Origin of the sequence: Herbiconiux sp., assembly GCF_023264895.1 — a bacterium.
Taxonomy (GTDB): domain Bacteria; phylum Actinomycetota; class Actinomycetes; order Actinomycetales; family Microbacteriaceae; genus Herbiconiux.
Genome location: NZ_JAHFUY010000029.1, coordinates 1 through 51,030, shown reverse-complemented (window position 1 = coordinate 51,030; position 51,030 = coordinate 1). Strand labels below are relative to the sequence as shown.

Below are 51,030 nucleotides of genomic sequence, written 5' to 3'. Positions count from 1 at the left end.
GGGCGCACGGGTGTCGCTCCGCGGGGTCACCGCGCGGTGGCCGGGCGAGGGGGCGCCGACGGCGCTCGGGCCCGTGTCGCTCGAGCTCGCCGCGGGCGACCGGATGCTCGTGCGCGGCCCGAGCGGCGCCGGCAAGACGACGCTCGCCCACGTGCTCGTGCGGTTCCTCGACCACGAGGGCGAGTTCCTCGTCGACGGCGTCGACGTGCGCGCACTGCCCCAGGCGGAGGTGCGGCGCGTGATCGGCCTCTGCGAGCAGCGCCCCCACCTCTTCGACGACGACATCCGCCAGAACCTCCTCTTCGCCCGCGACACCGCGACCGACGACGAGCTCCTCGCCGTGCTCGAGCGCGTCGGCCTCGCCGACTGGGTGCGCGAGCGCGGCGGCCTCTCGGCGCGGGTGGGGGAGCGCGGCGCCCTCGTCTCCGGCGGTCAGGCCCAGCGCATCGCGGTGGCGCGGGCGCTCCTCGCCGACTTCCCCGTGCTGGTGCTCGACGAGCCCACCGCCAACGTCGACCCCGACCGCGCCGACCTCCTCCTCGAGGAGCTCCTGGCGGCGGCCGCCGCCGACTCCCGCGCGGTCCTCCTCATCTCGCACACCCCCGTGCCGGCGGCCCTCGTCACCTCCACCCTCGAGCTCCGAGCTCCCGCCGCCCCCTGACCCCGCATTTCAGGTCGAGTCTCTCGAGCCTGGTGGCCACCACCGCTCTGAGCGCCGAGGTCATGACCAGGCTCGAGTTTCTCCACCTCGCACAAGCCGGAGCGGGGTCAGAGCGGGCGCGCGAGGGCGTCGAGGCGCCGCTGCCACGTGGCCGCGCGACTCGGGCGCACCACGACGACGGGCCCGTCGATCCACGCGTCGACCACACTGATGCCGTGCAGGGCGCTCACCACCCACACCTCGCAGCCCTCGAGATCGGCGGGGCGGGCGCGCTCCTCGACCACCCGGGTGCCCGTGGCCGAGGCGATCAGACGGATGCTCCGCGCCGTCACACTCGCCACCCGCGCGAGGTCGCCGGGCGGCGCCGCGAGCGTCTCGCCCCGCCACCACAGCACGGCCGAGCTCGAGCCGTCGACGACGAGCCCGTCCTTCAGCAGCACCACCTCGTCGGCACCGTTCTCCTGTGCCGCGGCCCGCAGCGCGATCAGCTCCTCGAGGTCGGGTCCCTTGATGCGGGGCACGCTCCGCGGGTCCGGCCCCGCATGCGTGCTGAGCACCGCCGACTCGCGCCTGCGCGGAGCCACCCGCACCCGCAGCCTCAGCTCGAGCCCTCCGTTCTCGAGCCCGGCCAGTTCGACCCGCGGGAAGAGCGCGGAGCCCCGGTAGGCCCGCAGCCTCCCGATCACGGCCCCCCAGAACGCGTCCACGGTCTCGACCGAGGGCCCTCCCAGCTCGCCGATGCCCGTCCGGAACCTCTCGTGATGCGTCTCGAGCGCCCGGGCCCGGCCATCCGGCGAGACGAAGAAGGAGTCGGCCACGACGAGCGCTCGATGCGGTTCGAGCGGGCGCTCCACCAGGGCACCGTCTCGCCAGACGAAGGTCGCGGGGGCCTCGGCCACGCACAGCTCCCTCCGTCGTCGACTGCACGATCTACGCTAGTACAGTGCCGCCGACGCTCCTCCGACGCCCTCTGGCCGTCGCCCCCGACCCGGCGGTCGTCTTCGAGGCGCTCACCCGCGGAGCCGAGAACGCCTTCTGGCTCGACAGCGGCCCCGGAGCCACCACGGGCCGCAGCTACCTCGGCGTGCCCGCCTCGGTGCACCGCTGCCGCGACTGGAGCGAGCTCTACGAGGTGCTCCAGGATGCCGGTGTCGCCGACGCCGAGGAGCGCCCGTCCCCGGATACCGGCACTCGGGCTCCGGTGTCGCACCAGGTGCCGGATGCGGGCACCGGCCCGCGCTTCCGACTCGGCTGGGTCGGCTGGCTGGCCTATGAGCTGGGTCTCCCCGACGCCCCGCGGCCCGCGGACGTCCGCGGCGATGCCGCAGTCCTCCTCCGCGTCGACGAGGCCGTCGAGTTCGACCACGACACCGGCACCGTCACCCTGCTCGCCCTCGACTCGCCGAGCGCCGCCGAGTGGCTCGCCCGCACCGCCGCCACCCTCGAGTCCCTCGATCGTGACGGCGCCGCCACCCGGCGCACCGGCTCGCCAGCGGTGACCGCCTCGCTCGACCCGCAGCATCCGGTGCTCACCGCGACAGCCGGCCCCGAGCATCCGCAGCCCACCCCCACCCCCACCCCCACGCCCACCCTCGAAGCCCGCCCCCGCCACGACTACCCCGCCTACGCCGCCATGATCGAGGCCTGCAAGGCCACCATCGCCCGAGGCGACGCCTACCAGCTGTGTCTCACGAACGAGTTCGCCGTCGACGTGCACCCCGATCCGCTCGACACCTACCTCGCCCTGCGTGCCGCGAGCCCCAGCCACCACGGCGGCTACCTCAAGGCCGCCGGCACGGCGCTGCTGAGCTCGTCGCCCGAGCAGTTCCTCGCGGTCACGGCCGACGGCCGCGTGCGCAGCAAGCCGATCAAGGGCACCCGCCCCCGCGGCGCCGGCCCGGTCGACGACGCCCTGCTCGTGCGCGAGCTCGCCGCGAGTCAGAAGGAGCGCGCCGAGAACCTGATGATCGTCGATCTCGTGCGGAACGACCTCTCGAAGGTCTGCGCGCTCGGCAGTGTGGCGGTCCCGACCCTGCTCGAGGTCGAGACCTACCCCCAGGTGCATCAGCTGGTCAGCACGGTCGAGGGGAGGCTCGCCGAGGGCCGCAACGGGCTCGACGCGGTGGCCGCGTGCTTCCCCGCCGGTTCGATGACGGGCGCACCGAAGCGCAGCGCTGTGCACACGCTCGCCGCGCTCGAGGGCGGCCCGAGGGGCATCTACTCGGGTGCCTTAGGCTACTTCTCGCGTGATGGCGCCCTCGATCTCGCCATGGTCATCCGGAGCATCGTGCTCGACGACCGCGGCGCGACGGTCGGGGCGGGCGGCGGCATCACGGCCCTCTCCGAACCGGGCGACGAGGTGGAGGAGACCCGGGTGAAGGCCGCCGTGCTGCTGGCGGTGCTGGGGGCCGCGAGTCCTGCACCGCTCGGCCCGTCGACGCCCGCCCGGCCCACCGCATCCGCCGCCCCGCGGGAACACGCCAAGCTTTAGTACAGTTGTCACCTGGTGCGCCTCGCGCGCCGATCCGAGCACCTCACCCCACGACCACCGCCGGCCGCCCGGTGTGAGACGCTGCGCACGCAACGAATGAGAGTCCTGTGGTCACCGAGAACACACCCGTCCCCGCATCGTCGCACGACGACTCCGAGGGCGCTGAGCGCTACGACTTCGCGAGCATCCAGAGCAAGTGGCAGCCCCTCTGGGAGGAGCTGAAGCCCTACCGCACCGACCTCGAGGGCGACAAGCGCCCCCGCAAGTACGTGCTCGACATGTTCCCCTACCCCTCCGGCGACCTGCACATGGGCCACGCCGAGGCCTACGCGCTCGGCGACGTGATCGCGCGCTACTGGCGCCAACAGGGCTTCAACGTGCTGCACCCGATCGGCTGGGACTCGTTCGGCCTGCCCGCCGAGAACGCCGCCATCAAGCGCGGCCTCGACCCGCGGCAGTGGACCTACGACAACATCGAGCAGCAGCGCACGAGCATGAAGCGCTACGCCACCAGCTTCGACTGGGACCGCGTGCTGCACACCTCCGACCCCGAGTACTACAAGTGGAACCAGTGGCTGTTCCTCAAGATGTACGAGAAGGGCCTGGTGTACCGCAAGGCCAGCTGGGTCAACTGGGACCCGGTGGACCAGACCGTGCTCGCCAACGAGCAGGTGCTGCCGGACGGCACCTCCGAGCGCTCGGGCGCCGTCGTGGTGAAGAAGAAGCTCACGCAGTGGTACTTCCGCATCACCGACTACGCCGACCGGCTGCTCGACGACCTCAAGCAGCTCGAGGGCACCTGGCCCTCGAAGGTCATCGCGATGCAGCGCAACTGGATCGGCCGCTCCATCGGCGCCGACGTCGACTTCGCCATCGAGGGCCGCTCGGAGCCGGTCACCGTCTTCACCACGCGCCCCGACACCCTCTACGGCGCGACGTTCATGGTGGTCGCCCCCGACTCCGATCTCGCTCAGGAACTCGTGGCGAACGGCGCATCTGAAGAGGTGCGCGAGCGCTTCAAGACCTACCTCGCCGATGTGCAGAAGTCGTCCGAGACCGAGCGCCAGGCCACCGACCGGCCGAAGACGGGCATCTTCCTCGAGCGCTACGCGATCAACCCGGTCAACGGGGAGCGTCTGCCGATCTGGGCCGCCGACTACGTGCTGGCCGATTACGGCCACGGCGCGGTCATGGCCGTGCCCGCGCACGACCAGCGCGACCTCGACTTCGCGCGCGCCTTCGGCCTGCCGGTTCGCGTCGTGGTCGACACGCTGGCACCGGTCACGGGTGTCATCCCCGTGCTCGACCCCGACGACCTGCCCGAGCTCGAAGACCTGAACCCCGGCACCACGGGCATCGCGCTCGCCGGGGAGGGCCGCCTGATCAACTCTGGCCCGCTGGACGGCCTGTCGAAGTCGAACGCGATCCGCAAGATCATCGAGATCCTCGAGCAGGCCGGCACCGGCCGCCCGGCGAAGAACTACCGCCTCCGCGACTGGCTCATCTCGCGCCAGCGCTACTGGGGCACGCCGATCCCGATCATCCACGGCGCCGACGGCTCCGAGCATCCGGTGCCCGAGGACCAGCTGCCCGTGCTGCTGCCTCCCACCGAGGGTCTCAACCTCACGCCGAAGGGCACGTCGCCGCTCGGCGGTGCCGAGGACTGGGTGAACGTGCCCAACCCGGTCGACGGCTCGCCGGCTCTCCGCGACGCCGACACGATGGACACCTTCGTCGACAGCTCGTGGTACTTCCTGCGGTTCCTCTCGCCGCAGGACGACACGAAGGCCTTCGACCCGCGCGAGGTCGACAAGTGGGCGCCGGTCGACCAGTACGTGGGCGGCGTGACGCACGCCATCCTGCACCTGCTCTATGCGCGCTTCATCACGAAGGTGCTGTTCGACCTCGGCTACGTCTCCTTCACCGAGCCGTTCAGCGCGCTGCTGAACCAGGGCATGGTGCTCATGGAGGGCTCGGCGATGTCGAAGTCGAAGGGCAACATCGTCAAGCTCTCCGACCAGCTCGATGAGCACGGTGTGGATGCGGTGCGCCTCACGATGGCGTTCGCGGGCCCGCCGGAGGACGACATCGACTGGGCCGACGTGTCGCCCGCCGGGTCGGCGAAGTTCCTCGCGCGTGCCTGGCGACTCGTCGGCGACGTCACCTCGGCGCCGACGGTCAACTGGCGTGACGGCGACCGGGCGCTGCGGCGCGTGACGCACCGCTTCCTCGCGGAGGCTCCCGGGCTGATCGAGGCGTTCAAGTTCAACGTGGTGGTGGCGCGGCTCATGGAGCTCGTCAACGCCGTGCGGAAGGCCATCGACTCGGGCCCGGGCGGTGGCGACCCCGCCGTGCGCGAGGCCGTCGAGACGGTGGCGCTCGGGCTGTCGCTGTTCGCGCCCTACACGGCGGAGGACATGTGGGAGCGGCTCGGCTACGAGCCCTCCATCGCGAACTACGGATGGCGCGGGGCCGACTCGTCGCTGCTCACCGAGGAGACCGTCACCGCCGTGGTGCAGGTCGACGGCAAGGTGCGCGACCGCATCGAGGTGTCGCCCAAGATCGACGGCGCGACGCTCGAGGCCACGGCCCGCGAGCTCGCCTCGGTGAAGCGCTCGATCGGCGATCGCGAGGTGGTGACCGTGGTGGCACGCGCACCGCGGCTCGTGAACTTCGTCACCAAGCCCGCTTCCTGACTCCTGCACAGCACGCGGTCCGTCCCGCCCCATCCACAGAACAGCGGATGCGCGGGGCGGGCCGGGCGGGCGCTCCTACTCTGACGGCATGTCGGATTCAAGAGCGCGGCCCGGGGTCGCAGCGGGTGACGGTGTCGGCCTCGTCGGCGACCGCGTCGCGGTAGAGGGTCAGCGGGCGGCGGTCGGGGACCATCGGCGGGAACCCGCAGCCGAGCCGCTACGCGGGATCGCGGGCGGCGTGCACCGGCCGGTCGCGGTCGATGACGCGGTCGAAGACGCCGTGGAGCGCGGTCCATCGGCGCGCGTCCGCGTGACGATCGGAGCCGCGCTCGTGCTCGTGGTGGTGGCGCTGGTGGCGTCGGTGCTCGTCACGGCGCTCTCGCCCGTCGGGGCGACCACGGTGTTCGGGGAGGGCGAATCCGGCGCCGTGGGGTCCGGTTCCACCGGTGGTGGATCGGCCGTCTCTCCTTCGCCGACGGGACCTACACCCGCCCCTCCTGACCCTGGCGGAGACGCGGCGGTGGGGGAGTCTCGCGCCGCGATCCTGGTGCACGTCCTCGGTTCGGTGCTGCGGCCGGGTGTCTACGAGCTCGCCGAGGGCTCCCGCGCGGTCGACGCGGTGGCGATGGCGGGTGGATTCGCCGAGGGGGCGGAGCAGGCATCGCTCAACCTGGCACGACCGCTCATCGACGGCGAGCAGTTGCGCGTGCTCGCGGTGGGGGAGGCGCCGCCGGCCCCTGCGGGTGCTGGCTCTCCATCCTCGGGCACTCCCGGCGCTCCGTCGGGCGCGGCCGGTGGATCGCCCGGCGCCCTCATCAACCTCAACTCGGCCACGGCACTCGACCTCGACACGCTGCCGCGCATCGGTCCGGCGATGGCCGCCCGCATCATCGCCTGGCGTGACGAGAACGGCCCCTTCGCCTCCGTCGACGACCTCCTCCAGATCACCGGCATCGGCGACAAGACCTTCGAGTCCCTCCGCCCCCTCGTCACCGTCTGACGCCGACCGTCCGCGCACCCGAGACCGCCCGACGCGTTGTGCATGCCTCCACCTCCGCTTCCGTGTCCGCTTCCGCTTCCGCTTCCGCGGCCACGCCAGCACCCACCGCCAGCACATCGCGGCGTCACGCGCCGACGGATCTGCGGCTGGCGGGCCCCGCTGTGGCGGCCTGGCTCAGCGCTCTCGTCTTCGTCGGCCTCCCTGACCTCACGGCAGCCGCAGCCGTCATCGCGTGGGCTCTCGCTCTCGCGTTGGCACTCGTCTGTCTGGCGCGGGAGGGCGGAGCGGCCTCCCTGCGGAGGGCCATGCTCCCGGCGCTCGCCCTGTCCGTCGCTGCCGCGGCCCTCGTCTGCACGTCGTTGTTCGCACTCGGGCACCTCCGCCACCCGGAGGCCCTCGATCTGCAGGGCCCACGCGTGGGCGCCGCCGTGCTGACCATCACCGGCACGGTCGACGAGACCGATGCCCCCGGCTTCGGAGCAGCGCGGGGCGATACCGCGGTTCACGACACGACCGCACGGGTGATGGTCGAGGCCTCCCTCGAGCGCTTCGAGTTCGGCGGGCGCGCGGTGGCGTCCCGCTCACCCACCCTCGTCTTCGCGACCGTCGAGCCGCAGGCATCCGCTCGGCTTCAGATCGGCACCCGGGTGAGCGCCCGGGGCACGCTCACGTCGCTTCCGCCGGGGGAATCCCGAGAGTTCCTGTTCTTCGCGCACGCAGACCTGACGCATCTCGCCGACCCGCCCGGCCCCATTGCCTGGGCCGGCGGCATGCGCGACGCCTTCCGCGACGCCACCGCCGGACTCCCGGGCGACGGCGCCGACCTGCTCACGGGGCTCGCGATCGGCGACGACACGCACGTGACCGACGAGCTCCGCGACGCCATGACCGTCACGGGCCTCACCCACCTCACCGCCGTCTCCGGAGCGAACTGCGCCATCGTCGTCGCGGCCGTGATGCTCGTCGGAGGTGCCATCGGCCTCCGGCGTCGAGTGCGCGTCGCGGTCTCGGTCGGGGTGCTCCTGCTGTTCGTGGTGCTCGTCACGCCCGAACCGAGCGTGCTCCGTGCCGCCACGATGGCTGCGATCGTGCTCATCGCGCTGGCCCTCGGCCGGCCCGCCGCCGGCATCCCACCGCTCTGCCTCTCCGTCGTCGTGCTCCTCGCCCTCGACCCCTGGCTCGGCCGGAGCGCGGGCTTCGCGCTCTCGGTGCTCGCCACGGCCGGTCTGCTCCTGCTCACCCGCCCCCTCGCGAGCCTGGTCTCGAAGCGCGTCCCGTCCGCACTCGCCGTCGCGATCGCCGTTCCGGTGGCCGCCCAGCTCGCCTGCCAGCCGATCCTGTTCCTCCTCGCGCCCCAGCTCACCCCGTACACCGTGCCCGCAAACCTCCTCGCCGAGCCCGCTGCCGCCGCCGTGAGCGTGCTCGGGCTGATCGTCTGCGTGCTGGCCGTGGTCGCGCCGGGCCTCGCTGAGGTCGCCGCGTGGCTCCCGTGGCTGCCCTCGGCCTGGATCGGAGCCGTCGCCCGCTTCTTCGCCGCACTGCCGTTCGCGGCCGTCGAGCTCCCTGACAGCCTCACCGCTGCGCTCGGAGCCGTGCTGATGCTCGTCCTCCTCGCGGTCGCGCTCCATCGAAGACGCCGGAATCCTCGTGTGGCCCTCGGGGCGGCGGCCGCGATGCTCCTGTGCGGGGCGGTGGTCGCGGGTTCCCTCGCCGGAGGCGTGATCGGCCGTTCGAGTGCCGTTCCTGCCGACTGGCAGCTCGCCGCGTGCGACATCGGCCAGGGCGACGCCGTGCTCGTGCGGAACGCGGGCCTCACCGCCCTCGTCGATGTGGGCCCCGATCCCGAGCCGCTCACGGCCTGTCTCGACAGCCTGGGCATCGATCGTCTCGACCTCCTCGTGCTCACCCACTACGACCTCGACCACGTCGGCGGGCTCGAGGCGGTTCTCGGCCGTGTCGACCGCGCACTCGTGGGCCCCACCGACGGCTGGACCGACGAACGCCTGCTCGCGGAGCTCCGCGCGGGCGGCGCCGAGATCGTCCCGGCCTCCCGCGGGCTCACGGGCAGCCTCGGTGCCTACCGCCTCGACATCCTCTGGCCCCCGGCCCCCACGACCCGGGCTGTGCCGCTCGTCGGAAACGATGCGAGCGTCATCGTGCTCTTCACGGGTCCGCTCCGGATGCTCTTCCTCGGCGACCTGGGGGAGCAGGCGCAGAGCGCGATGGCGTCGTCCGCTTCCCTCGGTCCCGTCGACGTCGTGAAGGTCGCCCACCACGGCAGCGCCGACCAGAGCGACGCCCTCTACCGCGAGCTCTCCGCCCGTGTCGGCATCGTGTCGGTCGGCGCCGACAACAGCTACGGTCACCCCACCCCGAGCATCCTGTCCCTCCTCGCCACGACGGGGACCGAGGTGCTCCGCACCGACACGGCCGGCCTGATCGTGCTCTCGGGCACCGCGGCCCGCATCACCGCTTGGACCGAGAGGGCGGAGCCGGTGGCGGCTCCCGTGTCGGCGGTGGCGGCTAGGCTTGAGGGCGAGCCGAGAGATCGGCGTCGACCGGTCTGCGAGCCGTCACGGTGCACCCCACCGGCGCCGTCGCATCCGGTACGAGTGGGTCGGTCGGATCGGGCAAGGAGAACGCATGGCGGTCGCGCGAGGCAGGTCGACCGCGAAGGCGGGAACCAAGCCGTCCGCCAAGGTGGCCATCCCTCAGCTCGAGTGGAACCAGATCCGCCCCGCTCCCGTCGTGCTGGTGAGCGGAACCGAGTCGTTCCTCGCCGAGCGCGCCATCCGCCAGCTCCGCGACCTGCTGAAGGCGGAGGATCCGAGCCTCGAGATCAGCGACATCGACGCCGCGTCGTACGCACCGGGCGAGCTGCTCTCGCTCGCGAGCCCCTCGCTCTTCGGGGAGCCGCGGATGATCCGCGTCGCCTCGGCCGAGAAGTGCACCGACGCGCTCATCGAGGACGTCATCTCGTACTTGGCGCTCCCGGCCGACGACACCTATGTGGTGCTCCGGCACGGCGGCGGCGTGCGCGGCAAGAAGATGCTCGAGGCGGTCCTTGCGGCGGCCGGCGTGGCCGAAGAGGTCGTGTGCACCGAGCTCAAGCGCGACTCCGACAAGTACGAGTTCGCCTCGGCGGAGTTCCGGACCGCGGGCAAACGGGTCTCGCCCGGGGCCATCCGTGCGCTCGTCTCGGCGTTCAGCGACGACCTCGCGGAGCTCTCCTCCGCCTGCACGCAGCTCATCTCGGATGCGAGCGAGGAGATCACCGAGGTCACGGTCGAGCGCTACTACGCGGGCCGCGTCGAGACGAACGCGTTCGCGGTCGCCGACTCCGCCATCGGCGGGAGCTACGGCGACGCGCTGGCACTGCTCCGGCACGCACTCGCATCCGGAGCCGACCCCGTGCCGATCGTGGCGGCGTTCGCCATGAAGCTCCGCACCATGGCGAAGGTGCTCGGCACGCGCGGCGGCTCCGGCCAGCTGGCGGGTCAGCTCGGCATGGCGCCCTGGCAGGTCGACCGCGCCCGCCGCGACCTCTCGGGCTGGACGGGAGAGGGTCTCGGCCGGAGCATCCAGGTGCTCGCCGAGACCGACGAGAGCGTCAAGGGCGCGGGCCGCGACCCGGTCTTCGCCCTCGAGCGCATGATCAGCGTCATCTCCTCCCGAGGCACCCTCTAGCCCGGCCCCCACCCACCCCGCGCGCCGCCGAACCGTCACTTCCCACACCAAAACGCCGCCGGATGCGTGAAAAGTGACGTCTCGACGGGCACTCGGACGCCCTACGCGCTGAGGCCGGGTGGTGCGCGCCGGCACTCGCCACCGACTTGACACTTCCTGCGCCTAAACCCGCCGACTTGACACTTCCTGCGCCTAAACCCGTCGACTTGACACAAGATGTGCCAAGTCGGCGGCCATTCGCGCACCTACTGTCAAGTCGGACCGGGCGGTCCTGCCGCTGGCAGGGGGGGGCAGGGGGGCAGGGGGACCCGCCGGGCACAGAAAAAGGGCCCCGCCGAAGCGGAGCCCTTTCGAGGTGCACGCGATCAGATCGCGGCGACCTGCTTCGCGATGGCCGACTTGCGGTTCGCGGCCTGGTTCTTGTGGATGACGCCCTTCGAGGCGGCCTTGTCGAGCTTCTTCGCGGCGATGAGGAGCGAGGTCTGAGCCTTGTCCTTGTCTCCGGCGACGACGGCCTCGCGCGTGGCGCGGATCGCGGTCTTGAGCTCGCTCTTGACCGCCTTGTTGCGCTCCTGAGCCTTCTTGTTGGTGCCGATGCGCTTGATCTGCGACTTGATGTTTGCCACGGAAATAACCCTCTGTATCTGTTCGGATGAATGCGGTGCGATGCTCCGCTGCGGCCGAGCCGCGGAAGGAGCCACTCGCTGTTCGCACCCAACTGAATCGCGTGGATGCGTAAGCCAACAGGCAACATTACCAGTTCCTGAGCGACGGAACAATCCTACCGCCTCCGCGCACGCCGAAACGCCCCACCGAAACGCCCCGCCGGGACGCCCCGCCGCAACGACTACCGTGAACACATGCCCCGTCTCGCCTCCCACACCGACTCGGTCCCGCCCTCCGGCATCCGCCGCATCTTCGAGCTCGCCCACGCCCTCGACGACGTCATCTACCTGGCCATCGGCGAGCCGGACGTCGCGGTCGACCCGGCCATCCTCCGCCGGGCCTCCGATGCCTGGCTCGCCGACGACACCGGCTACACCCCCAACGGCGGCATCCTCGAACTCCGCGAGGCGATCGTCCGCACGGTCGCCGAACGCAACGGCATCCGCACCGACACCGAACGCGTCTGGGTCACGAACGGCGCCACGCAGGCGCTGTCGCTCGCGTTCTCGATCCTCCTCGACCCGGGCGACGAGGTGCTCGTGCCCGACCCCGGCTACACGACGTTCGGCATGAACGCCCACCTGGCATCCGCGACCCCGGTGCCCTACCCGCTCCGCCCCGAAGCCGCCTTCACCCCCGACCTCGACGAGCTCGAGCGCCTCGTGACCGACCGCACACGTCTGCTCGTCGTGAACTCGCCCTCGAACCCCCTCGGCGCCGTCTTCGACCGCGACACCCTCGAGGCCCTCCTCGCCTTCGCCCGCCGGCACGACCTCTGGGTGCTGAGCGACGAGGTCTACGAGCGCTTCAGCTACGACCAGCCGCACATCAGCCTCGCGAGCCTCGGCGACGACGAGCGCGTGCTCACCGCCTTCAGCGCCTCCAAGACCTACGCGCTCACAGGTGCCCGCGTCGGCTGGCTGCTCACCCCGCCCGGCTTCGCGCCCCTTCTCCGGTCGGTGCAGGAGGCGACGGTCAGCTGCATCAACACCCCCGCGCAGCGCGCGGTCGCGGCGGCCCTCACCGGTCCGCAGGACCACGTCGAGGATGCCGCCGCCCACTACCGCGCCAATCTCGCCGCGGCCACCGCCCTGCTCGACGAGCTAGGCATCCGCTACCTCGAGCCCACCGGCGCGTTCTACCTCTGGGTCGACGTCTCCCACGCCACCGACGGCGACGTCGCCGGCTGGGCCGAGCGCTTCCTGCTGCAGCAGCGCGTCGCGGTCGCCCCGGGCAGCGCGTTCGGCCGCATGGGCGAGGGCTGGGTCCGCCTCTGCGTCGCCGCCTCCGAGCGCGACCTCCTCGAGGGCATCCGCCGCCTCCCGGCACCCACCACCGAGACCCCGGCACCCACCGCCGAGACACCGGCGGTCACCCACGCGACAACCGCCCCCGCACCGGCCCCCGCCTCATGAGGATCGCCGTCATCGGAGCCGGCGCCATCGGCGGTGCCACGGCAGCACTCGCCGACCGCGCGGGCCACAGCGTCGCCGTCACCGCCCGCGGCGCCCAGCTCGACGCCATCCGCACCGCGGGCCTCCAGCTCACCGGTGCCTGGGGCGATCACCTCGCCCGCCCCCGCGCCACCGCGGCCCTCGAGGAGAAGCCCGAGCTCGCCTTCCTCAGCGTCAAGGCTCAGGATGCGACGGCCGCCCTCGCGGAGAACGCCGCGTTCCTGGCCGGCGTGCCCCTCGTCGTCGTGCAGAACGGCCTCGGCGGCGCGGAGGAGGCATCCCGCCTCCTCCAGGACACCCCCGTGATCGGAGCCCTCGCCCTCTACGCGGCGTCGTTCCTCGAGCCGGGGCGGATCACCATCACCACGGGCGGCGCCACCTACCTCGGACGTCTCGACTCCACGCCCCCGGATGTCTTCACCGACACGGTCCGGACCGTCGGCGCCTTCCTCGACACCCGCGTCACCGAGAACTTCACGGGCGCGCAGTGGACGAAGCTCATGGTCAACCACGTCAACGCGCTCCCGGCCATCACCGGCCTCTCGGTGCAGGAGACGATCGCTCATCCCGGACTCCGACGGGTGCTCACCGCGAGCATGCAGGAGACGATTCGCATCGCGCGGGCCTCCGGCGTGCGCTTCGAGTCGCTGCTCGGCCTCGACGACCGGCTGCTCGGCGCGGTCGCCCGACTGCCGCGCGGGGTGGCGCAGCTGCTCCCGCGGCTCATGGGCAAGCGAATGGGGGCGGTTCCGAACCCGGGATCGACCCTCCAGAGCATCCGCCGCGGTCAGCTCACCGAGATCGACCACCTGAACGGTGCGGTGGTGGCGGCTGCCGCCGCGGTGGGTCGCGAAGCCCCCGTCAACGCCGCACTCGTCGACCTCGTGCACCGCGTCGAGCGCACGAGCACCTTCCTCACCCCCGCCGAGGTCGAGGCCGCCGTCCCGCGCTGACCGCCGTTCCGCCCCCCTCCGCCCGCCCCCCACTTGACAGTAGTTGCGCGAAAAGGCGTCGACTTGGCACATCTTGTGTCAAGTCGACGGCTTTAGGCGCAGGAACTGTCAAGTCGCGGGAGACACGGTCTCAGCTCGGGCCACCCTCAGCGCGCGTACGACCCCGCCCTCAGCCCGGGCCCCCCTCAGCGCGCGTACGACCCCGCCCGCAGCTCCTCGAGCAGCGTCGGCCCGTTCGGCTCCCAGCCCAGGTCGATGCGAGCGGCCGATCCGGTGGCCTGCTGGTCGAGCAGCAGCGCGTCGCCGAACCCCTCGCCGAGTCGCGCGTGCACGTCCTCCACCGAGGTCGGCTCCACGCGCCCGCCGAGCCCCGCGGCCTCCGAGGCGGCCTCGCCGAGCGAGCGCACGGTCGGGTTCTCCCCGCTCGCGCCGATGTAGTACGAACCGGCGTCGGCGAGGTCGAACGCGAGCAGGTACAGCTCCGCGAGGTCGTCGACGAACACCGTCGTCCAGTGCTGCGTGCCGGGCCCGACCAGCGAGAGCGCCTCCCCGTCGGAGCCGGGAACCCGGGGTGCGTCGACCACGACGTTCGGGATGCCTCCGCCGTGCCCGAACACCACCGCCGGGGCGATGATCGTGGTCTTGACCCCGGAGGCTCCCTGCACCCGGGCCTCGACCGTGGGCCGCCACGAGGTGAGCGCGGGCGGTGCGAACGGGGTCGATTCGGTGAGGTCGGAGCCCGATCCGAAGATCCAGATGCCGCCCGTGTGCACGTAGGGCTTGTCGCTGCCCTCGAGCCCGGCGAACGCGGCGGTCACGAAGGCGTCGTCGGTGGGGGCGCTCGAGTCGTCGCCGGGGGAGGCGGTGTGGATGACACCGTCGCTCTCGAGCGCGAGGTGCGTCACGATCTCGCGGTCGGTGATGGAGCCGAGCACGGCCGTGGCGCCCGCGGCCTCCACCTCGCGCGCCTTCTCCTCGGTGCGCACGAGGGCGACGACGTCGCGGCCCTGGCCACGGAGCTGACGGAGGACGGCGGAACCGATGTAGCCGGTCGCGCCGGTGAGGAAGATAGCCATAGGAGGATTCAACCGAACGAGGCCCCGATACTTCCACCCGTGACGCTGTGAGTCGTCTCCGCGGCAGTCCTTCGCGACGTGGCAGAATGGGTCGACCGGCGATCCTGCCGCACCGACCAGGCCCCGGTCGATGAATCCAGAGGAATGCGTGAGCCCCAAATCACTGAAGGCACTTCAACCTGCCTCCACCGACCCCGCGTTCATCCGCAACTTCTGCATCATCGCGCACATCGACCACGGCAAGTCGACGCTCGCCGACCGCATGCTCGGCATCACGGGCGTCGTGAGCGACCGTGACATGCGCGCCCAGTACCTCGACCGCATGGACATCGAGCGCGAGCGCGGCATCACGATCAAGAGCCAGGCGGTGCGCATGCCGTGGTCGCTCGGCAGCGAGGCCTTCGCCCTCAACATGATCGACACCCCGGGTCACGTCGACTTCTCCTACGAGGTGAGCCGTTCCCTCGCCGCGTGCGAGGGCGCCATCCTCCTCGTCGACGCCGCCCAGGGCATCGAGGCGCAGACGCTCGCGAACCTCTACCTCGCGCTCGAGAACGACCTCACGATCATCCCCGTGCTCAACAAGATCGACCTGCCGGCGGCCGATCCGGAGAAGTACGCGAAGGAGCTCGCGAGCCTCATCGGCGGCGACCCGGCCGACGTGCTGCGGGTCAGCGGCAAGACCGGCGTGGGCGTGGAGGACCTGCTCGACCGCGTGGTCGAGCGCATCCCGGCCCCGAAGGGCGATCCGGATGCCTCGGCGCGCGCCATGATCTTCGACTCCGTCTACGACGCCTACCGCGGCGTGGTCACCTACGTCCGCATGATCGACGGGCACCTGAACCCCCGCGAGCGCATCCAGATGATGTCGACACGCGCCACGCACGAGATCCTCGAGATCGGAGTCAGCTCGCCCGAGCCGACCCCGAGCAAGGGCCTCGGGGTGGGCGAGGTCGGCTACCTCATCACGGGCGTGAAGGACGTGCGCCAGTCGAAGGTCGGCGACACGGTCACGACCGCCGCCAAGCCCGCCACGAAGGCCCTCCCGGGCTACACCGAGCCGCTGCCGATGGTGTTCTCGGGTCTCTACCCGATCGACGGCAGCGACTACCCGGTGCTCCGCGAGGCGCTCGACAAGCTCAAACTGAGCGACGCCGCGCTCGTCTACGAGCCCGAGACGTCCGTGGCGCTCGGCTTCGGCTTCCGCTGCGGGTTCCTCGGCCTCCTGCACCTCGAGATCATCACCGAGCGGCTCGAGCGCGAGTTCAACCTCGATCTCATCGCCACGGCCCCGAGCGTGATCTACGAGGTCACGACCGAGGACAAGAAGACCGTCACGGTCACCAACCCGAGCGAGTTCCCGGGCGGCAAGATCCTCAATGTCAAGGAGCCCGTGGTCAACGCGGCGATCCTCGCACCCAAGGACTACGTGGGCACCATCATGGAGCTCTGCCAGCAGCGCCGCGGCACCCTGCAGGGAATGGACTACCTCGGCGAGGACCGGGTGGAGATCAAGTACACGATGCCCCTCGGCGAGATCGTGTTCGACTTCTTCGACAACCTCAAGTCGAAGACCGCGGGCTACGCGAGTCTCGACTACGAGCCCGCCGGCGAGCAGGAGGCCGACCTCGTGAAGGTCGACATCCTCCTGCAGGGCGAGCAGGTCGATGCGTTCAGCGCGATCGTGCACCGCGAGAAGGCCTACGCCTACGGCGTGCTGATGACGGGCCGGCTCCGCGAGCTCATCCCGCGCCAGCAGTTCGAGGTGCCCATCCAGGCCGCCATCGGCGCCCGCATCATCGCCCGCGAATCCATCCGCGCCATGCGCAAGGACGTGCTGGCCAAGTGCTACGGCGGCGACATCTCGCGGAAGCGCAAGCTGCTCGAGAAGCAGAAGGAGGGCAAGAAGCGCATGAAGATGGTGGGCCGCGTCGAGGTCCCCCAGGAGGCCTTCATCGCCGCGCTCTCGGGCGACGTCGAGAAGAAGGACAAGAAGTGACCGCGGTGAGCGCCCTCCCCGCCCCTCAGCAGGCCGTCGACGCACCGCTCAGCTACGCCGCCATCGGTGCCACCCAGTCGGCCGACCTGCTCTACTTCCCGCCGAAGGGCTTCCGCCCCATGGAGGCGCGTGCCCGCATCGGCTCCGGCGCCGAGCGCTTCGAGGCCGCGAGCGCGAAGCTCATGGCCTGGGGCGTCCAGCGCGGCGCCGGGATCAGCGTGGGCGACATCCAGCTGCCCACCCCCACCGAGACCGACTACGTGGGCCTCGTCTTCGATTCCGAGGGCAATCCGGTCGCCCCCCGCGACACGCATCCGGAGCAGGCCTACGGAGAAGACGGCACGCCCCTCGTCTCGCCCGGCACCACCGCCGTGCTCTCGATCAAGGCGTTCGGCCTCGTGGTCAAGGCGCCGGTGCGCGTGGTCTACCTGGTGGAGGAGCCCGGCCGCCGGGGCTTCGCCTACGGAACCCTGCCCGGGCATCCGGAGTCGGGTGAGGAGAGCTTCGTCGTGGAGCGTCGCCAGGACGACTCGGTCTGGATCGTCATCCGCGCCTTCTCCCGCCCGAGCACCTGGTACTACCGCCTGGGCTACCCCGTGCTCCGCATCATGCAGGCGCGAGCCACGCGCCGCTACCTCCGCTCGCTCTCGCCCGCGCGGGGACTGTAGGCGCCCGTGCCCTCCGCTCTCCCGCTGGGAGACCCCGCTCCCACCGACGGCCTGCTGCCGCCCACGGGTGCGGCGGCCTCGGCCGATCGCGACCTCGGCCTCTACGTGCACGTGCCCTTCTGCCGGGTGCGCTGCGGCTACTGCGACTTCAACACCTACACGGCGACCGAACTGCGCGGGGCCAAGCAGTCCGACTACGCCGACGAGGCGATCGCCGAGATGCGCTTCGCCCGCGGTGTGCTCGAGGGCTCCGGGGTGCCGGAGCGCCCGCTCTCGACGGTCTTCTTCGGGGGCGGCACGCCCACGCTGCTGCCCGCCCACCAGCTGGCGCAGATGCTCGGCGCGGCCCGCGACACCTGGGGCTTCGTGCCGGATGCGGAGATCACCACCGAGGCCAACCCCGACTCGGTCGACGCCGCCTACCTGCAGACCCTCGCCGAGGCCGGCTTCACGCGGGTGAGCTTCGGCATGCAGTCGGCCGTGCCGAGCGTGCTCGCCACGCTCGAGCGCACGCACGACCCCGCGCGCATCCCGGATGTCGTGCGCTGGGCCCGCGAGGCCGGCCTGCAGGTGAGCCTCGACCTCATCTACGGCACCCCGGGCGAGACGCTCGACGACTGGCGCCGCTCGCTCGACGCTGTGCTCGAGAACGAGCCCGACCACGTCTCGGCCTATGCGCTGATCGTGGAGGACGGCACGAAGCTCGCCCGTCAGATCCGCTCCGGTCAGGTGGCGGAGCCCTCGGACGATCTGCAGGCCGACATGTACGAGCTCGCGGATGCGACGCTCGCGAGCGCGGGCTACGACTGGTACGAGGTGAGCAACTGGGCGCACCGTGAGACGGGGCGGCCCTCCCGGCACAACCTGTCGTACTGGGTCGGCCATGACTGGTGGGGGATCGGCCCCGGATCGCACAGCTACGTGGGCGAGACGCGCTGGTGGAACGTCAAGCACCCCGCGGCGTACGCGCAGCGGATCGCGGCGGGCGAATCTCCCGCCGCGGGCCGCGAGACCATCGACGGCGAGACGGGCGAGCTCGAGCGCGTGCTCCTGCTCACCCGGGTGCGCGGTGCCCTGCAGACGCAGTCGCTCGCGCCGGAGGCCCGCCGCGAGGTCGCCGGCCTCATCGCCGAGGGCCTGATAGACGGAAAGGCGGCGCTCCGCGGGGCGGTCGAGCTGACCCTGAAGGGCCGTCTGCTCGCCGACGCCGTGGTGCGCCGCCTGACGTAGTGCTTCGCGCTACTTGATGAAGCGGAAGTTGAAGAAGTAGCGGTAGGTGCCGCCGCTGTTGACCTTCACACCCGCGATGATCGCGAAGATGAGGCCCACGATCTGCACGGCCCAGGCCAGGAAGTAGAACAGGAAGCCGATGAAGATGATCGACAGCACCGTGCCGATGATGTAGAGGCCCACCACGAAGATCGCGACGGTGATCTGGAAGTTGAGGGACTCCTTGGCCTCCTGGTTGGTCAGGGGGCCGCGGTCCTTGAAGACCAGCCAGATGATCAGCGGCGGGAGCCAGCCCAGGATGCCGCCGAGCTGGCCGAGCATCGCCCACTGCTTGTCCTCGGCGGGCGAGAGCGGAGCGGCGGCGACGGGGCCCTGGTAGCCCTGCTGCTGCGGGTAGCCCTGCTGCTGGGGGTAGCCCTGCTGGCCGGCCGGGGGAGCCTGGTAGCCGGGGGGCGGAGCCTGGTACCCGGGGGGAGGGGTCTGGCCGGGAGGAGGCGTCGGCTGGCCTGCGGCCGGGTCGTACGGCGGCGTTGCGTTGGGGTCAGTCATTGTCTCTGTGCCTTTCAGACGGGGAGCGGAGGCTCGTATCAGAGGCAGGATAGCGCTCGGGGTCGGTGCGGGCAATGATTTGGACGGCGGGTGTCCGCACCCGCAAGCCCCCGATGGGGGATATAATTGGCACTCCGGATGTGTGAGTGCCAACAGCCCGCTCCGGGTCGGCGATCGGGAGGAGGGTTCCAGATGGTGTCGGAACGCAGTCTCGAAGTCCTCCGTGTGATCGTTCAGGACTACGTCGCCTCGCGCGAGCCCGTGGGCTCGAAGCGCATCGCCGAGCAGCACTCCTTCGGCGTCTCGGCCGCGACCATCCGCAACGACATGGCCCTCCTCGAGGAGGAGGAGCTCATCACCGCTCCGCACACCTCCTCGGGCCGCGTGCCCACCGACAAGGGCTACCGCCTCTTCGTCGACCACCTCTCCGACCTGCGCCCCCTCAGCCAGGCCCAGCGCCACGCCATCGAGACCTTCCTCGGCTCCTCGGTCGACGTCGACGACGTGCTGGCCCGCACCGTGCGCCTGCTCTCCCAGCTCACGCACCAGGTGGCGCTCGTGCAGTACCCCTCGCTGTCGCAGGCCCGGGTGCGGCACGTCGAGGTCGTGGCGCTCACCACGCGGCGGCTCATGACAGTGGTCATCACGGATGCGGGCCACGTCGACCAGCGGGTCGTCGATGTGCCGGCCGACCTCGACGACGCGCTCATCGCCACGCTCCGCAGCCGCCTCAACGAGGTGCTCTCGGGGCTCACCGTCATCGAGGGCGCCGCGGCGCTCGCCGGTCTCAGTGAGCGCTTCCCGCCCGCCGAGCGGCCCGTCACCGACCGTGTCGTCGCGATCCTGCTCGAGCAGCTCTCCGCCAACCGGCAGGAGAAGATGCTCATCGCAGGGGCTGCGAACCTCGTGCGCACGGAGGACGACTTCAACGGCAGCATCCTCCCCGTGCTCGAGGCGGTCGAGGAGCAGGTGGTGCTGCTCCGCCTGTTCAGCGAGATGGAGGCCGACCAGCGCGGTGTGACCGTCTCGATCGGCCGCGAGAACGAGTCGTTCGGCCTCGGCGAGACCTCCATCCTGGCCTCGGGCTACCGCGGCGTCGGCACCTCCATCTCGAGGCTCGGCGTGCTCGGCCCCACGCGCATGGACTACTCGAGCAACATCTCCGCCGTGCGCGCGGTCGCGCGCTACCTCTCCCGCACCCTGGGCGACCCCGGCACCCCCGGCTGATCGTCGCCGACCTCTTCTCTTCCCCCGCATTCCGCACCGAATTCCTGACCGAACGAAGGAGTAGCCCCTGGTGGCTGACCACTACGACGTACTCGGCGTGTCCCGCGAAGCGACGCCCGAGGAGATCAAGAAGGCCTACCGCAAGCTCGCCCGCGAGCTGCACCCCGACGTCAATCCGAGCCCGGATGCGCAGGAGAAGTTCAAGCAGGTCACCCACGCCTACGATGTGCTGAGCGATCCCGGTCAGCGCCGCGACTACGACCGCGGCCCGCAGCAGGGGTTCGGCGGGGGCGGCCAGAACTTCGGCGGCTTCGGCGACATCTTCGAGACCTTCTTCGGCGGCCAGGGCGGCGGTTCGCGCGGCCCCAAGTCGCGCGCCGAGAGGGGCCAGGACGCCCTGCTGCGCGTGGAGGTCGACCTCGGCGAGGTCATCTTCGGCACCCACCGCGACCTCGAGGTCGACACGGCCGTGCTCTGCGAGACCTGCAGCGGCTCGTGCTGCCAGCCCGGCACCTCGCCCGTCACTTGCGACATCTGCGGCGGCTCCGGCTCGATCCAGCGCACCGTGCGGTCGCTCCTCGGCAACGTCGTCACGAGCGCCCCGTGCGGCACCTGCCGCGGCTACGGCACCGTCATCCCCAACCCCTGCTCCACCTGCCAGGGCCAGGGCCGCGTGCGCGCCCGCCGCACCATCCCGGTCGACATCCCGGCCGGCGTCGACACCGGTCTGCGGCTGCAGCTCCCCGGCCAGGGCGAGGTCGGCCCCGCGGGCGGCCCGCAGGGAGACGTGTACCTCGAGATGAAGGTGCGTCACCACGACGTCTTCTCCCGCAACGAGGACGACCTGCTCTGCACCCTCGAGGTGCAGATGTGGGATGCGGTGCTCGGCACCACCACCTCGGTCAAGGCGCTCGACGGCGACATCGAGCTCGAGATCAAGCCCGGCACGCAGAGCGCCGAGGTGCTCACGGTCAAGGGCCGCGGCATCACGCACCTCCGCGGCAACGGCCGCGGAGACCTGCGCGTGGGCATCCAGGTGGTCACCCCCACGAAGCTCGACCACAAGCAGAAGGAGCTGGTCAAGCAGCTCGCGAAGGCGCACAAGTACCCGGCCCCCACGCTCGGGCACTTCCAGCAGGGCCTCTTCGCCAAGCTCCGCGACCGCTTCCTGAACGTCTGACCCGCTCGTGAGCTCCCTGTTCCTGCGCGACGACCTCGCCGTGATCCCGATCGAGACCGGCGACCTCGTCGAGCTCTCCGGCGACGAGGCGCGCCACGCGGTCACGGTCAACCGGATGCGCGTGGGTGAGCACACAACCATCGGCGACGGGCGCGGCCTCATGGTCCGCGGCGTCGTCGTGAAGGCCGAGGCGAAGCAGCTCGAGATCGCCGTGGAGTCGAGCGAGTGGCACGACGAGCCGACACCCCGGCTCGTGCTCGTGCAGGCGCTCGCGAAAGGCGACCGTGACGAGCTCGCCATCCAGGCCGCCACCGAGCTGGGCGTCTCCGCGATCGTGCCGTGGCAGGCCGAGCGCTCGGTCTCGCGCTGGTCCGGCCCGAAGGTGGCGAAGGGCGTGGAGCGCTGGACCACGATCGTGCGCGAGGCCGCCAAGCAGTCCATCCGGCCGTGGGTCCCGGTGGTCGACGACCCGGTCGACACCAAGGCTCTGATCGCCCGCGCCACCGACCGCGAGGCGCCCACGCGCATCCTCGTGCTCGAGCCCACGGCGGCCGACCGGCTGAGCTCGGTCGATCTCGCGTCCGGTCCCGGCACCACCCTCCTCGTGGTGGGCCCCGAGGGCGGGATCTCACCGCGCGAGCTCGAGCTGCTCACCGAGGCCGGCGCGCAGCTCGTGCGCCTCGGCGACGAGGTGCTGCGCACCTCCACCGCCGGTCCCGCCGCGATCGCCGTGGCCAATGTGGCCCTCGGGCGGTGGTGAAGGCGAGCGGCAAAAGTAGGATGGACGGCATGTCCAGCGAATCCGAGACGCCCTCGATCTTCACGCGCATCATCGCTCGCGAGATCCCGGCCACCATCGTGGCCGAGACCGACCGCGTGATCGCGTTCGAGGACATCGCCCCCAAGGCTCCCGTGCACGTGCTCGTCGTCCCGAAGACCGAGCAGTACCGCGACGTGGCGGAGCTCGCCGCGGGCGACCCCGGTCTCCTGGCCGAGATCGTGGCCATGGCCCAGTCCCTCGCCGCGGAGCTCGCCGACGGCGACTTCCGGCTCATCTTCAACACCGGCGAGAACGCCGGCCAGACCGTCTTCCACGTGCACGCGCACGTGATGGCAGGCGGCCTGGAGGAAGCATCACTTGGCGCACACTGAAACCTTCCACGTCGACGGCATCGAGATGGTCCGTCTGCTCGGCCCGCAGGACCGTCTGCTCGCCACCGTCGAACGCAACCACCCGCAGGTCGAGATGCACGTGCGCGGCAACGAGATCACGCTCTCCGGCGAGCCCGATCAGGTCGCCTCGGCCCGGCGGCTCGTCGAGGAGCTGCTGCTGATGGTGCGGAACGGCCAGGACCTCACGCCGGTCGAGGTCACCTCCTCGGCGCGGATCCTCGAGAGCGACGGCACGAGGAGCCCCTCCGACCTCCTCGGCCAGGCCATCGTCTCGGCGCGCGGCAAGAGCGTGCGCCCGAAGACCGCGGGCCAGAAGGAGTACGTCGACGCGATCGACGAGAACACGATCGTGTTCGGGATCGGCCCCGCCGGCACCGGCAAGACCTATCTCGCCATGGCCAAGGCCGTGCAGGCTCTGCAGCGCAAGGAGGTCGAGCGCATCATCCTCACGCGCCCGGCCGTCGAGGCGGGGGAGCGCCTGGGCTACCTGCCCGGCACCCTCACCGACAAGATCGACCCCTACCTGCGGCCGCTCTACGACGCGCTCAACGAGATGATGGATCCGGAGATCGTGCCCAAGCTCCTCGCCGTCGGCACCATCGAGGTCGCACCGCTCGCCTACATGCGCGGCCGCACCCTCAACAACTCGTTCATCGTGCTCGACGAGGCGCAGAACACGACGCCGGAGCAGATGAAGATGTTCCTCACCCGCCTCGGCTTCGGCTCGAAGATGGTGGTCACGGGCGACATCACCCAGGTCGACCTGCCCACCGGCACGAGCGGCCTCCGGGTGGTCTCCCGCATCCTCGACCGGATCGACGACATCCACTTCGCCGAGCTCACGAGCGCCGACGTGGTGCGGCACACCCTCGTGGGCCAGATCGTCGACGCCTACACGAAGTTCGACCAGCTCCAGATGGCCAAGCAGGCCAAGCAGAACAACCGATGAGGGCACCCGCGTGAGTATCGAAGTCAACAACGAGAGCGCCATCCCGGTCGACGAGCCGACGCTCCTGCGGCTCGCGAGCTACGCGCTCGAGCAGATGCACGTGCATCCGGATGCCGAGCTCGCGATCGTGCTCGTCGACGAGGCGGCCATGGAGCAGCTCCATGTGCAGTGGATGGACGAACCCGGTCCCACCGACGTGCTGAGCTTCCCGATGGACGAGCTGCGCCCGGGCACCGAGGAGTCGCCCACCCCCGCGGGCCTCCTCGGCGACGTCGTGGTCTGCCCGCAGGTGGCCGAGACCCAGGCCGAGGCGGCGGGCCACTCCACGCTCGAGGAGATCCTGCTCCTCACCACCCACGGCATCCTGCACCTGCTCGGCTTCGACCACGCCGAGCCCGAGGAGGAGCGCGAAATGTTCGGCATCCAGCGCGACATCCTGGTCGGCTTCGCGATGGACGAGCGCCGCCGCCGGAAATGACGATCGCCCTCTTCCTCGTCGCGGCGTTCGTGCTCGTGGCATTCGGAGGCCTCTTCGCCGCGGTCGACGCGGCGCTGCTCACACTGTCCCGGAGCGATCTGCTCGAGCTCTCGGAGCGCTACCGGGCGAAGCGCTCCCTCAAGGCGATCGCCCTCGACCCGGGTGCGCACCTGAATGCGGCGAACTTCGTGCGCGTCGTCTCGGAGACCACCGCCGCCGTGCTCGTCACGATCTCGTTCTCGTTCACGATCGACGAGCTGTGGATCGCGCTCGTGCTCTCCGCGGTGGTCATGACGGCTGTCTCCTTCGTGCTCGTGGGCTCGAGCCCCCGCAGCGTCGGCCGGGTGCACGCGCGCGGCGTCGTCCGGGCGGGCGCCGTCCCTGTGCACATCGCTCGCGTGGTGCTCGGTCCGTTCGCCAACGCCCTCGTGGCGATCGGCAACCGGGTCACCCCCGGCCGGCCGCGCACGGGCGCGTTCTCCTCCGAGGAGCAGCTGCTCAGCATGGTCGACGAGGCTACCGAGCTCGATGTGCTCGAGGAGGACGACCGCGAACTTATCCACTCCATCCTCGAGTTCAACGACACCGTCGTCCGCGAGGTCATGATCCCGCGCACCGACATGGTCACGATCGACGACGACGCGACCGTGGGCCACGGGCTCGGGCTCTTCCTCAGCAAGGGCGTCTCCCGCATCCCGGTCGTGGTCGACGACGTCGATGCCATCTCGGGCGTGCTCTACCTGCGGGACGCCGCGCGGCTCAGCTACGAGCGGCCGCTGCAGCTCGACACGATGCCGGTGAGCGAGCTCGCCCGGCCGCCCCTGTTCATCCCCGAGTCGAAGAAGGTCGACGACACTCTGCGTCAGATGCAGGCCGAGTCGAACCACCTCGCGATGGTCGTCGACGAATACGGCGGGATCGCCGGGCTCGTGACGCTCGAGGACCTGATCGAGGAGCTCGTGGGCGACATCTCCGACGAGTACGACCGAGACGTCGTGGAGGTCGAACCGCTCGACGACGGCGGCTACCGGGTGAGCGCCCGCCTGCCGGTGGACGAGCTGGGCGAGCTCTTCGACCTCGAGCTCGACGACGACGACGTCGACTCGGTGGGCGGCCTGCTGGCGAAGTCGCTCGGCCGGCTCGCGGTGGCCGGATCGGTGGCGCGCTCCTCCGGCCTCGTGCTCATCGCCGACCGCGTCGACGGCCGCCGCAAGCGCATCACGACCGTTCTCGTTCACCGCGACCCCGAGGCATCCGCGAGAATGGCCGAACCGACCGAGGAGAACGCATGAACCAGCAGCAGGACGACTTCAGGGCGGGGTTCGCGACCTTCGTGGGCCGGCCGAACGTCGGCAAGTCGACGCTCACGAACGCGCTCGTGGGGGAGAAGGTCGCCATCACGAGTTCGAAGCCGCAGACCACCCGGCAGACCATCCGCGGCATCGTGCACGACGAGGCGGGCCAGATCATCGTCGTCGACACCCCCGGCATGCACCGGCCGCGCACCCTCCTCGGCGAGCGGCTCAACTCGCTCGTGCAGACGACGCTCGGTGACGTCGACGTGATCGGCTTCTGCGTGCCCGCGAACGAGAAGATCGGTCCGGGCGACCGCTACATCAACGACCAGCTCGACCAGTACCCGGGCGCGAAGAAGATCGCGGTCGTGACGAAGATCGACTCCGCGTCGAAGCAGCAGGTGGGGGAGCAGCTGCTCGCCGTCTCGGAGCTCCGCGAATGGGACACGGTCATCCCCGTGTCGGCGACCAGCCGCATCCAGCTCGACGTGCTCACGAGCGAGCTCATCCGGCTGCTGCCGAAGTCGGAGAAGCTCTACCCAGACGACCAGTACACCGATGAGGGGCTCGAGTCGCGCATCTCCGAGCTCATCCGCGAGGCCGCGCTCGAGGGCGTGCGCGACGAGCTGCCGCACTCCATCGCCGTGACGATCGACGACATGAGGGAGCGGGAGGACAAGGATCTCGTCGAGATCTACGCCAACCTCTTCGTGGAGCGGGACAGCCAGAAGGGCATCATCATCGGCCCCAAGGGCGCCCGGCTCGGCGAGGTCGGGTCGAGGGCCCGCGCCCAGATCGAACCGCTGCTCGGGCGGCAGGTCTACCTCAACATCCGGGTGAAGGTCGCGAAGGACTGGCAGCGCGACCCGAAGCTGCTCGGACGGCTGGGCTTCTGAGCGCGTCGGCTCCCGTTAACCTGAGGCGATAGCCTAGAGCCGTGTCTACCGCAGCGAACCCGTTCGGCCAGGTCCTGGTCGCCATGGTCACCCCGTTCACCGCCGAGGGCGAGGTCGACTGGCCCGCCGCCGAGAAGCTCATCGACGACCTCGTCTCCCACGGAGCCGACGGCATCGTCGTCACGGGCACGACGGGCGAGACCTCCACGCTCACCGACCCGGAGAAGATCCGGCTCGTCGAGGTCGGGAAGGACGTCGCGGCGGGTCGCGCGAAGATCATCACGGGCGGCGGATCGAACGAGACGGCCCACGCCATGCAGCTCGCCCGCCAGAGCGAGAAGGCGGGTGCCGACGGCAACCTCGTCGTCACGCCGTACTACAACAAGCCCACCCAGGCGGGCATCCTCACCCACTTCCGCATGATCGCCGACGCGACCGACCTGCCGGTGATCCTCTACGACATCCCCGGCCGCACGGGCGTGCCGATCAAGTACGAGACGCTGCTGCGCCTCGCGAAGCACCCCAACATCCTCGGTGTGAAAGACGCCAAGGGCGACTTCAGCGAGGTCAGCCGGGTGCTCAACCAGACCGACCTGCTCTACTTCTCGGGCGACGACGCGAACGTGCTGCCGCACCTCGCCATCGGCGCCGTGGGCCTCATCGGGGTCACTGCCAACATCGCGCCCGCGTCGTACCGCGTGATCGTCGACGCGGTCAACGCGGGCGACCTCGCCACCGCCACCGCAGCCCACCGGTCGCTCGAGCCGCTCGTCCGCGCCGTCATGACGCACGTGCCAGGCACGGTCGCGGCCAAGTACATCCTGCACGGCCTCGGCCGCATCGGCAGCCCGCGCGTGCGGCTGCCCCTCGTGGGCCCCGAGGAGTGGGAGGCCGCCCAGATCGAGACCGAGATCGACCTCGTCAAGGACATCCCGGGTCTCGACTTCAAGAACTTCCGCCCCGACCGCAACGCGGCCGCCGGCGGTGCACTGCCGAAAGTAGCGGGTACGACCCGCTGAGTGAAAGAAGCGGGCAACCCCCGCTGAGAGGAGGGCCCATGCAGAGCCCCATTTCCGATCCGCCGCCGCTTCAGCCCGGCACTCTCCGAGTCGTCCCCGTGGGCGGACTCGGCGAGATCGGCCGCAACATGACCGTGTTCGAGTACGCCGGCAAGCTCCTCGTCGTCGACTGCGGGGTGCTGTTCCCCGAGGAGCACCAGCCCGGTGTCGACCTGATCCTGCCCGACTTCAGCATCGTGCGTGACCGCCTGCAGGACATCGTGGGGATCGTGCTCACGCACGGCCACGAAGACCACATCGGCGCTGTCCCGTATCTCCTGAAACTGCGCGAGGACATCCCGCTGATCGGTTCGGCGCTCACGCTCGCACTCGTCGAGGCGAAGCTCAAGGAGCACCGCATCAAGCCCTACACGCTCGACGTGACCGAGGGTGACATCGAGGATCTCGGTCCGTTCGAGTGCGAGTTCGTGGCCGTCAACCACTCCATCCCGGATGCGCTCGCGGTGGCCATCACGACGCCCGCGGGCACCGTGCTGCACACCGGCGACTTCAAGATGGACCAGCTGCCGCTCGACAACCGCCTCACCGACCTCCGTGCCTTCGCGCGGCTCGGCGAGGAGGGCGTCGACCTGTTCCTCGTCGACTCCACCAACGCCGACGTGCCCGGCTTCACCACGCCCGAGCGCGACATCGGACCGGTGCTCGAGGCCGTCATCGCCCGGGCTCCCCGGCGCGTGGTCGTGGCGAGCTTCTCGAGCCACGTGCACCGTGTGCAGCAGGTGCTCGACGCCGCTCACGCCAACGGTCGCCGCGTGGCGCTCCTCGGCCGCTCGATGGTGCGCAACATGACCATCGCCGAGGACCTCGGCTACCTGAAGGTCCCCGCGGGCGTGCTCGTCGACTTCAAGAAGGCCGGCGACATCCCGGACGACAAGATCGTCTACATGTCCACCGGATCGCAGGGCGAGCCGATGGCGGTGCTCTCGCGTATGGTCAACCTCGAGCACCAGATCGAGGTGGGGGAGGGCGACACCGTCATCCTCGCCTCGAGCCTGATCCCGGGCAACGAGAACGCGGTCTACCGCATCATCAACGGGCTCACGAAGCTCGGCGCGAACGTCGTGCACAAGGGCAACGCCAAGGTGCACGTCTCCGGCCACGCCGCCGCGGGCGAGCTGCTCTACTGCTACAACATCCTGAAGCCCAAGAACGTGCTGCCCGTGCACGGCGAGTACCGCCACCTCGTGGCCAACCAGAAGCTCGCCATCGAGACCGGCGTGCCCGAGGAGAACACGATCATCGCGGAGGACGGCACGGTCATCGACCTCCGCGACGGCGTCGCGAAGGTGGTCGGCCAGTACGACCTCGGCTTCGTCTACGTCGACGGCTCGAGCGTGGGCGAGATCACGGATGCCGACCTCAAGGACCGCCGCATCCTCGGCGAGGAGGGCTTCATCTCGATCATCGTCGTGGTGGAGGCCCAGACCGGCCGCATCGTCGTCGGCCCCGAGATCCACGCCAAGGGCTTCGCGGAGGACGACCGGGTCTTCGACGCGGTCAAGCCGAAGATCAGTGCCGCCCTCGCCGAGGCGGCCGAGAACGGCGTGCGCGACTCCCACGCCCTGCAGCAGGTCGTGCGCCGCACGGTCGGCCGCTGGGTCAACTCGAGCCTGCGCCGCCGTCCCATGATCGTCCCCCTGGTCATCGAGGCCTGACCCCTCACCATCCCCTCTGCCGAGACGTCACTTTCCACACCTAGATCTCGATCTTCGTGTGGAAAGTGACGTCTCGGTCGTGGTTTTGGAGACACCCGAGCTCGTGACACGGAGAAGCGCGACCGCGCGGGTAGCGTGAAAGCATGGCCACGAGTAGCAAGTCGACGCCCCGCGCGCGGGCGTCATCGGCGCGCGGGACGGCCGCCACCAGCACCCGCAAGACCCCCGCCCGCACCACCGCTCAGAAGACGGTCAAGTACCCCGTGGTGAGCGAGGAGCAGGGTCCCGGCGTCATCACGCGGGCCTGGCTCGGGCTCGCCCACGTCGTGGGCGGTGCCGCCCGGGCGTTCGGTCCCGAGAAGCTGGCCAAGGAGGAGCGGCGCGACGGGCTCCCGTTCCTGTTCTTCCTGCTCGCGGTCTCCGGTGCGCTCGTGGAGTGGTTCTTCGCCTCGAGCGCCGTCGCCAACTCCATCAGCGCCTGGACCTTCGGCGGCCTCTTCGGCCGCGTCTCCTACGCGCTCCCGGTCATCATGCTGCTGCTCGCGCTGTGGCTGTTCCGGCATCCGAGCTCGGTGCACGACAACGGCCGGATCGGCATCGGCCTCTCGATCTTCCTCGTCACGGTCTCCGGGCTCTGCCACATCTTCGGCGGCGCCCCCGAGCCCGCCGCGGGCATCGAGCAGCTCGCGGTCGCCGGTGGCGTGGTCGGCTGGCTCGTAGCCGCCCCGCTGATCCTCCTCATCACACCCATCGGCGCCACGGCCGTGATGGTGGTCTTCGGCGTGCTGTCGCTGTTCATCATCACGAAGACCCCGCCGAACCGGATCGGCCGCCGCCTCCGTGAGCTCTACGCCTACCTCTTCGGCGCCCCGGCCCCCGAGGCCGAGGAGGCCAAGCCGGAGAAGCCCGCCAGGGGTTCGAAGGCCAAGGGCGCGGGCGACGCGGATGCGACGGGCTCGATCGACGACATGCTCGACTTCGACGCCGACCGCGCGGGCGACGACGCCCTCCCGTGGTGGCGCCGCAACAAGAGCCAGCGCGAGGAGGACCCCGAGTTCGACACCCCCTCGCTCGCCCCGCGCGTCGAGGACCGCACCCCGCCTGCGGAGGAGGGCGCCTTCGCGAGTGCCGCCGAGGTCGTCGACCCGGCTGCCGCAGCCCCGCTCGACCCCGACAGCACCGAAGCCTTCGGCAACGGCCTCCTGCACGACATGGAGGCCGCCGAGCTCGCGATCAAGCGCATCACGGGCGAGGTGCTCCCCGGTCGCCGCCAGACCACGGGCCTGCTCGACGACGAGGGCACCGAGGCGCTCCCCGCCTTCGCGACCCCCCTCCCCGACACCCCGCTCGACCTGACCATGACGGGTGAGGTGTCCGGAATGCCGGCCCCTGCCCCCGCCTCCGACTCGGCGAACTACCGCCTCCCCTCGGTCTCGCACCTCTCCACCGGAGAGCCCTCGAAGGCGCGCTCGGCGGCGAACGACGACATCGTGGCGGCCATCACCGACGTCCTCAAGCAGTTCTCGGTCGACGCCTCGGTCACGGGCTTCTCCCGTGGCCCGACCGTCACCCGCTACGAGATCGAGCTCGGCCCCGGCGTCAAGGTCGAGCGCGTCACCGCGCTGTCGAAGAACCTCGCCTACGCGGTCGCGTCGAACGAGGTGCGCATCCTCTCGCCCATCCCGGGCCGGAGCGCGATCGGCATCGAGATCCCGAACACCGACCGCGAGACGGTCTCGCTCGGCGACGTGCTCCGCTCGCAGAAGGCGATGAACGACCCGCACCCGATGACCATCGGTGTCGGCAAGGACGTCGAGGGCAAGTTCGTGCTCGCGAACCTCGCCAAGATGCCCCACCTCCTGGTCGCCGGCTCCACGGGATCCGGAAAATCGAGCTTCATCAACTCGATGGTCACGAGCGTTCTGATGCGCGCGAAGCCCAGCGAGGTGCGCATGGTGCTGATCGACCCCAAGCGGGTCGAGCTGACCGCCTACCAGGGCGTGCCGCACCTGATCACCCCCATCATCACCAACCCCAAGAAGGCGGCCGAGGCGCTGTCGTGGGTGGTGAAGGAGATGGACATGAGGTATGACGACCTCGAGAGCTTCGGTTTCCGTCACATCGACGACTTCAACCGCGCCGTCATCAACGACGAGATCGTGCTCCCGCCGGCCTCGCAGCGCCAGCTCAAGCCGTACCCCTACCTCCTCGTGGTGGTCGACGAGCTCGCCGACCTCATGATGGTCGCCCCGCGCGACGTCGAGGACTCGATCGTGCGCATCACCCAGCTCGCCCGCGCCTCCGGCATCCACCTCGTGCTCGCCACCCAGCGGCCCTCGGTCGATGTCGTGACGGGATTGATCAAGGCCAACGTGCCGTCCCGGCTCGCCTTCGCCGTCACGAGCGTCACCGACTCCCGCGTCATCCTCGACCAGCCGGGTGCCGACAAGCTGATCGGCCAGGGCGACGCGCTCTTCCTGCCGATGGGCTCGTCGAAGTCCATCCGCGTGCAGGGCGCCTGGGTGCCCGAGAGCGAGATCGCCAAGGTCGTCGAGCACGTCACCCGCCAGGCCCGCCCCGAGTACCGCGACGACGTGGCCGTCACCGCCGAGAAGAAGAACATCGACTCCGACATCGGAGACGACCTCGAGGTGCTGCTGCAGGCGGCCGAGCTCGTGGTGAACACGCAGTTCGGCTCCACCTCGATGCTCCAGCGCAAGCTCAAGGTCGGCTTCGCGAAGGCAGGGCGTCTCATGGACCTGCTCGAGTCGCGCGAGATCGTCGGCCCGTCGGAGGGCTCGAAGGCGCGCGACGTGCTCGTGACCGCCGAGCAGCTGCCGGAGGTGCTGGCGATGCTCCGCGGGGGAGGAGCGAGCTCTGCTGCTGCGCCCGCCGGTGCGGCGCCCGCTGCGGCCATGGCGGCAGCGGCTCCGGCTCCGGCTCCGGCTTCGGCCGAGGCCAACCCGTTCCCGACCGAGTCGCTCGACCAGTACCCTGAGGTGGACGGCGACTCGGATGAGGACGCCTGGGGCCTGACCGGCAGGGAGTAGCACGTGACGAGCACCGAGCACGGCGGCGCGGTGCCGAAGCCGAGCAACTGGAACCTGCCGAACGCCATCACGGTGATCCGGATCCTGCTGGCCCCGGTCTTCTTCGCGATGCTGCTCATCGACGGCGGCACCGACAGCTGGCTCCGCTGGGCCGCGGCCGTGCTCTTCATCCTCGCCATCGCCACCGACGGCATCGACGGCCACATCGCCCGCAGCCGCAACCTCGTCACCGACCTCGGCAAGCTGCTCGACCCCATCGCCGACAAGGTGCTCACGGGAGCCGCGCTCGTCGGTCTGTCGATCCTCGCGGAACTGCCCTGGTGGGTCACGATCATCATCCTCGTGCGGGAGATCGGCATCACCGTCTGGCGCTTCGTGCAGCTCTCGGATCGCGTCATCCCGGCATCGCGCGGCGGCAAGCTCAAGACGCTGGCCCAGTCGATCGCGATCTCGCTCGCGCTGCTGCCGTTCCCGAGCCTCCTCGGCGACTGGATGAACTGGGTCAACGGCGTGACCATGACCATCGCGGTGCTGCTCACGGTGCTCACCGGCATCGACTACCTCGTGCAGGCCTGGCGACTGAACCGCAGGCCGGCGGCCGCAGCGTGAGCGAGGTCGCGTCCCGGATCGTCGCCTCCCTCACCGCGAGCCACCGCACGATCGCCATCGCGGAGTCGCTGACCGGCGGCCTCCTCACCTCCGCCCTCGTCGACGTGCCGGGCGCCTCGGCCGTGCTGCACGGGGGAGTGGTGGCCTACGACACCGCGCTCAAGCACAGCGTGCTGGGCGTCGATGCCGAGGTCCTGGCGGCCCACGGGGCCGTGCATCCGGATGTCGCCGTGCAGATGGCGGTCGGCGTGCGCACGGCCCTCGCGGTGCGTGGCGAGCCGGCGGCGATCGGGCTGTCCACGACCGGTGTCGCCGGTCCCGATCCGCAGGACGGGCAGGAGGCGGGAGTGGTCTTCATCGGCCTGGCGATCGGCCACGACGTGCGGAGCTTCCCGCTCCGGCTCGAGGGCGATCGGCGCGCCATCCGCGAGCAGACGGTCGAGCGTGCTCTGGAGATTCTCGAGGAGTTCCTGTGAACCGGGATCCGGGGAATGCCCGGGGTTTCGATCACGTTACATCTGACGTCATTCACAAGAATTGTCCAGTCCCAGTCGTTTAGAGTTTCTGCTACGAACCAAAGGGTGAAACCGCGGTTCGAGTGCCACTCGAAAGATCGTGACCGGAACGCAAGGAGGGTCCAGTGATTCTAGTTCGTCAGGAAATCGGCGACGTGCTTCGGGACTTCCGCCTGCAGAAGGGCCGCACCCTTCGTCAAGTGGCAAGCAAGGCGAGCGTCGCACTCGGCTACCTCAGCGAGGTGGAGCGAGGCCAGAAAGAGGCCTCGAGCGAGATCCTCGCCTCCGTGGCCGAGGCTCTCGACACGCCCATCTCGGTGATCATGCGCGAGGTCGGAGACCGGCTCGCCGTGGTCGAGGGCATCGATCCCATCCCCGACACCATTCCGGACGAGTTCGTCGCCGACTTCGACGCCGACCTCGTCGCACGCTGAGCGCGGCAGCCCCTCGGTGAGGCTGAGCGAGTTCAGGACAGCGATCGCCGAGGAGTTCGGCGACGCGTACGGCCAGGTCGTCACGCGCGATCTCGTGCTCGTCGATCTCGGTGACCAGACCGCGGAGCACGCGCTCCGCTCCGGCATCCCCCCGCGAGAGGTGTGGCTCGCGGTGTGCCGGGCGGCAGATGTGCCACCGCAGAGACGACACGGCGCCGGGCTCCCCGCCCAGCCCCGCAGCTGACACGAAGGCCCCCGGATGCGTCCGGGGGCCTTTTCGCATGCCTCGAAGATCGGATGCGACACGCCGTGTTTGTCTCGAACATATCTTCGGACAGGCGTAGGCTCCTGCACAGCGGAAGCATCTCTGACGCTTCTCCACAGATGGGCACTCGGCCGACCCGGTGTCGGTGGTCGTCCCTAACGTGGGGTTCGTTCGATCACTCCCGTGACGCCTTGTCGTTGCCGCCCGGAAAGCTCGGACGCACACGACAGCCTGTGGGCACACCATCGCCGCCGAGAGGCCGCACACACCAGAAGGAGACCGAGATGCCGTCAGAAGCAAATCGTGAGAAAGCACTCGAGACCGCGCTCGCCCAGATCGACCGCCAGTTCGGCAAAGGGTCGGTCATGCGTCTCGGCAGCGACGACCGCGCCCCCGTCGAGGTCATCGCGACCGGTTCGATCGCCCTGGATGTCGCGCTCGGCATCGGAGGACTGCCGCGCGGGCGCATCGTCGAGATCTACGGTCCGGAATCCTCGGGTAAGACCACGCTGACCCTGCACGCCATCGCCAACGCCCAGCGTGCCGGCGGCATCGCGGCCTTCATCGACGCCGAGCACGCGCTCGACCCGGAGTACGCCAAGAAGCTCGGCGTCGACATCGACTCCCTGCTGGTCTCCCAGCCCGACACGGGTGAGCAGGCGCTCGAGATCGCCGACATGCTGGTGCGCTCCGGCTCGATCGACCTGATCGTCATCGACTCCGTGGCGGCCCTCGTGCCGCGCGCCGAGATCGAGGGCGAGATGGGTGACTCGCACGTGGGTCTGCAGGCGCGCCTCATGTCGCAGGCGCTCCGCAAGCTCACCGGTGGCCTCAGCCAGACCAACACCACGATGATCTTCATCAACCAGCTGCGCGAGAAGATCGGCGTGTTCTTCGGCAGCCCCGAGACCACCGCGGGCGGCAAGGCGCTGAAGTTCTACGCCTCCGTGCGGCTCGACATCCGCCGCATCGAGACCCTCAAGGAGGGCACTGACGCGGTGGGAAACCGCACCCGGGTGAAGGTCGTGAAGAACAAGATGGCTCCGCCCTTCAAGCAGGCCGAGTTCGACATCCTCTACGGCATCGGCATCTCCCGCGAGGGCAGCCTGATCGACTTCGGGGTGGAGCACGAGATCGTGCGCAAGTCGGGTGCCTGGTACACCTACGACGGCGACCAGCTCGGGCAGGGCAAGGAGAACTCGCGTCGGTTCCTCACCGAGAACCCCGACATCGCGCTCGAGATCGAGAACAAGATCCTCGCCAAGCTCGGTGTGGGAGAAGTCGGTGCCGCGGCTCTCGCCGCTGCCGATGCGGCGGCCGCCTCGGGCAAGGTCGAGTCCATCCAGCCCAAGATCGCCTCGCGGAAGGGCGCCTAGCGCGTGAACGACATCGTCAGCCTCGACTCGGTCCGCCGCGGGCGGCAGCGCTCCGCGGCGGCCGGGTCGGCTGCCGAGGTCTCCCATCCCGTCTTCGGGCGACGCTCGTCGTCATCAGAGACAGCCGAGACCACCACACCTCCGGGTCCCGTGGTGTCGTTCCCGGTCACGCCGACCAGCTGGGACTCGGATTCCGATCCCGACGAGGTCGACGACGAGCCCGAGCTGAGCGATGAGGAGCGTCTCGCCCGGGTGAGCGACACCGTCGTGCGGGCTCTCGGTCGTCGTCAGCTCTCCGCGGGCGAGACGCACGATCTCCTCGTGGCTCAGGGGGCGTCGTCCGACGAGGCCGACGTGCTCGTCGCCCGCTACGCCGAGTTCGGCTACCTCGACGACTTCGCGCTGGCGGAGTCGCTCGTCGAGCGCCTGAGCGAGCGCAACCACAAGAGCCGAGCGGTCATCTCGCGCGAGCTCGCGGCGCGCAAGATCCCGTCCGAGCTCGTCACCGAGGCGCTCTCCCGTCTCGACGACGACCACGAGTTCGATCTCGCCCGCGATGCTGCCACCAAGCGCATCGGGCAGCTCTCCTCGTTCGACGACCAGACGGCCGAGCGCCGCCTCATGGCCTTCCTCACCCGTCGTGGTTTCGCCTCGGGAGTCGTCCGCGAGGTCACCCGCCAGGCCATGTCCACCCGCAAGTCCTCCGGCGGCCCCCGCTTCCGCTGAGCGATTCTCCACCGCTTCGCCCCCGAGCATCCGATTCTCTCGCCGTCGCTGATCGGCGGCGGCGGAGCCACGGGGCGGGCGCCGGCAGTTCGTAGAATGGACGGACTATGAGCAGCGTGAGTGAAGCACCGACCGTGATCGCGCCGTTGAGTGCGGTTCGGGAGGCGAGCGGCCGCGTACGCACCTACGAGGTGCGCACCTACGGCTGCCAGATGAACGTGCATGACTCCGAGCGGCTGAGCGGATCGCTCGAGGCCGCCGGCTACGTTCCGGCGGACGGGGTCGAGGCCGACGTCGTCGTCATCAACACCTGCGCCGTGCGCGAGAACGCCGACAACAAGCTCTACGGCAACCTGGGCCACCTGGCGTCGGTGAAGCGCCGCCACGAGGGCATGCAGATCGCCGTGGGGGGCTGCCTGGCCCAGAAGGACAAGAACGTCATCCTCGACAAGGCGCCCTGGGTCGATGTCGTGTTCGGCACCCACAACATGGGCTCGCTGCCGAGCCTGCTCGAGCGGGCCCGCCACAACGACGAGGCGCAGATCGAGATCCTCGAGTCGCTCGAGACGTTCCCGTCGACCCTCCCCACCAAGCGCGACTCCACCTACAGCGGCTGGGTCTCCATCTCCGTCGGCTGCAACAACACCTGCACGTTCTGCATCGTGCCCGCTCTCCGCGGCAAGGAGAAGGACCGTCGACCGGGCGAGATCCTCGCCGAGATCCAGTCGCTCGTCGACGACGGCGCCCTCGAGGTCACGCTGCTCGGTCAGAACGTCAACTCCTACGGCGTCGAGTTCGGCGACCGCCTCGCCTTCGGCAAGCTGCTGCGAGCAGCCGGCCAGATCGAGGGGCTGGAGCGCATCCGCTTCACGAGCCCCCATCCGGCCGCGTTCACCGACGACGTGATCGACGCCATGGCCGAGACGCCGGCGGTGATGCCGCAGCTGCACATGCCGCTGCAGTCCGGTTCCGACCGCATCCTGCGTGCCATGCGCCGGTCGTACCGCTCCGCGAAGTTCCTCGGCATCCTCGACCGGGTGCGCGAGAAGATCCCGAACGCCGCGATCTCGACCGACATCATCGTGGGCTTCCCCGGCGAGACCGAGGAGGACTTCCAGGAGACCCTCCGCGTGGTCGAGCAGGCGCGATTCGCCTCGGCCTTCACCTTCCAGTACTCCATCCGTCCCGGCACTCCCGCGGCCACGCTGCCCGATCAGGTGCCGCACGCTGTGGTGCAGGAGCGCTACGAGCGTCTCGTCGCCCTGCAGGAGCGCATCTCGCTCGAGGAGAACCAGAAGATCATCGGCCGCCGGGTCGAGCTCGTGGTCGCCAACGGCGAGGGCCGGAAGGACACCGCCACGCACCGTCTGAGCGGCCGCGCCGAAGACAGCAGGCTCGTGCACTTCGAGCTGCCCGCGGGGTCGGCTCGCCCTCGTCCGGGAGATGTGGTCTCTGTCGTCATCACCCAGGCCGCGCCCTTCCACCTCCTCGCCGACAGCGACGGGTCCCCGCTCGCCGTGCGCGCCACCCGCGCGGGTGACGCGTGGGACAGGGCGGAGGCCGAGTCCTGCGGTGTCCCCACCCCGGCCGGGGGTGCAACCGCCTCCACGAAGGTGGGCCCCGTGTCGCTCGGGCTCCCCACTCTCCGCGTCGGCCCCGCGGGCGCTGCCCCTGCCCCGGCCGCAGGAGTCCGCCACCACGGGCCGGGTGTCAGCACGGTCCCGATCTACAGCCCCACCGACGACCTCCGCGGCTAGCTGCGGCATGGCCACCCACCCACCAGCACCGATCCCACCCTCGGCCGGCCCCGCGACCCTCGTCGCCGTGGTCGGAGCCACCGGCACGGGCAAGTCCGACCTCTCGCTCGACATCGCCGAGCGCCTGGTCGCGGCAGGCCGCCCCGCCGAGGTCGTGAACGCCGACGCCATGCAGCTCTACCGCGGCATGGACATCGGCACCGCGAAGCTCCCGCCGGCGGAGCGCCGAGGCATCCCGCACCATCAGCTCGACGTGCTCGAGGTCACCGACGACGCCTCGGTGGCGGCCTACCAGCGGGCGGCCCGAGCCGACATCGACGCCATCCTCGAGCGCGGAGGCACGGCCGTGCTCGTCGGCGGATCGGGCCTCTACGTGTCCTCCGTGCTCTTCGACTTCAGCTTCCCGGCGCGCGACGACGCGGTGCGCGCCCGGCTGGAGGCCGAGCTCGAGGCGTCGAGCCCGCGCGCCCTCTACGACCGCCTCAAGGAGGTCGACCCGGCGGCGGCGGCGGCGATCGGGCAGCACAACGGCCGTCGCATCGTGCGCGCGCTCGAGGTGGTCGAGCTCACGGGGGCTCCGCTGTCCGGCACGCTCCCGGATGCGCCCGTGCCGTGGCGGCCGGCCACCGTGCTGCGACTCGGCATCCCGCGCCCCGACCTCGTCGAGCGGCTCGACGCCCGGGTCGAACGGATGTGGGCAGCGGGCCTCCTGGACGAGGTCGGGGCGCTCGCGGAGAACGGCCTCCGCGAGGGCACGACGGCCGCCCGCGCGATCGGCTACGCGCAGGCCCTCGCCGAGCTCGACGGGCATTCCACGCGCGAGGAGGCGATCGCCGAGGCGCAGTCCCTGACCCGCCGGTACGCCCGCCGCCAGGTGAGCTGGTTCAAGCGCTACGCCGACGCGATCGACGTCGATCCGCTGAACGCGGACAGCGTGCAGGCGGCTCTCCACGCCGTCCTAGACTGAATCCATGCCAGCCGATCTGCACTTCACCAAGGGCCAGGGCGCGGGGAACGACTTCGTGCTCTTCGCCGACCCCGAGGGTGAGGTCGACCTCGATCCGAGCCAGGTCGCGGCGGTCTGCGACCGTCACTTCGGCGTCGGTGCCGACGGTCTCCTCCGCGCCGTGCGCTCGGCGCACATCGACGCGGGCGCCGCGTCGCTCGCCGAGGATCCCGCGGCCGAGTGGTTCATGGACTACCGCAACGCCGACGGCTCGATCGCCGAGATGTGCGGCAACGGCATCCGGGTCTTCACCCGCTACCTGCTCGACAACGGGCTCGCCACCCTCGAGCCCGGCGAGACCCTCGCCATCGGCACGCGCAGCGGTGTGCGCGACGTGCAGCGCAACACCCTCGGATTCCAGGCCGACCTCGGCCGCTGGCGGCTCGAGGGCGGCGAGCCGCTCGTGCGCGCCAAGAACCTCCAGGTGGCCCGCCCAGGCCTCGGCATCAACCTCGGCAACCCCCACGTGGTGGTGGCCCTCGCCGACGACGACGAGCTCGACGAGGCCGACCTCTCCTACATCCCGCACCTCGAGCCCTCGCCGGTCGACGGCGCGAACGTCGAGTTCGTGGTGCCGAGCGATCCTCTGGTGCGTGACGGCGTCGGCCACATCCGCATGCGCGTGCACGAGCGGGGGAGCGGCGAGACCCTCTCCTGCGGCACCGGAGCGGCGGCGGCGGCCCTCGCCACCCGGCACTGGGCGGGCGCGGGTGCTCCGAACCAGTGGCGCGTCACGGTCCCGGGCGGCGTCGTGGGCGTGCGGATGTTCCCCACCGAGGACGGCGAGCACGTCGCCCTCTCGGGCCCTGCCGAGCTCGTCTACGAGGGTGACCTCTCGCTCGCCTGACGTCTCAGCGCGCGTCGACGCTAGTCGTCGTGTGGCGTCGTGCGGGCGCGCAGCACCCGGAACCCCTTGGCCGTGGTGGTGCGAGACACCTCGAGGGTCGGGAACTCCCCGTCCAGCCAGCGCTGCAGGGAGTCCGAACCCAGGTTCTTCTGCACCACGAGCCACGCCTCCGCCTCGGTCCTGAGCCGCGGCAGCCAGTGCTGCAGCATCGAGTGCAGCACCTCCTTGCCCACCCGGATCGGCGGATTCGACCAGATTGTGGCGAATCGCACGTGATCGGGAACATCCTCGGGCCGGCAGGCGTTGATGTTGTCGAGACCCATCATGTGACTATTCCGCCGCACCAGATCCAGAGCACGTTCGTTGACGTCCACCGCCCACACCGTGGCGCGCGGTGACTCCAGCGCGAGCGTCAGTGCGATCGGTCCCCACCCGCAGCCGAGATCGAGCAGATCGCCGTCGGGCGGTGGGGTCGGGACATTCGCCAGCAAGACCTGGGTGCCGGTGTCGACATGGTCGGGACTGAAGATCTTCGACGAGGTGACGACCCGGTAGGGAGAACCCGCGAGGGTGACGTCGATCTCACGGAGCGCCAGCTCTCCGGCGGGTTGCGCCGAGAAGTAGTGCTCGCCCTCCATACAAGGAATCTAGCAAACAAGGAGACTAGTCTTGACCGCAATGTCAGACCACAAGACTCACGACGAGAGCACGACCGCAGAGGGCGACGACGCCGTCAGCCGGGTGCTGGCGAGCGCCGAGAAGCGCTCGTCCGGCTACTCGCTGTTCGAGCAGGGCGCGGCCCAGGCGCTGCAGCGGCCCGAGACCACGGGCCACGGTGCTCCGGGTTCCGATTCGGGCTACGACGGTGACCAGTTCGACCGGGAGGATCGCCAGTCGCTCCGCCGCGTCGCCGGGCTCTCGACCGAGCTCGAAGACGTCACCGAGGTCGAGTACCGGCAGCTCCGGCTCGAGAACGTCGTCATCATCGGCGTCTACTCCCAGGGCACCCTCGGCGACGCCGAGAACTCCCTGCGCGAACTCGCGGCCCTCGCCGAGACCGCGGGAGCCGTCGTGCTCGACGGCCTCCTGCAGCGCCGTCCGTATCCCGACCCCAGCACCTACTTCGGCAAGGGCAAGGCCGAGGAGCTGCGCGCCCTGGTGGCCTCCCTCGGAGCCGACACGGTGATCGCCGACACCGAGCTGGCCCCGAGCCAGCGGCGTGCCCTCGAAGACGTGGTGAAGGTGAAGGTGATCGACCGCACGGCCGTCATCCTCGACATCTTCAGCCAGCACGCCAAGAGCCGCGAGGGCAAGGCCCAGGTCGAGCTCGCGCAGCTCCAGTACCTCCTGCCGCGACTGCGCGGCTGGGGTGACTCGATGTCCCGCCAGGCCGGTGGCCAGGTGGGTGGCGTGGGCGCCGGAATGGGCTCGCGCGGGCCCGGTGAGACGAAGATCGAGCTCGATCGCCGCCGCATTCACACCCGCATGGCGAAGCTCCGCAAGCAGATCAAGGAGATGAAGCCGGCGCGCGACGCGAAGCGGGCCAGCCGCAAGCGCAACGCCGTGCCGAGCGTCGCGATCGCGGGCTACACCAACGCGGGCAAGTCGTCGCTGCTCAACCGCATCACGAGCGCCGGCGTGCTGGTCGAGAACTCCCTGTTCGCGACCCTCGACGCCACCGTGCGCAAGAACATCACGGCCGACGGCCGCCCGTACACGATCGCCGACACCGTCGGATTCGTGCGCGCTCTGCCGCACCAGCTCGTGGAGGCGTTCCGGTCGACCCTCGAAGAGGTGTCCGACTCGGATGTCGTGGTGCATGTGGTCGACGGATCCCACCCGGATCCGGCGAGCCAGATCACGACCGTCCGCGACGTGATGGGTGAGGCGGGTGCCCGTGGCATCCCGGAGATCGTGGTGTTCAACAAGAGCGACCTCGTGCCGGAGGACGACCGGCTGGTGCTGCGTGGCCTCGAGCCGAACGCGATCTTCGTGTCGGCGCGCACGGGCGAGGGCATCGCCGAGCTGCTGGCGGCGGTCGACGAGATCCTGCCGCGCCCGAGCGTGGAGGTCGACCTGCTCGTCCCGTACGAGCGCGGCGACCTGGTGACGCTCCTGCACGAGAAGAACACGGTGCTCAGCACCGAGTACGAGGAGTCGGGCACCCACGTGCGCGCCCTCGTGAACCCCGAGTTCGAGGAGCGCCTCACGGAGTTCGCCGTCTCCCGCTGACACCTACCGGTTCAGAAACGCCGACGTCGCGACATCCTCGCCCCTCAGGGCGTCGGATGCCGCGACGTCTGCGTTTCTGAACCGTGCCGCAGCTAGACAGCCCTCAATACGGCGACGACCTTGCCGAGCACCGTTGCGAAGTCGCCCAGGATCGGCTCGAAATTGGAGTTGCGGGGGAGCAGCCACGTGTGGCCGTCGCGCTGGCGGAACACCTTCACGGTGGCCTCCTCGTCGAGCATGGCGGCCACGATGTCGCCGTTCTCGGCGGTGCTCTGCTGGCGGATGACGACCCAGTCGCCGTCGCAGATGGCCGCGTCGATCATCGACTCGCCCACCACCTTGAGCATGAAGAGGTCGCCGTTGCCGACGAGCTGCCGGGGGAGGGGGAACACCTCGTCGACCTGCTGCTCGGCGGTGATCGGGATGCCGGCGGCGATACGGCCGACGAGCGGCACGAGCGTGGCGTCGCCGACCGGCGGCGCGGAGTCGGCGTCCGGCGACGGCGCATCGTCGAGGCTCGGCACGTCGATCAGCACCTCCATGGCGCGAGGACGGTTCGGGTCGCGGCGGAGGTAGCCCGAGAGCTCGAGCTGGTTGAGCTGGTGCGTGACGCTCGAGAGCGAGGCCAGCCCGACGGCGTCGCCGATCTCGCGCATGCTCGGCGGATAGCCGCGTGACAGCACGGAGCGCTGGATCACGTCGAGGATCGCGAGCTGCTTGTCGCTGAGGCTCTTGCGTCGCCTGGTGCGCCCGATGTCGTTCGCCACGTCTCCTGCTTTCTGCGCTCCGTCTTGCTGCGCTCCATCGCCTCGTCCTCGGCCCTCGCGGACCCAGTGTCGGTGGCTGCTGGTTGAGTTCACCTGTCGATCGAAACTGTATCCGAGAAGTGCTCGAAAACACACATATGTTCGAGTGTGTCGCCGAATCTTCGAGGTGGGATCGCTTGACGAACCGCAAATTCGAATATACATTCGGAACAAGACTTCGTATCGGCGCTCCCGGCCGAGCGCCGGTACGAACCCTTCAGGAGGAATCATGAGCTACGCAGCACCTCTCCGCACCACCCGCACCGCATCCGTCGCCGCGCCTGTCTCCGGGCTCGCCGCCGCCCCCGCACCCACGGTCCGCTTGCGCATCACCGCTCGTGGCCGTGCCGTGCTCGCCGCCGTGGTGGCGCTGCCGATCATCCTCGTGCTCGGGTTCTTCGCGATGTTCAGCGGAGGCTCGGCCGTCGCGACCGGGAGCACCGCGGGTGCCGAGTTCGACTACCTGACGGTGAAGGCCGGCCAGAGCCTGTGGGTCATCGCCGAGACGCTCGCTCCCGAGGCCGATCCGCGCGATGTGATCGCCGAGATCATGAGCCTCAATCAGCTGAGCGAGTCGGCTGTCCAGCCCGGCCAGCGCATCGCCGTCCCGGCCGACCTCGCGGAGTAGCGCGTCGTGCGTGCTCACACCGCGCATCCGGTCGACCTCGTAGAATTCTTCGGGTGACCTCCCTCTCCGACCTCCCCATCCGCGACGACCTCCGGGGCCTCGAGCCCTACGGCGCTCCGCACCTGCACCTGCCGGTCGAGCTGAACGTCAACGAGAACACCCACCCCATCCCGGAGGACGTGGCGCGCGACATCATCGAGTCGGTCGCTCGGGAGCTGCTCACCGTCAACCGCTACCCGGATCGCGAGTTCACGGCTCTCCGCGAATCGCTGGCCCGCTACCTCGTGAGCACCGAGCCCGGCCTCGAGCTGGGCGCCGAGGGCATCTGGGCGGCGAACGGGTCGAACGAGATCCTGCAGCAGATCCTCATGGCCTTCGGCGGTCCGGGCCGCTCCGTGCTCGGCTTCCCGCCCACCTACTCGATGCACTCGATCATCGCGCACGCCACGGGCACGCGCTGGATCGCGGCAGAGCGCGACGCCGACTACCTCATCTCGCCCGAAACCGCCGTCGACTGGGTGCGCCGCACCGAGCCCGACATCGTCTTCCTTTGCTCTCCCAACAACCCGACCGGCACGGCACTCGGCCTCGACACCGTCAGCGGGGTCTACGACGCGTTCGACGGGATCGTCGTGGTCGACGAGGCCTACGCCGAGTTCACGGCCGAGGGCGAGCCCACGGCACTGAGCCTGCTCGAGGGCCGTCCGCGCCTGATCGTCTCCCGCACGATGAGCAAGGCGTTCGCCTTCGCGGGCGCGCGCCTCGGCTACCTCGCCGCCGACCCCGCGGTCACCGACGCACTGAGGCTCGTGCGCCTGCCGTACCACCTCTCTGCGCTCACCCAGGCGGCGGCCGTCGCAGCTCTCGCCCACGCACCCGAGATGCTCGCCATGGTCGACGACATCAAGCTCCAGCGCGACCGCATCGAGCAGGGGCTCGCCGAGCTCGGCTACCACCCGTGGCCGAGTGCGGCGAACTTCGTGCTCTTCGGCGGGGTCGCCGATCCCGAGGGCCTCTGGCAGCAGCTGCTTGAGCGCGGCATCATCATCCGCAACCTCAGCATCCCCGGCCACCTGCGGGTGAGCGCGGGCACGGCCGCCGAGACCACCGCCTTCCTCGACGCCATGCGCGAGTTGACCCCTCGGTAGGATTGTCACCATGACCGCACCCCGCACCGCCCGCCTGCAGCGCGAGACCAGCGAGTCGTCGATCGAGCTCTCGCTCGACCTCGACGGCACGGGCGTCTCCGACATCCAGACCTCGGTGCCGTTCTACGACCACCTGCTGACCGCGTTCGCGAAGCACTCGCTCACCGACCTCACCGTGCGCGCGAAGGGCGACATCGAGATCGACGTGCACCACACGGTGGAGGACACGGGGATCCTGCTCGGTCAGGCCATCCGGCAGGCCCTCGGCGACAAGTCGGGCATCTCGCGCTTCGGCGACGCGCTCGTGCCGCTCGACGAGGCGCTCGTGCAGGCCGTCGTCGACATCTCGGGCCGCCCCTACCTCGTGCACACGGGCGAGCCTGCGGGCTTCGAGTTCCACCTCATCGGCGGTCACTTCACCGGTTCGATGGTGCGCCACGTCTTCGAGGCCATCACCTTCAACGCCGGTCTCACCGTGCACGTCACGGTGCTGAACGGCCGCGACCCGCACCACATCGCCGAGGCGGAGTTCAAGGCCTTCGCGCGCGCCTTCCGCCAGGCCAAGGCGCTCGACCCGCTCGTGTCCGGCATCCCCTCCACCAAGGGCGCCCTGTGACCGCGCGCCCGAACGTCGTGCTGCTCGACTACGGCAGCGGCAACATCCACTCCGCGGCCAAAGCCCTCGAGCGCGCGGGTGCCGACGTGACCGTCACGGGCGACCGCGCTGCCGCGCTCGAAGCCGACGGTCTCGTGGTGCCCGGCGTCGGCGCCTTCAGCGCGGTCATGGAGCAGCTCGCTGCCGTGCGCGGCGGCGAGGTCATCGACCGGCGGCTCGCGGGCGGCCGGCCGGTGCTCGGGATCTGCGTGGGCATGCAGGTCATGTTCGCCGACGGCATCGAGCGCGGCGTCGACACCGAGGGCCTCGGCGAGTGGCCTGGCACCGTGCGTCCGCTCGAGGCCGACGTGGTGCCGCACATGGGGTGGAACACCGTCGATGCACCCTCGGACTCTGTCCTCTTCGATGGCATCCGCGACGAGCGCTTCTACTTCGTGCACTCCTACGCCGCGCAGGACTGGCACCTGACTCCGGACGTCACGCACCGGCCGCCGCTGGTCACCTGGTCCGAGCACGGCTCCCGTTTCGTCGCGGCCGTGGAGAACGGGCCTCTCTCGGCCACGCAGTTCCACCCAGAGAAGTCCGGCGAGGCCGGCATCCGCCTGCTCGCGAACTGGATCGGCACCCTGCGCTGACATCCGACGCTCCGCTGACATCCGTTTCGACGTGGCCACCGCGAGTCGCTACTATCGCGGGGGGCAGTCGCACGCAGCCAGCCGAGTCGTGCGGGGCCGGAACGAGAGAAGAGTCATGAGCGAGTTCAACAAGGCGCCGAAGCTGGTGCTCCTGCCCGCGGTCGATGTCGCCTCCGGCAAGGCCGTGCGCCTGACCCAGGGCAAGGCCGGCACCGAGACGCATCACGGCGACCCGGTCGACGCGGCGGCGGACTGGATCTCGCAGGGTGCCGAGTGGATCCACCTCGTCGACCTCGACGCCGCCTTCGGCCGTGGCAGCAACCTCGGCGTGATCAAGAAGGTCATCCGCCAGGCCAAGGGCGTCAACGTCGAGGTCTCCGGCGGCATCCGCGACGACGAGAGCCTCGAGACGGCTCTCGAGTCCGGTGCGAAGCGCATCAACCTCGGCACCGCGGCGCTCGAGAACCCCGAGTGGGCCGCCAACGTCATTGCGCAGTACGGCGAGGCCGTGGCCGTGGGGCTCGACGTGCGCGGCACCACCCTCGCCGCCCGGGGCTGGACGCAGGACGCCGGCGACCTCTGGGCCGTCATGGACCGCCTCGAGGAGGCCGGCTGCGCCCGCTACGTCGTGACCGACGTCACGAAGGACGGCACGCTCAAGGGCCCGAACGTCGACCTGCTCCGCCAGGTCATGGAGCGCACCTCGCGCCCCGTCATCGCCTCCGGCGGCATCTCGAGCCTCGACGACCTCGCCGAGCTCCGTGAGCTCGTGCCGCTCGGCCTCGAGGGTGCGATCGTGGGCCGCGCGCTCTACTCGGGCGCGTTCACCCTCGCCGAGGCGCTGGACGTGGCATCTGACTGACGACGCCAGCACCCACGGCAGCACCCACGGAGCCGCCGACGGAGGGACGGACGGCCACGCCCACACCGGCACAGACTCCGCCGGCCAGCCCTGGAAGGGCCGCCACTTCGAGCCCCACGGCCACGAGGCCGACGACGGCAGCGCACCTCAGGTGGTCGTCGACGCCCTGACCTCCTTCCGGGACGGCCGGTCCGGTCCGGAGGCCGTCGTCGACGCCCTCCGCGGCGCCCGTCTGCTCGTGCCCCTCGTCGCCCACGCCGGAGACGAAGGCGTAACGGATGCGGGCCTCCGGGTCGACAAGACCCAGGAGCTCTCCCTCGTCACGGTCAGCGGCCCGGGCGGTCGCACGGTGCTCCCCGCCTTCACCTCGGTCACCGCGCTCTCGGCCTGGAACCCGAAGGCCCGCCCGATCCCCGTCGACGCACGCCGGGCAGCCCTCGCAGCCGCGGCAGAGGGCACGGAGCTCATCGTGCTCGACCCCGGATCGCCCACCGAGTTCGTCCTCCGCCGTCCCGCCGTCTGGGCTCTCGCCCAGGGGGAGTCCTGGGTGCCGGCGCCCCGGGATCCGGATGTCGTCGACGCCTTCGAGCTCGCCACCGGTGACGAGCCGGCCGTCGCCGGCATCCGCGTGGTCGGGGGAGACCCGGAGGCCAGGCTCCGTGGCCCCGAGGTCGTCGCGGTGCTCGCCCTCGTGCCCGGGCTCGATCAGCCCGCTCTCGACGCCCTGATCGCCCGCCTGCAGCAGCGCTGGGCGGAGAGCGGGATCATCGCCGAGCGGGTCGACTCGCTCGGCGTGCGGATCACCGCCGTCAGCTGACGGGGCCGGTGTACTTCTCGCCGGGGCCCTCGCCCACCGGGTCCTGGATGGCCGACGCCTCGCGGAACGCGAGCTGGAGCGAGCGCAGTCCGTCGCGGAGGCTCCTGGCGTGCTGGTCGCCGAGGAACGGCGCCGACGCCGTCACGAGCCCGGCCAGCGCGGTGATGAGCTTCCGCGCCTCGTCGAGGTCCGTCTCGACGTCGGGGTCGTCCGAGAGCCCGCACTTCACGGCCGCCGCGCTCATGAGGTGCACGGCGGCGGTGGTCACGATCTCGATCGCGGGCACCTCCGCGATGTCGCGGATGGCGGACGACGAGTCGTCGGGCAGACTGGTTTCACTCATCGAGAGAAGTCCTTCGCTATAAGGGCCGAGTCTCTGATAGACTCTCTGCGGCTCTGAGGCCATTGGTCTCAGTACGAAAGTGGAGAATCTCCCACCCGCGCATAACCGCCTCAACAGGTTACCGGGTCATTGCACTCCCTGCGTTGCTGCCGGTGCCTACGGGTCACGGGATCAGCGCAGAGACAGGGTGTGGTGTGAAGCACGTCAGCGTGCTCACATCGAGGGATGTCCTTTGCTTTCGTGAACACACACGAAACTAAGGAGCAACGCATCAGCGATCCCCGTACCAACGACCGTATTCGAGTCCCCGAGGTCCGCCTCGTGGGCCCCGGCGGCGAGCAGGTCGGCGTCGTCAGCATCGACGTCGCCCTTCGGCTTGCCCAGGAGGCTGACCTCGACCTCGTCGAGGTCGCACCCAACTCCAAGCCCCCGGTCGCGAAGATCATGGACTACGGAAAGTTCAAGTACGAAGCCGCGCAGAAGGCCAAGGAGGCCCGCCGCAACCAGGCCAACACGATCCTCAAAGAGGTCCGTTTCCGCCTGAAGATCGACGTGCACGACTACGAGACCAAGCGCAAGCGCGCCGAGGGCTTCCTGAAGGCCGGCGACAAGGTCAAGGCGATGATCCTCTTCCGCGGCCGTGAGCAGTCCCGCCCCGACCAGGGCGTGCGTCTGCTCCAGCGCTTCGCGGAGGACGTGGCCGAGTTCGGCACCGTCGAGTCCAGCCCCACCATCGACGGCCGCAACATGGTCATGGTCATCGGCCCGCTGAAGAACAAGTCCGAGGCCAAGGCCGAGCAGAACGCCAAGCGCGACGCGTCGAAGGCGCATGCCCGCGAAGGCGACGCACCCGTCGCCGAGGCGCCCGCCGCCGAAGCCCCCCAGAACTCCGACCCGGCACCGGCTTCACCGGCTGCCGCGGCCGAGTAGCACCCCCACCGGCCGTCCCGGCCGCGACAAGCCCGAACAACACGAGGAGAACCCCATGCCCAAGATGAAGACGCACTCCGGTGCCAAGAAGCGATTCAAGGTCACCGGTACCGGCAAGCTGATGAAGCAGCAGGCCGGCATGCGCCACAACCTGGAGGTCAAGGCCCCGGGGCGCAAGGCTCGCCTGAACAAGGACCAGACGCTGTCCAAGGCCGACACCAAGGTCGCCAAGAAGCTTCTCGGCCTGTAGTCCACCGACTGCTGCCGACCAGAGACACGAAGGAAAAGAACAATGGCAAGAGTGAAGAGGGCCGTCAACGCCCACAAGAAGCGTCGGGTCATCCTCGAGCGCGCCGCGGGCTACCGCGGTCAGCGGTCGCGCCTCTACCGCAAGGCGAAGGAGCAGGTCACCCACTCGTTCGTCTACTCCTACCGTGACCGCCGTGCGCGCAAGGGCGACTTCCGCCGTCTGTGGATCCAGCGCATCAACGCCGCGTCGCGTGCGAACGGCCTGACCTACAACCGCTTCATCCAGGGTCTCGCCCTGGCCGGCATCCAGGTCGACCGCCGCATGCTCGCGGAGCTGGCCGTCAACGAGCCCGCCACCTTCGCGGCGATCGTCGCGAGCGCCAAGGCCGCTCTTCCCGCCGACACCTCGGCACCGAAGACCGCCGCGTAGCGAGTCTCCGCAGCCGACAACAGAACACAGAGAGCGCCACATGCTGGACAATCCGAGATCACCTCGTGTCAGGGCCGTGGCGAAACTCGCCAAGAGGGGAGCCCGGTCCGAGACCGGGCTCTTCCTCTTGGAGGGCCCCCAGGCGGTCAGTGAAGCGCTGGCCTACGGGTCCGAGCTCCTCGTCGAGCTCTACGCCACCCCCACCGCCCTCGAGCGGTACGGCGACATCGCGCGCGGCGCGGCTGACGCCGGGCTCGAGGTGGAGTTCGTGACCGAGCAGGTGCTCGACACGATGGCCGACACGGTCACCCCGCAGGGCTTCGTGGCGGTCTGCCGCCAGTTCCCCACCGCGGTCAAGGACATCTTCGCCGCCTCCCCGCGACTCATCGCGGTGCTCGAGGAGGTGCGCGACCCCAGCAACGCCGGCACCATCATCCGGGCGGCGGATGCGGCGGGCGCCGATGCGGTCATCCTGACCGGCCGCTCGGTCGACCTCTACAACCCCAAGGTGGTCCGCTCCACCACGGGTTCGCTCTTCCACCTCCCGGTGGCCCGTGAGGCGACTCTCGGCGACATCGTCGATCGTGCCCGCGAGGCCGGCCTGCAGGTTCTCGCCGCCGACATCAAGGGCGACGACCTGCTCGACGTGCGCACCGCCGGGGTCCTCGCCGCACCCACCGCCTGGGTCTTCGGCAACGAGGCGCGGGGCCTCGAAGACGAGCACCTCGCGCTCGTCGACCGCGCCGTCTCGCTGCCGATCTACGGCCAGGCCGAGTCGCTCAACCTCGCCACCGCGGCATCCGTCTGCCTCTACGAGAGCGCGTTCGCCCACCGCTCCTGAGTGTTTCGCGTGCATTTCGGTTCAGTCACGGAATCGTATGAGAGATTGCCGCCCCCCATTCGGGTGTGGTTGGGTGAATGCCATGAACGCATCCACCGCCCCCGTTCGAGGCACAGAGGGTGCGGGAGCGCCGCTCGTGGTGATCGACCATGTCGACAAGCACTTCGGCGAGCTCCACGTGCTCCGGGACATCACGACCACCGTCGCCCGCGGCGAGGTCGTCGTGGTGATCGGCCCCAGCGGATCGGGCAAGTCGACGCTCTGCCGCGCCATCAACCGGCTCGAGACCATCGACTCCGGCACCATCTCGATCGACGGCCACGTGCTGCCGAGCGAGGGCCGTGAGCTCGCGAAGCTGCGGTCCGATGTCGGGATGGTGTTCCAGTCGTTCAACCTCTTCGCGCACAAGACCGTGCTGGAGAACGTGACGCTCGCTCCCATCAAGGTGCGCGGCCTCAGCCGGAAAGACGCCGAGAAGCGCGCCATGGAGCTGCTGGAGCGCGTGGGGGTCGCGAACCAGGCGAAGAAGATGCCCGCGCAGCTCTCGGGCGGCCAGCAGCAGCGCGTGGCCATCGCCCGCTCGCTCGCCATGGAGCCCAAGCTCATCCTGCTCGACGAGCCCACGAGCGCGCTCGACCCCGAGATGATCAACGAGGTGCTCGACGTCATGGTCGGTTTCGCCAAGGACGGCATGACCATGATCGTCGTCACGTACGAGATGGGCTTCGCCAGGAAGGCCGCCGATCGCGTGATCTTCATGGCCGACGGCCGCATCGAGGAGGAGGCGGCGCCCGAGGCCTTCTTCAGCAATCCCCAGTCACCGAGAGCGAAGGACTTCCTCTCCAA

49 protein-coding genes and 1 pseudogene are annotated in these 51,030 nt (G+C 70.2%); 43 read left to right on the top strand and 7 right to left on the bottom strand.

What is annotated here, in order from left to right; translation table 11 throughout:
• The coding region (locus Q0D57_RS06835; RefSeq protein WP_291040224.1) for an ATP-binding cassette domain-containing protein at positions 1–661 on the top strand (661 nt) is incomplete at its 5' end.
• Between the two features lie 107 nt (positions 662–768).
• Here Q0D57_RS06835 and Q0D57_RS06830 read toward each other — a convergent pair.
• Entirely contained in the window at positions 769–1,560 is a 792-nt protein-coding gene (locus Q0D57_RS06830; protein WP_291040223.1) for an aminotransferase class IV, read from the bottom strand.
• Positions 1,561–1,604: 44 nt separating this feature from the next.
• Between Q0D57_RS06830 and Q0D57_RS06825 the strand changes: the two genes are divergently transcribed.
• From Q0D57_RS06825 to holA, 5 genes and pseudogenes are all read left to right on the top strand, one after another.
• Positions 1,605–3,152 carry an anthranilate synthase component I family protein gene (locus tag Q0D57_RS06825; RefSeq protein ID WP_291040221.1) on the top strand — a complete coding sequence of 516 codons (1,548 nt, stop codon included), beginning with the start codon at positions 1,605–1,607 and terminating at the stop codon, positions 3,150–3,152.
• A 107-nt stretch (positions 3,153–3,259) separates the two neighbouring features.
• The gene (gene leuS / locus Q0D57_RS06820; RefSeq protein WP_291040219.1) at positions 3,260–5,848 is read left to right on the top strand and encodes a leucine--tRNA ligase; all 2,589 of its coding nucleotides are present in this window, start codon (positions 3,260–3,262) and stop codon (positions 5,846–5,848) included.
• 88 nt (positions 5,849–5,936) lie between these two features.
• Positions 5,937–6,848 (top strand): ComEA family DNA-binding protein, encoded by a 912-nt coding sequence (locus Q0D57_RS06815; RefSeq protein ID WP_291040216.1) that lies wholly within the window; start codon positions 5,937–5,939, stop codon positions 6,846–6,848.
• A gap of 305 nt (positions 6,849–7,153) precedes the next feature.
• Positions 7,154–9,088: pseudogene (locus Q0D57_RS19420) on the top strand (ComEC/Rec2 family competence protein); the annotation flags it as partial.
• A 403-nt stretch (positions 9,089–9,491) separates the two neighbouring features.
• The gene (gene holA, locus Q0D57_RS06805) at positions 9,492–10,535 is read left to right on the top strand and encodes a DNA polymerase III subunit delta (protein WP_291040211.1); all 1,044 of its coding nucleotides are present in this window, start codon (positions 9,492–9,494) and stop codon (positions 10,533–10,535) included.
• 365 nt (positions 10,536–10,900) lie between these two features.
• Here holA and rpsT read toward each other — a convergent pair whose 3' ends face one another.
• The gene (gene rpsT, locus Q0D57_RS06800) at positions 10,901–11,161 is read right to left on the bottom strand and encodes a 30S ribosomal protein S20 (protein ID WP_291040199.1); all 261 of its coding nucleotides are present in this window, start codon (positions 11,159–11,161) and stop codon (positions 10,901–10,903) included.
• Between the two features lie 234 nt (positions 11,162–11,395).
• Between rpsT and Q0D57_RS06795 the strand changes: the two genes are divergently transcribed.
• Positions 11,396–12,616 carry an aminotransferase class I/II-fold pyridoxal phosphate-dependent enzyme gene (locus tag Q0D57_RS06795; protein ID WP_291040192.1) on the top strand — a complete coding sequence of 407 codons (1,221 nt, stop codon included), beginning with the start codon at positions 11,396–11,398 and terminating at the stop codon, positions 12,614–12,616.
• Entirely contained in the window at positions 12,613–13,608 is a 996-nt protein-coding gene (locus Q0D57_RS06790) for a 2-dehydropantoate 2-reductase (RefSeq protein WP_291040189.1), read from the top strand. The genes Q0D57_RS06795 and Q0D57_RS06790 overlap by 4 nt, the downstream gene beginning before the upstream one ends.
• A gap of 185 nt (positions 13,609–13,793) precedes the next feature.
• On the opposite strand, the gene Q0D57_RS06785 is transcribed toward Q0D57_RS06790, so the two are convergent.
• Complete coding sequence (locus Q0D57_RS06785; RefSeq protein WP_291040187.1) at positions 13,794–14,684, bottom strand: NAD-dependent epimerase/dehydratase family protein; 891 nt, start codon at positions 14,682–14,684, stop codon at positions 13,794–13,796.
• Positions 14,685–14,832: 148 nt separating this feature from the next.
• On the opposite strand from Q0D57_RS06785, the gene lepA reads away from it, so the two are divergent.
• From lepA to hemW, 3 genes are read left to right on the top strand one after another with little or no spacing between them, the layout of a single operon-like run.
• On the top strand, positions 14,833–16,683 hold the full coding sequence (lepA, locus tag Q0D57_RS06780; protein ID WP_291040184.1) for a translation elongation factor 4: 1,851 nt from the start codon (positions 14,833–14,835) through the stop codon (positions 16,681–16,683).
• Between the two features lie 5 nt (positions 16,684–16,688).
• Positions 16,689–17,351, top strand: coding sequence for a DUF1990 family protein (locus Q0D57_RS06775; RefSeq protein WP_291040181.1), 663 nt, complete (start codon positions 16,689–16,691; stop codon positions 17,349–17,351).
• A 6-nt stretch (positions 17,352–17,357) separates the two neighbouring features.
• Positions 17,358–18,581: a radical SAM family heme chaperone HemW gene (hemW, locus tag Q0D57_RS06770; RefSeq protein WP_291040179.1), complete on the top strand. Its 1,224-nt coding sequence runs from the start codon at positions 17,358–17,360 to the stop codon at positions 18,579–18,581.
• Positions 18,582–18,590: 9 nt separating this feature from the next.
• Here hemW and Q0D57_RS06765 read toward each other — a convergent pair whose 3' ends face one another.
• Positions 18,591–19,130, bottom strand: coding sequence for a DUF4870 domain-containing protein (locus Q0D57_RS06765; RefSeq protein ID WP_291040177.1), 540 nt, complete (start codon positions 19,128–19,130; stop codon positions 18,591–18,593).
• 192 nt (positions 19,131–19,322) lie between these two features.
• On the opposite strand from Q0D57_RS06765, the gene hrcA reads away from it, so the two are divergent.
• The 20 genes from hrcA to dapF all read left to right on the top strand — a co-directional run bounded on the left by hrcA (position 19,323) and on the right by dapF (position 39,647).
• Positions 19,323–20,357 carry a heat-inducible transcriptional repressor HrcA gene (hrcA, locus tag Q0D57_RS06760; protein ID WP_291040176.1) on the top strand — a complete coding sequence of 345 codons (1,035 nt, stop codon included), beginning with the start codon at positions 19,323–19,325 and terminating at the stop codon, positions 20,355–20,357.
• 70 nt (positions 20,358–20,427) lie between these two features.
• Positions 20,428–21,537 carry a molecular chaperone DnaJ gene (gene dnaJ / locus Q0D57_RS06755; RefSeq protein WP_291040174.1) on the top strand — a complete coding sequence of 370 codons (1,110 nt, stop codon included), beginning with the start codon at positions 20,428–20,430 and terminating at the stop codon, positions 21,535–21,537.
• Positions 21,538–21,544: 7 nt separating this feature from the next.
• A complete protein-coding gene (locus Q0D57_RS06750; protein ID WP_291040171.1) occupies positions 21,545–22,297 on the top strand; it encodes a 16S rRNA (uracil(1498)-N(3))-methyltransferase in 753 nt (250 codons plus the stop codon).
• Positions 22,298–22,326: 29 nt separating this feature from the next.
• Positions 22,327–22,689 (top strand): histidine triad nucleotide-binding protein, encoded by a 363-nt coding sequence (locus Q0D57_RS06745; RefSeq protein WP_291040168.1) that lies wholly within the window; start codon positions 22,327–22,329, stop codon positions 22,687–22,689.
• Positions 22,690–22,714: 25 nt separating this feature from the next.
• Positions 22,715–23,659: a PhoH family protein gene (locus tag Q0D57_RS06740; protein WP_291040229.1), complete on the top strand. Its 945-nt coding sequence runs from the start codon at positions 22,715–22,717 to the stop codon at positions 23,657–23,659.
• A 10-nt stretch (positions 23,660–23,669) separates the two neighbouring features.
• Positions 23,670–24,137, top strand: a complete 468-nt coding sequence (gene ybeY, locus Q0D57_RS06735) for an rRNA maturation RNase YbeY (RefSeq protein WP_291040166.1) — start codon at positions 23,670–23,672, stop codon at positions 24,135–24,137.
• Entirely contained in the window at positions 24,134–25,429 is a 1,296-nt protein-coding gene (locus Q0D57_RS06730) for a hemolysin family protein (protein ID WP_291040164.1), read from the top strand. Before ybeY ends, Q0D57_RS06730 begins: the two co-directional genes overlap by 4 nt.
• Positions 25,426–26,328 (top strand): GTPase Era, encoded by a 903-nt coding sequence (gene era, locus Q0D57_RS06725; protein WP_291040162.1) that lies wholly within the window; start codon positions 25,426–25,428, stop codon positions 26,326–26,328. Before Q0D57_RS06730 ends, era begins: the two co-directional genes overlap by 4 nt.
• A 41-nt stretch (positions 26,329–26,369) precedes the next feature.
• The gene (dapA, locus tag Q0D57_RS06720) at positions 26,370–27,347 is read left to right on the top strand and encodes a 4-hydroxy-tetrahydrodipicolinate synthase (protein ID WP_291040160.1); all 978 of its coding nucleotides are present in this window, start codon (positions 26,370–26,372) and stop codon (positions 27,345–27,347) included.
• Positions 27,348–27,385: 38 nt separating this feature from the next.
• Positions 27,386–29,062, top strand: coding sequence for a ribonuclease J (locus tag Q0D57_RS06715; RefSeq protein WP_291040157.1), 1,677 nt, complete (start codon positions 27,386–27,388; stop codon positions 29,060–29,062).
• A gap of 143 nt (positions 29,063–29,205) precedes the next feature.
• Positions 29,206–32,112, top strand: coding sequence for a DNA translocase FtsK (locus Q0D57_RS06710; RefSeq protein WP_291040155.1), 2,907 nt, complete (start codon positions 29,206–29,208; stop codon positions 32,110–32,112).
• Between the two features lie 3 nt (positions 32,113–32,115).
• Positions 32,116–32,721: a CDP-diacylglycerol--glycerol-3-phosphate 3-phosphatidyltransferase gene (gene pgsA / locus Q0D57_RS06705; RefSeq protein ID WP_291040153.1), complete on the top strand. Its 606-nt coding sequence runs from the start codon at positions 32,116–32,118 to the stop codon at positions 32,719–32,721.
• Entirely contained in the window at positions 32,718–33,197 is a 480-nt protein-coding gene (locus Q0D57_RS06700) for a CinA family protein (RefSeq protein WP_291040151.1), read from the top strand. The genes pgsA and Q0D57_RS06700 overlap by 4 nt, the downstream gene beginning before the upstream one ends.
• A gap of 164 nt (positions 33,198–33,361) precedes the next feature.
• On the top strand, positions 33,362–33,670 hold the full coding sequence (locus Q0D57_RS06695) for a helix-turn-helix transcriptional regulator (protein WP_022895995.1): 309 nt from the start codon (positions 33,362–33,364) through the stop codon (positions 33,668–33,670).
• Positions 33,671–33,686: 16 nt separating this feature from the next.
• A complete protein-coding gene (locus tag Q0D57_RS06690; RefSeq protein WP_291040148.1) occupies positions 33,687–33,914 on the top strand; it encodes a DUF3046 domain-containing protein in 228 nt (75 codons plus the stop codon).
• A gap of 305 nt (positions 33,915–34,219) precedes the next feature.
• On the top strand, positions 34,220–35,311 hold the full coding sequence (gene recA, locus Q0D57_RS06685; RefSeq protein ID WP_291040144.1) for a recombinase RecA: 1,092 nt from the start codon (positions 34,220–34,222) through the stop codon (positions 35,309–35,311).
• A 3-nt stretch (positions 35,312–35,314) separates the two neighbouring features.
• A complete protein-coding gene (locus tag Q0D57_RS06680; RefSeq protein WP_291040142.1) occupies positions 35,315–36,037 on the top strand; it encodes a regulatory protein RecX in 723 nt (240 codons plus the stop codon).
• Positions 36,038–36,144: 107 nt separating this feature from the next.
• Complete coding sequence (gene miaB, locus Q0D57_RS06675; RefSeq protein WP_291040140.1) at positions 36,145–37,794, top strand: tRNA (N6-isopentenyl adenosine(37)-C2)-methylthiotransferase MiaB; 1,650 nt, start codon at positions 36,145–36,147, stop codon at positions 37,792–37,794.
• Positions 37,795–37,801: 7 nt separating this feature from the next.
• A complete protein-coding gene (miaA, locus tag Q0D57_RS06670) occupies positions 37,802–38,761 on the top strand; it encodes a tRNA (adenosine(37)-N6)-dimethylallyltransferase MiaA (RefSeq protein ID WP_291040138.1) in 960 nt (319 codons plus the stop codon).
• A 4-nt stretch (positions 38,762–38,765) separates the two neighbouring features.
• Positions 38,766–39,647 carry a diaminopimelate epimerase gene (gene dapF, locus Q0D57_RS06665; protein ID WP_291040135.1) on the top strand — a complete coding sequence of 294 codons (882 nt, stop codon included), beginning with the start codon at positions 38,766–38,768 and terminating at the stop codon, positions 39,645–39,647.
• A gap of 20 nt (positions 39,648–39,667) precedes the next feature.
• Here dapF and Q0D57_RS06660 read toward each other — a convergent pair whose 3' ends face one another.
• The gene (locus Q0D57_RS06660) at positions 39,668–40,285 is read right to left on the bottom strand and encodes a methyltransferase (RefSeq protein WP_291040132.1); all 618 of its coding nucleotides are present in this window, start codon (positions 40,283–40,285) and stop codon (positions 39,668–39,670) included.
• 40 nt (positions 40,286–40,325) lie between these two features.
• Here Q0D57_RS06660 and hflX point away from each other — a divergent pair, with 40 nt between their 5' ends.
• Positions 40,326–41,879 carry a GTPase HflX gene (gene hflX, locus Q0D57_RS06655; RefSeq protein ID WP_291040226.1) on the top strand — a complete coding sequence of 518 codons (1,554 nt, stop codon included), beginning with the start codon at positions 40,326–40,328 and terminating at the stop codon, positions 41,877–41,879.
• A gap of 92 nt (positions 41,880–41,971) precedes the next feature.
• On the opposite strand, the gene lexA is transcribed toward hflX, so the two are convergent.
• Entirely contained in the window at positions 41,972–42,646 is a 675-nt protein-coding gene (gene lexA, locus Q0D57_RS06650; protein WP_291040128.1) for a transcriptional repressor LexA, read from the bottom strand.
• Positions 42,647–42,914: 268 nt separating this feature from the next.
• On the opposite strand from lexA, the gene Q0D57_RS06645 reads away from it, so the two are divergent.
• The 6 genes from Q0D57_RS06645 to Q0D57_RS06620 all read left to right on the top strand — a co-directional run bounded on the left by Q0D57_RS06645 (position 42,915) and on the right by Q0D57_RS06620 (position 47,391).
• Complete coding sequence (locus Q0D57_RS06645; RefSeq protein ID WP_291040126.1) at positions 42,915–43,313, top strand: LysM peptidoglycan-binding domain-containing protein; 399 nt, start codon at positions 42,915–42,917, stop codon at positions 43,311–43,313.
• Between the two features lie 53 nt (positions 43,314–43,366).
• Entirely contained in the window at positions 43,367–44,461 is a 1,095-nt protein-coding gene (locus Q0D57_RS06640) for a histidinol-phosphate transaminase (RefSeq protein WP_291040124.1), read from the top strand.
• Between the two features lie 10 nt (positions 44,462–44,471).
• On the top strand, positions 44,472–45,077 hold the full coding sequence (gene hisB / locus Q0D57_RS06635) for an imidazoleglycerol-phosphate dehydratase HisB (protein WP_291040122.1): 606 nt from the start codon (positions 44,472–44,474) through the stop codon (positions 45,075–45,077).
• Positions 45,074–45,712, top strand: a complete 639-nt coding sequence (hisH, locus tag Q0D57_RS06630; RefSeq protein ID WP_291040120.1) for an imidazole glycerol phosphate synthase subunit HisH — start codon at positions 45,074–45,076, stop codon at positions 45,710–45,712. The genes hisB and hisH overlap by 4 nt, the downstream gene beginning before the upstream one ends.
• Before the next feature lie 115 nt (positions 45,713–45,827).
• Positions 45,828–46,574 carry a bifunctional 1-(5-phosphoribosyl)-5-((5-phosphoribosylamino)methylideneamino)imidazole-4-carboxamide isomerase/phosphoribosylanthranilate isomerase PriA gene (priA, locus tag Q0D57_RS06625; protein WP_259524716.1) on the top strand — a complete coding sequence of 249 codons (747 nt, stop codon included), beginning with the start codon at positions 45,828–45,830 and terminating at the stop codon, positions 46,572–46,574.
• Complete coding sequence (locus tag Q0D57_RS06620; RefSeq protein ID WP_291040117.1) at positions 46,501–47,391, top strand: SseB family protein; 891 nt, start codon at positions 46,501–46,503, stop codon at positions 47,389–47,391. Before priA ends, Q0D57_RS06620 begins: the two co-directional genes overlap by 74 nt.
• On the opposite strand, the gene Q0D57_RS06615 is transcribed toward Q0D57_RS06620, so the two are convergent.
• A complete protein-coding gene (locus Q0D57_RS06615; RefSeq protein WP_291040115.1) occupies positions 47,384–47,734 on the bottom strand; it encodes a DUF1844 domain-containing protein in 351 nt (116 codons plus the stop codon). The genes Q0D57_RS06620 and Q0D57_RS06615 overlap by 8 nt on opposite strands.
• A 225-nt stretch (positions 47,735–47,959) precedes the next feature.
• Here Q0D57_RS06615 and infC point away from each other — a divergent pair, with 225 nt between their 5' ends.
• The 5 genes from infC to Q0D57_RS06590 form a co-directional block, all read left to right on the top strand.
• The gene (infC, locus tag Q0D57_RS06610; RefSeq protein WP_291040113.1) at positions 47,960–48,664 is read left to right on the top strand and encodes a translation initiation factor IF-3; all 705 of its coding nucleotides are present in this window, start codon (positions 47,960–47,962) and stop codon (positions 48,662–48,664) included.
• A 55-nt stretch (positions 48,665–48,719) separates the two neighbouring features.
• A complete protein-coding gene (rpmI, locus tag Q0D57_RS06605) occupies positions 48,720–48,914 on the top strand; it encodes a 50S ribosomal protein L35 (protein ID WP_259524713.1) in 195 nt (64 codons plus the stop codon).
• Between the two features lie 42 nt (positions 48,915–48,956).
• Positions 48,957–49,343 carry a 50S ribosomal protein L20 gene (gene rplT, locus Q0D57_RS06600; RefSeq protein WP_259524712.1) on the top strand — a complete coding sequence of 129 codons (387 nt, stop codon included), beginning with the start codon at positions 48,957–48,959 and terminating at the stop codon, positions 49,341–49,343.
• Between the two features lie 40 nt (positions 49,344–49,383).
• Positions 49,384–50,184, top strand: a complete 801-nt coding sequence (locus Q0D57_RS06595) for an RNA methyltransferase (RefSeq protein WP_291040110.1) — start codon at positions 49,384–49,386, stop codon at positions 50,182–50,184.
• A gap of 82 nt (positions 50,185–50,266) precedes the next feature.
• On the top strand, positions 50,267–51,030 hold a 764-nt coding region (locus Q0D57_RS06590), incomplete at its 3' end, for an amino acid ABC transporter ATP-binding protein (RefSeq protein ID WP_291040107.1).

Coding starts and splice junctions, on each gene's coding strand:
- dapF (WP_291040135.1), top strand. CDS start 38,766: ATGCCAGCCGATCTGCACTTCACCAAGGGCCAGGGCGCGGGGAACGAC.
- era (WP_291040162.1), top strand. CDS start 25,426: ATGAACCAGCAGCAGGACGACTTCAGGGCGGGGTTCGCGACCTTCGTG.
- rplT (WP_259524712.1), top strand. CDS start 48,957: ATGGCAAGAGTGAAGAGGGCCGTCAACGCCCACAAGAAGCGTCGGGTC.
- priA (WP_259524716.1), top strand. CDS start 45,828: ATGAGCGAGTTCAACAAGGCGCCGAAGCTGGTGCTCCTGCCCGCGGTC.
- Q0D57_RS06790 (WP_291040189.1), top strand. CDS start 12,613: ATGAGGATCGCCGTCATCGGAGCCGGCGCCATCGGCGGTGCCACGGCA.
- Q0D57_RS06795 (WP_291040192.1), top strand. CDS start 11,396: ATGCCCCGTCTCGCCTCCCACACCGACTCGGTCCCGCCCTCCGGCATC.
- infC (WP_291040113.1), top strand. CDS start 47,960: ATGTCCTTTGCTTTCGTGAACACACACGAAACTAAGGAGCAACGCATC.
- Q0D57_RS06710 (WP_291040155.1), top strand. CDS start 29,206: ATGGCCACGAGTAGCAAGTCGACGCCCCGCGCGCGGGCGTCATCGGCG.
- Q0D57_RS06595 (WP_291040110.1), top strand. CDS start 49,384: ATGCTGGACAATCCGAGATCACCTCGTGTCAGGGCCGTGGCGAAACTC.
- recA (WP_291040144.1), top strand. CDS start 34,220: ATGCCGTCAGAAGCAAATCGTGAGAAAGCACTCGAGACCGCGCTCGCC.
- rpmI (WP_259524713.1), top strand. CDS start 48,720: ATGCCCAAGATGAAGACGCACTCCGGTGCCAAGAAGCGATTCAAGGTC.
- Q0D57_RS06715 (WP_291040157.1), top strand. CDS start 27,386: ATGCAGAGCCCCATTTCCGATCCGCCGCCGCTTCAGCCCGGCACTCTC.
- Q0D57_RS06785 (WP_291040187.1), bottom strand. CDS start 14,684: ATGGCTATCTTCCTCACCGGCGCGACCGGCTACATCGGTTCCGCCGTC.
- Q0D57_RS06730 (WP_291040164.1), top strand. CDS start 24,134: ATGACGATCGCCCTCTTCCTCGTCGCGGCGTTCGTGCTCGTGGCATTC.
- Q0D57_RS06745 (WP_291040168.1), top strand. CDS start 22,327: ATGTCCAGCGAATCCGAGACGCCCTCGATCTTCACGCGCATCATCGCT.
- miaB (WP_291040140.1), top strand. CDS start 36,145: ATGAGCAGCGTGAGTGAAGCACCGACCGTGATCGCGCCGTTGAGTGCG.
- hrcA (WP_291040176.1), top strand. CDS start 19,323: ATGGTGTCGGAACGCAGTCTCGAAGTCCTCCGTGTGATCGTTCAGGAC.
- miaA (WP_291040138.1), top strand. CDS start 37,802: ATGGCCACCCACCCACCAGCACCGATCCCACCCTCGGCCGGCCCCGCG.
- holA (WP_291040211.1), top strand. CDS start 9,492: ATGGCGGTCGCGCGAGGCAGGTCGACCGCGAAGGCGGGAACCAAGCCG.
- Q0D57_RS06740 (WP_291040229.1), top strand. CDS start 22,715: ATGGTCCGTCTGCTCGGCCCGCAGGACCGTCTGCTCGCCACCGTCGAA.
- Q0D57_RS06815 (WP_291040216.1), top strand. CDS start 5,937: ATGTCGGATTCAAGAGCGCGGCCCGGGGTCGCAGCGGGTGACGGTGTC.
- Q0D57_RS06765 (WP_291040177.1), bottom strand. CDS start 19,130: ATGACTGACCCCAACGCAACGCCGCCGTACGACCCGGCCGCAGGCCAG.
- Q0D57_RS06615 (WP_291040115.1), bottom strand. CDS start 47,734: ATGAGTGAAACCAGTCTGCCCGACGACTCGTCGTCCGCCATCCGCGAC.
- hisB (WP_291040122.1), top strand. CDS start 44,472: ATGACCGCACCCCGCACCGCCCGCCTGCAGCGCGAGACCAGCGAGTCG.
- Q0D57_RS06645 (WP_291040126.1), top strand. CDS start 42,915: ATGAGCTACGCAGCACCTCTCCGCACCACCCGCACCGCATCCGTCGCC.
- hflX (WP_291040226.1), top strand. CDS start 40,326: ATGTCAGACCACAAGACTCACGACGAGAGCACGACCGCAGAGGGCGAC.
- Q0D57_RS06660 (WP_291040132.1), bottom strand. CDS start 40,285: ATGGAGGGCGAGCACTACTTCTCGGCGCAACCCGCCGGAGAGCTGGCG.